This is a genomic window from Marinobacter xiaoshiensis, assembly GCF_031631795.1.
Classification (GTDB): Bacteria; Pseudomonadota; Gammaproteobacteria; order Pseudomonadales; family Oleiphilaceae; genus Marinobacter; species Marinobacter xiaoshiensis.
Genome location: NZ_JAVMBO010000011.1, coordinates 1 through 54,045 on the forward strand (window position 1 = coordinate 1; position 54,045 = coordinate 54,045).

Genomic DNA, 54,045 nt, shown 5'->3' on the forward strand with positions numbered 1-54,045 from the left:
GAAGCTGGGGTTTGGACTTAAGAGTCTGACGATGACCTACTCTCACATGGGCAAATGCCACACTACCATCGGCGCAGGCCTGTTTCACTTCTGAGTTCGGGATGGGATCAGGTGGTTCCAAGCCGCTATGGTCGTCAGACAAAACGGTTGATCACTGGGGGACGGGATAGAACGAGTGTGATGATGATTTTTTCGACGTTATCCAGACAATTGTCTTGGGTGTTATATAGTCAAGCCGCACGAGCAATTAGTATCGGTTAGCTCAACGCCTCGCAGCGCTTACACACCCGACCTATCAACGTCCTGGTCTTGAACGGCTCTTTAGGGACCTCGAGGGTCCAGGGAGATCTCATCTTGGAAGGGGCTTCCCGCTTAGATGCTTTCAGCGGTTATCCTGTCCGAACATAGCTACCGGGCAGTGCCACTGGCGTGACAACCCGAACACCAGAGGTTCGTTCACTCCGGTCCTCTCGTACTAGGAGCAACTTTCCTCAAATCTCCAACGTCCACGGCAGATAGGGACCGAACTGTCTCACGACGTTCTAAACCCAGCTCGCGTACCACTTTAAATGGCGAACAGCCATACCCTTGGGACCGGCTTCAGCCCCAGGATGTGATGAGCCGACATCGAGGTGCCAAACACCGCCGTCGATGTGAACTCTTGGGCGGTATCAGCCTGTTATCCCCGGAGTACCTTTTATCCGTTGAGCGATGGCCCTTCCATACAGAACCACCGGATCACTATGACCTACTTTCGTACCTGCTCGACGTGTCAGTCTCGCAGTTAAGCGGGCTTGTGCCATTACACTAACCGTACGATGTCCGACCGTACTTAGCCCACCTTTGTGCTCCTCCGTTACGCTTTAGGAGGAGACCGCCCCAGTCAAACTACCCACCACACAATGTCCTCGATCCCGATAAGGGACCAGAGTTAGAACCTCAAACATGCCAGGCTGGTATTTCAAGGTTGGCTCCACGCAAACTGGCGTTCACGCTTCAAAGCCTCCCAGCTATCCTACACAAACATATTCAAAGTTCACTGTGAAGCTATAGTAAAGGTTCACGGGGTCTTTCCGTCTAGCCGCGGATACACCGCATCTTCACGGCGATTTCAATTTCACTGAGTCTCGGGTAGAGACAGCGCCCCCATCGTTACGCCATTCGTGCAGGTCGGAACTTACCCGACAAGGAATTTCGCTACCTTAGGACCGTTATAGTTACGGCCGCCGTTTACCGGGGCTTCGATCAAGAGCTTCGCACGAATGCTAACCCCATCAATTAACCTTCCGGCACCGGGCAGGCGTCACACCGTATACGTCCACTTTCGTGTTTGCACAGTGCTGTGTTTTTAATAAACAGTCGCAGGGGCCTGGTATCTTCGACTGGCTTCTGCTCCGTCCGCGAGGAACTTCACATACCACCAGCGTGCCTTCTCCCGAAGTTACGGCACCATTTTGCCTAGTTCCTTTACCCGAGTTCTCTCAAGCGCCTTGGTATTCTCTACCTGACCACCTGTGTCGGTTTGGGGTACGGTCTCGAATAGCCTGAAGCTTAGAAGATTTTCCTGGAAGCAGGGCATCAATGACTTCGCTCCCGTAAAAGGGTGCTCGTCGTCACGTCTCAGGATTGTGGATCCGGATTTGCCTAAACCCACTCCCTACACGCTTAAACCGGGACAACCGTCGCCCGGCTCACCTAGCCTTCTCCGTCTCTCCATCGCAGCTATCCAAGGTACGGAAATATTAATCCGTTTCCCATCGACTACACCTTTCGGTCTCGCCTTAGGGGCCGACTCACCCTGCGCCGATTAGCGTTGCGCAGGAACCCTTGGTCTTCCGGCGTGCGGGTTTTTCACCCGCATTGTCGTTACTCATGTCAGCATTCGCACTTGTGATACCTCCAGCAAGCTTCTCAACTCACCTTCGCAGGCTTACACAACGCTCCCCTACCCCGCATACAAAGTATGCAGCCGCAGCTTCGGTATCCAGTTTGAGCCCCGTTACATCTTCCGCGCAGGCCGACTCGACTAGTGAGCTATTACGCTTTCTTTAAAGGATGGCTGCTTCTAAGCCAACCTCCTAGCTGTCTGAGCCTTCCCACATCGTTTCCCACTTAACTGGAATTTGGGGACCTTAGCTGGCGGTCTGGGTTGTTTCCCTCTTCACGACGGACGTTAGCACCCGCCGTGTGTCTCCCGGATAGTACTCACAGGTATTCGGAGTTTGCATCGGGTTGGTAAGTCGGGATGACCCCCTAGCCGAAACAGTGCTCTACCCCCTGTGGTATTCGTCCGAGGCGCTACCTAAATAGCTTTCGGGGAGAACCAGCTATCTCCGGGCTTGATTAGCCTTTCACTCCGATCCACAAGTCATCCCCTGGCTTTTCAACGACAGTGGGTTCGGTCCTCCAGTTGATGTTACTCAACCTTCAACCTGCTCATGGATAGATCGCCCGGTTTCGGGTCTATGCCCAGCGACTAAATCGCCCTATTCAGACTCGGTTTCCCTACGGCTCCCCTAAACGGTTAACCTCGCCACTGAACATAAGTCGCTGACCCATTATACAAAAGGTACGCCGTCACAGAACAAGTCTGCTCCGACTGCTTGTACGCATACGGTTTCAGGATCTATTTCACTCCCCTCACAGGGGTTCTTTTCGCCTTTCCCTCACGGTACTGGTTCACTATCGGTCAGTCAGGAGTATTTAGCCTTGGAGGATGGTCCCCCCATATTCAGACAGGATACCACGTGTCCCGTCCTACTCGATTTCACTAGACTCAGGTTTCGGATACGGGGCTATCACCCACTATGGCGGCACTTTCCAGAGCCTTCTCCTACCAGTTGTCTAGCTTAAGGGCTAGTCCCCGTTCGCTCGCCGCTACTTAGGGAATCTCGGTTGATTTCTTTTCCTCGGGGTACTTAGATGTTTCAGTTCCCCCGGTTCGCCTCTTACACCTATGTATTCAGTGCAAGATACCCGACCGAAATCGGGTGGGTTTCCCCATTCAGAAATGTCCGGATCACAGCTTGTTTGCCAGCTCCCCGAACCTTATCGCAGGCTTCCACGTCTTTCATCGCCTCTGACTGCCAAGGCATCCACCGTATGCGCTTAGTTGCTTGACTATATAACCCCAAGACAACTGATCACTGATGACACAGAAGACTGACACCTAACCGAAGTTAAGCGACAATGTTCCAGGAACATTCAGAGACAGTCACTCGAAGTCATACACAACCACTTCAACGACAACACCGGATAACGCTTGAAAAAATCGCTATCACATTGAACACATTCTCTCGGAGATAATGAGAAAATGTCTTCGTGTTCTATCTCGTCCAATTTGTTAAAGAGCAAATCTGACCCAGTGATCAGAAAGAAGGATTTCAAACTTCACAGCGTTGAAACACTTGTTTCTGTACACTGACCGAAGTCAGGTGACCAAGTAATATTTGGTGGAGCTAGGCAGGATCGAACTGCCGACCTCCTGCGTGCAAGGCAGGCGCTCTCCCAGCTGAGCTATAGCCCCCAAAAGCTATCTCGTAAAATCGTGTAGATCTAGGCGTGTTCGGACGCCGCATAGCCTGCTATGCAAGTTCGGACACAACGACGAGCTACGCGATTTTGGTGGGTCTGGGTGGACTTGAACCACCGACCTCACCCTTATCAGGGGTGCGCTCTAACCACCTGAGCTACAGACCCGGTTTTGCTTGCCACAGACAAGCCAAGTCGGGCCTGAAAGACCCTTGCTCTCTTTATCAATCAACCAAGTAATTCGTGTGGACTCTGACCGAAGCTTCGACTTCGTTTAAGGAGGTGATCCAGCCCCAGGTTCCCCTAGGGCTACCTTGTTACGACTTCACCCCAGTCATAAACCACACCGTGGTAATCGTCCTCCCGAAGGTTAGACTAACTACTTCTGGTGCAATCTACTCCCATGGTGTGACGGGCGGTGTGTACAAGGCCCGGGAACGTATTCACCGTGACATTCTGATTCACGATTACTAGCGATTCCGACTTCACGGAGTCGAGTTGCAGACTCCGATCCGGACTACGATACGTTTTGTGAGATTAGCTCCCCCTCGCGGGTTTGCAACCCTCTGTACGTACCATTGTAGCACGTGTGTAGCCCTGGCCGTAAGGGCCATGATGACCTGACGTCATCCCCACCTTCCTCCGGTTTGTCACCGGCAGTCTCCCTAGAGTTCTCAGCATTACCTGCTAGCAACTAGGGATAGGGGTTGCGCTCGTTACGGGACTTAACCCAACATCTCACGACACGAGCTGACGACGGCCATGCAGCACCTGTGTCAGAGTTCCCGAAGGCACCAATCCATCTCTGGAAAGTTCTCTGCATGTCAAGGCCAGGTAAGGTTCTTCGCGTTGCGTCGAATTAAACCACATGCTCCACCGCTTGTGCGGGCCCCCGTCAATTCATTTGAGTTTTAACCTTGCGGCCGTACTCCCCAGGCGGTCAACTTAGTGCGTTAGCTGCGCCACTAAGGATTCAAGATCCCCAACGGCTAGTTGACATCGTTTACGGCGTGGACTACCAGGGTATCTAATCCTGTTTGCTCCCCACGCTTTCGCACCTCAGTGTCAGTGTTGGTCCAGGTAGCCGCCTTCGCCACTGGTGTTCCTTCCTATATCTACGCATTTCACCGCTACACAGGAAATTCCACTACCCTCTACCACACTCTAGCCGAGCAGTTCGAAGTGCCGTTCCCAGGTTAAGCCCGGGGCTTTCACATCTCGCTTACTCAACCACCTACGCGCGCTTTACGCCCAGTAATTCCGATTAACGCTTGCACCCTCCGTATTACCGCGGCTGCTGGCACGGAGTTAGCCGGTGCTTCTTCTGTGAGTAACGTCAATCCTTAAAGGTATTAGCTTTAAGGCCTTCCTCCTCACTGAAAGTGCTTTACAACCCGAAAGCCTTCTTCACACACGCGGCATGGCTGGATCAGGGTTTCCCCCATTGTCCAATATTCCCCACTGCTGCCTCCCGTAGGAGTTCGGGCCGTGTCTCAGTCCCGATGTGGCTGATCATCCTCTCAGACCAGCTACGGATCGTCGCCTTGGTGAGCCATTACCCCACCAACTAGCTAATCCGACTTAGGCTCATCCAATAGCGCAAGGTCCGAAGATCCCCTGCTTTCCCCCAAAGGGCGTATGCGGTATTAGCAGCCGTTTCCGACTGTTGTCCCCCACTACTGGGCAGATTCCTAAGCATTACTCACCCGTCCGCCGCTCGTCAGCGGGTAGCAAGCTACCCCTGTTACCGCTCGACTTGCATGTGTTAAGCCTGCCGCCAGCGTTCAATCTGAGCCATGATCAAACTCTTCAGTTTAAATCATATTAAGATCCGAAGACCTTATAACCTTTGCTCAAGACAAAACTCAATTTTCGACGAGTCGCTTGCCTTGGTATTTCTTGTCGAAATACTCCAGCCAGCGCCCACACGAATTACTTGGTCAATTTGTTAAAGAGCGTTTGAGCCGTTGCTCAATCAAGGTGGCGCATTCTACATCGTCTCGCCGCCTTGTCAACCGTTTAATTCGAGAGAAGTTAAAAATGAACCTTTTCGAATCAAACTGTCATTTCTTAATCCAGATGAGCCATTCTACAGCGTTTACTCATCTTGTCAACCACTTGCTCGAAGAAAGCATTTAAAAATCTTCAATTTATTCAAGCGGTTACTCTTTGATCGGAAAGCGTCTCAGATGTGCTCCCCTCGAAAGAGATGCGCATTCTACAGAGCTTGGCGCGGGTGTCAACGGTGCAATGCAACTTTTTATGACTTTATCCCTGTCACGCCGATCTCAAGGTCCACTTTAGCACTTTCATAGATGAACCGGGGCCTTATCATCCCGCTTACAGACGAACCTCGACCGCCCTAACTGCAGCGATTGCTTTGGCCTTTGCCTCTTCTATAGTGGCCCCTTGTGCCAGAGCAACACCCATCCGCCGACGCCCCACGAGTTCAGGCTTACCAAAAAGCCTTAACTGCACATCCGGTACTGCAAGCGCCATGCTCAATCCGCTGAAGGCTACAGATGAGGAATTCCCTTCTGGCAAAATGACCGCTGACGCAGAAGGACCCTGCTGCCGAATAACCGGAACCGGCAATCCGAGTATGGCTCTTGCATGCAAAGCAAACTCCGACAAATCCTGAGATACCAGTGTAACAAGACCAGTATCATGGGGCCGGGGAGACACCTCTGAGAAATACACGTCGTCCCCGCGTATGAACAACTCCACTCCGTATACCCCATAGCCACCCAGATTCTCGGTGATTTTTAAAGCAACGTCACGCGAACGCTCCAGTGCTTTAGCCGACATGGGCTGCGGCTGCCAGGATTCACGGTAATCGCCCTCTTCCTGGCGGTGCCCTATAGGCTCGCAGAAGCTAACGCCGCCGGAGTGCCTGACGGTCAGCAGGGTTATTTCATAATCAAATGTCACAAAGCCTTCAACAATAACCCTACCCTTTCCCGCACGACCGCCTGTTTGCGCGTACTCCCAAGCGGCGTCAATCTCACTTTCATCGCTAACCGTACTCTGCCCTTTACCAGAGGAACTCATTACCGGCTTAACAACGAGGGGCATTCCTATCGCCTTAACCGCTTCCAGGAATGCCTCTTTTGTGTCAACAAACCGGTAAGGCGACGTTTTCACTCCCAGCTCTTCTGCAGCCAGGCGCCGAATCCCTTCCCTGTTCATAGTCAGGTGGGCTGCCCTTGCGGAAGGTATTACCCTATAACCTTCCTGCTCAAGCTTGATCAATTCAGCTGTCGCAATGGCTTCGATTTCGGGCACAATGAGGTCGGGTTTTTCAATCTCGACTATGTTCCTTAAAGCCTGCGCATCCAACATATCTATTACGTGGCTACGATGAGCCACCTGCATGGCGGGGGCGTTCGGGTAACGGTCTGCTGCAACTACCTCAACCCCATACCTCTGCAACTCTATCGCCACTTCTTTGCCAAGCTCACCTGAGCCACACAGCAATACCTTAAAAGCGTTTGCTTTAAGTGGCGTGCCCAGCGTTACATTCCCTACTTCATTCAAACCAGATCCTCCTGCAAGTACCTGAACTCTCTCAGGCATCCTTTTTGCGTTCAGTTAAAGCGCCACTTCCCGCTCCCGCTCAGCGACTTTCACAAGCACAGCTTTACGCTCGCAGTTGGTCATTGATGTCCAGCTCAGGATCTCATCACTGGTGCGCTGACACCCTATACATACATCCCGCTCATCAAGAGCGCATATACTCACGCAGGGCGATCGAACTTTATCCTCAACAGCCATAACAAATTCATCTCAGTTTTTTACAGGCTTCAAGCTTTTCATATAACGGCTTGCATTGTGTACATAGTGCGCGGCACTGAGTTCGAGCATCTTCTTTTGTTGCTCGGTGAGTTCCCTTTTGATTTTTCCCGGCGACCCAACCACCAATGAGCCGTCCGGAACAACCATTCCTTCAGGGATAAGGGTGTTCGCACCAATAAGGCAGTACTTTCCGACCTTGGCACCATTCAAAACAACCGCATTGATACCGATCAGTGAATAGTCCCCAACCTCACAACCGTGAAGCATGGTTTTATGACCAACTGTAACACCCCGCCCTAGCGTCAGCGGGATACCCGGATCTGTGTGGAGAACAGAGCCATCCTGAACGTTTGTCTCTGGTCCAATCGTAATAAGCTCGTTATCTCCACGGATCACCACGTTGAACCAGACACTACTTTTTTCGTGAAGCTCCACATTGCCAATCACCGTCGCATTGTCTGCTACAAACTGACTACTGCCTTTCAACACCGGGGCACGGCCATCCAACTCATAGAGCATTCTATTTTCCTTATTATGTTCGGGGTTTGAGCAAATCGATATCAGCATCGTACACAGCATTTAAAAAATCGACCAGAACCACAGCAGACAAGCCCCAGATTTGATATCGCTCCCACCGATAACAAGGCACATGAATTGTTTGGTCCTGAAACGGTATCGCATCTGTACGTTCGCGCCTGTCTTCCAGAAAGAAAGAAAGAGGCACTCGAAAGACGCTATCAATCTCGCCGGGATTTGGTTCCAACGGATACTCCACAGGCACAACACCAACGTAAGGAGAGACAAGTATCCCGTGACGTGACATCACTTGGCTCAGCGGTGAAATGATTTCCACCTGATCTGGTGGCAGACCAATCTCTTCATGGGTTTCCCGCAGCGCCGTCGCGGCCAACGATAAATCTCCGGGATCCCGCTTCCCCCCGGGGTAGGCAACCTGACCGCGGTGAGTGCTCAAATTTGTAGAACGCAGCGTAAATATCATTTCAGGATTACCAGGATCGTCAGTAACCGGCACAAGGATGCCTGCTTCGGTATAGTTCAGATCGAGCTTCTGAGGCGCATAGCCCGTTAAACGCTGTACAAGTAAATCACGCAAACCGGAACTCCTGAACAAATCTGGTGTTGAATGAGACAGCAGTAGCAACGATCATTAAACTTAACATTCGCTGAATTCAAGTATACGGGGAAAAATATGAAGTACTGCAGCACATGCGGCCATCCGGTTAAACAGCGCATCCCCGAAGGCGACAACCGCCACCGCTATGTGTGCATCAACTGCAGCACAATACACTATCAAAACCCACGCATCATCGCGGGTACAGTGCCAGTATGGGAGGGAAAGATCCTTCTTTGCCGTCGAGCAATTGAACCTCGCTACGGGTACTGGACCCTTCCGGCGGGATACATGGAAAATGCCGAAACAACCGTTGAGGCGGCCGAGCGCGAGACGCTGGAAGAGGCACTGGCCGAAGTTAATATAGACGGCCTTTATTCCATTATCGATGTTCCGCACATAAACCAGGTTCACATGTTCTATCGCGCGACACTAAAAAACGGGAACTTTGGTGCTGGTGAGGAGTCCCTTGAAACCCGCCTGTTTGCTGTGGACGAAATTCCCTGGGGCGATATTTCCTTCCCGACTGTGCGAAAAACCCTGGAACTGTTTCTGGATGACCTGAAGAACGACTCTTTCGGTGTGCACATACGTGATATCCGGCGCCCTATCGCCGCGACCCGAAGCAAAGACGATCTATAATATTTCCATGCGATAAATCTCGTAAGCAGGCTCTTCATAGGGATGGGCCTGCTTGAGCGCCGCAACCGCTTTACGGATTAGTTCATCGGTGCAAACCAGCTCTACCTTGAACTCATCCACAACCTTCAGCGCCCCACTTTCCCCCAAAAAAGGATTGCTACCCTCAAGAGGGCGGAACTGTCCCTGCCCTCTGCACTGCCAGGCGCAAGAATCGTAATCCCCTATGCGTCCTGCCCCGATATCGAAGAGTGCCTGTTTGGTTTTTTCCAAATGTGTCTCCGGCACGAAATAGCATATTTTATACATGAAACCTCCTTTGAGCAGGATATTTTTTGTACAGATTAATGGCTTAGGCACTTACCCACAGATTCTGTGGATAACTCTGGGGAAAGTTTTGGGGAACACCTCTATAAACCCCGTACTTACTGAACTCCCGTTAAATTGGCGACAAATTCACCTGATTCATTAAACCGCTATATTTCAACAGGTTACAACTTTTGTACAAACACTGAACGCCTACGCTCTGCATTGTTCACAGAATGCACAAGACTGAGCTCGCAATGTGCATAAACATAATGAGTCAAGGAGTTTTTTTCCAATATATCCGCATTATTCGCTTGATAAACTCAAAACGCTCAAAATTCAGGCACAAAAAAACCGGCTCCGGAAAGCCCTCCCTTTTGAGGCTCACCAAAGCCGGTTTTTCCAGTCTTTCAACCGATCAGTCCATCAGCTAAACCAGCGTCTGGCATTTCGGAACATGCGAATCCAGGAACCGTCTTCCTGCCAATCCGCGGGTCGCCATGAGTGCTGGACAGCGCGGAACACTCGTTCAGGGTGAGGCATCATAATGGTAATACGACCATCCCGAGTAGTTGCCCCCGCTATGCCATCTTGCGAGCCATTTGGATTATAAGGATAACGCATCGTCGCCTGACCCCGGTTATCCACGAAGCGTAGCGCTACCCGCTCACTTTCTGCGAGCTCTGAAGCAGAAGCACTACCGGAAAACTCTACCCGCCCTTCACCATGAGCGACCGCTATTGGCATACGCGAACCTGCCATTTCTTCCAGGAATGCTGAAGGTGACGACATTACTTCAACCATCGCCAACCGTGCCTCGAACTGCTCCGACTGGTTACGAACGAAACGTGGCCAGCCTTCGCTGCCCGGAATCAATTCGTGCAGATTGGACAACATCTGGCAACCATTACAAACACCCAGCGCGAGAGTGTCCTGGCGGTTGAAGAAAGCGGCAAACTGATCACGAACACGGTCGTTGAACAGAATGGACTTTGCCCAACCTTCACCGGCACCCAGCACATCCCCGTATGAGAACCCGCCACAAGCCACGAGACTATTAAACGTTTCGAGATTCACTCGTCCGGATAGCAGATCGCTCATGTGCACATCGACAGACTCAAAACCAGCCCGATCAAATGCAGCGGCCATCTCAACCTGCCCGTTAACACCCTGCTCACGCAAGACAGCAACTCTCGGGCGAATTCCCTTGTTGATATAAGGCGCAGCAACATCCTCGTTCACATCATAGGTGAGCTCGGCATGAAGCCCAGGGTTATCCGCATCAAGCAGATTATCAAACTCTTCCTGCGCACAATCTGCGTTATCCCTCAGGGACTGAATGCGATAACTGGTCTCAGACCACAGGCGCTGTAGATCCACTCGCGCATCATCTGCAACCATTTCACCTTCAAAGGACAATCGCAGGCGATCCTGATCACTCAATGTGCCCACAACACTGACGTGGTCCCCCAAGCCAGCCGCTGAAAACTGCTGTAGAACGAAATCCGTATCATCCCTGCGCACCTGAATAACTGCGCCCAATTCTTCATTGAACAACTCGCGGACAATCTGACTGGCGTCGTCTGTCAATCCATCCAGTTTGATATCTATACCGGTGCGGCCGGCAAAACTCATTTCAGCAAGAGTCACAAACAATCCGCCATCAGAGCGGTCGTGATAGGCCAGTAGCTTGTCGTCGGCGTTCAATCCCTGAATAACAGCAAAAAACGCTTTGATATCTTCCGGATCGTCGAGATCAGGTGCCACAGCTCCGACCTGACGGTAAACTTGAGCCAAAGCCGACCCACCTAACCGATTCTGCCCAGCGCCCAGATCCACAAGAATCAGATCTGTGTCTCCAGCATCCGTTATCAACTGGGGCGTAAGGGTGCGAGAAACATCGGTAACCGGTGCAAAACCACTGACAATCAACGAGAGAGGCGCGGTTACACTCTTCTGTTCGCCGTTATCCTCTTCCCAAACCGTCTTCATGGACATGGAGTCCTTGCCTACAGGAATGGTTATCCCCAGCTCGGGGCACAACTCCATGCCAACTGCTCGAACTGTTTCGTAGAGGTTCTCGTCCTCTCCCGGGTGGCCTGCGGCTGACATCCAGTTAGCCGACAAGCGAATGTCTGATAATTTGCCAATTGCGGCTGCTGCCAGGTTTGTAATGGCTTCGCCTACAGCCATCCGACCTGATGCGGGCGCATCAATGGCTGCGATCGGTGTACGTTCGCCCATGGCCATGGCTTCACCCGTCAGAACATCAAAAGAGCTTGCCGTAACCGCAACATCACTGACAGGCACCTGCCATGGACCAACCATCTGGTCCCGCGCAACAAGCCCGGTAATCGTGCGGTCACCTATGGTGATCAGGAAGCTCTTGGAGCCCACTGAAGGCAGCCTCAGAACTCTGCGAATGGCCTCATTCAGATCAATCTGGGTGGAGTCAAACAACGGCTTGCTGAACGATGTTCTGTTAATACTCCGGTGCATACGGGGCGGCTTACCGAAAAGCACATCCATCGGAAGATCAACAGGCTTGTCGTTAAAATAGGAATCGCTCAACTCGAGATGATGGGCTTCCGTCGCCTCTCCAATCACGGCATACGGGCAGCGCTCACGACGACACAGCGCGTCGAAAAGCTCCAGATTTTCGGGAGCCACCGCCATGACATACCGTTCCTGAGACTCGTTACACCAGATTTCCAATGGCGACATACCAGGCTCATCGCTGGGAATATCCCGCAACTCAAACTTTCCGCCACGGCCGCCGTCCTTCACCAATTCAGGCATGGCGTTAGAAAGACCACCGGCGCCAACGTCATGGATGAAGCAGAGCGGGTTTTGCTCGCCCATCTGCCAGCAGCGGTCGATCACTTCCTGACAACGCCGTTCCATTTCCGGGTTGTCACGCTGCACGGATGCAAAGTCGAGGTTCTCGTTACTGGAGCCGGAGTCCATAGAGGAAGCAGCACTGCCTCCAAGACCGATAAGCATGGAAGGGCCACCCAACACAATGAGTTTGGCGTCTACAGGTATCTCACCTTTTTCAACATGTTCTGCGCGGATATTTCCAAGGCCACCGGCGATCATGATGGGCTTGTGGTAGCCCCGTACTTCATCACCCGCAGGGCCGGCAACTTTCTCTTCAAATGTACGGAAATAGCCCGCGATATTGGGGCGGCCAAACTCATTATTGAATGCGGCGCCGCCAATGGGGCCTTCAATCATGATATCCAGAGCGGAGGCTATCCGCTCAGGCTTGCCGTAATTGATTTCCCAGGGCTGGGGATCATCTGGCATGTTGAGGTTGGAGACGGTGAACCCCGTCAACCCCGCCTTCGGTTTGGAACCGCGACCGGTTGCGCCCTCATCGCGGATTTCACCGCCGGAGCCGGTTGCCGCGCCAGCCGCAGGGGCAATGGCCGTTGGGTGGTTATGGGTCTCCACCTTCATAAGAATGTGGATGTCTTCCTGATTATATTCGTAAATACCTGTTACCGGATCCGGGAAGAAACGACCACCTCGACTTCCCTGAATAACCGAAGCGTTATCCTTATAGGCAGAGAGCACACCTTCGCTGTTCATCTCATAGGTGTTACGAATCATGGCAAACAGCGACTTTTCCTGGCCCTCACCGTCAATATCCCAGGAGGCATTGAATATTTTGTGGCGGCAATGCTCAGAGTTTGCCTGAGCAAACATCATGAGTTCTACATCGGTAGGATCCCGCTCGAGGCCGACAAAGGACTTCACAAGATAATCGATTTCGTCATCGGCCAGCGCAAGCCCGAGGCGTCTGTTTGCTTCTACCAGCGCAGCTCGACCGCCAGCCAACACTGAAACTCGCTCCAGAGGGCGCGGCTCTTCTCGATTGAACAGCAACTGTGCACCACCCATTTCATGGAAGACTTTCTGGGTCATGCGATCATGCAGCAGCGCTGCAACCTTCTCGCGCTGGTCGAGACCAAGCTTTTTACTCGATTTGATATAGAAGGCCGTGCCGCGCTCTATGCGCTGAATCTGTCGCAAACCGCAGTTGCGCGCAATATCCGTTGCCTTACTGGACCAGGGAGACAAGGTTCCCGGGCGCGGCACAACGAGAAAAAGCACACCATCTGGCTCTTCAGCGGGTACGCTGGGGCCATAAATCAGCAGCCGATCAAGGATGGCCTGCTCGGAATCAGAAAGCACGCCCTCCAGATCCACAAAGTGCATAAACTCGGCATAAACATGCTCAATCTCAGGCACAATGGCCTGAATTCTGGCGTACAGTTTATGGGAACGAAATGGTGAAAGCGCGGGAGCGCCGCGAAGTTCAAGCATGATATCAACCTGTATCGCGCGAAACGGGGAAGTCCGGGTGCATTCTGAGAAGGCGCATATGATACTTGAAAGCTCTGCCGGGATACAGCGCTGGGAAGCTTATTCGATTCGCATAGATTTGACATTATTTTGCGCAGTAATTGATCAGCCTGATTGACGCCTTTGGCTGCAACAGGGATCATTAGCTAGTGGACATGGAGACCACACGCACCAAGACACCGGATGCCGCCAGCCTGTTTGGGCGCATCCCGTTGATCCAGCGGTAACGGAGAACAGGGACTTGCCAAGAATTCTGACTGTATACAATGCAGCAACGGCTTACAGATCGTTCCTCGCCTGCACACTGGCCCTGCTCGCTCTCGCCGGGTGCAGCCAGCCGAGCACCCTGCAGGAAATCCGTAACGAGGGAGTTCTGCACGTTATTACCCGGGTTGCGCCTTCTATCTATTACGAGGGGCGTGAAGGCCCCACAGGCTATGATTACGAACTGGCCAAACTCTTTGCCGACGAATTGGGAGTCGAGCTCCGCCTCCGGGTTGCAGAAGATAACACCGAAATTCTTTCCGTACTTTCCCGTGATTTTGCACACATCGGGCTGGCAGGCCTTTCAGCGCAACCGCTTTTTGAAGGCCAGTACAAGACACTCCCTACCGGCATCATGGCGCAATCAGTCGTTGTTTATAATCGCGATGTGGAGCGGCCCGAATCACTCGCTGACCTGGCGGGGCAGATGCTTCACCTGGTGCCTGACAGCAATCATGAGTATCAGCTTCAAGCCCATACGAACAGTGCACCAGGCGTATCCTGGCAGGTTCACCCGGGGCTGGACGCTGCCGGTATTCTTGCGCGCGTTGAAACTGGCGAGCTCTCCTACGCCGTAGTCTCATCCAATGAACTGGAGCTGAACCACGTCTTTTTTCCCCAGGTCAAACAAGCGTTTGCACTTGGCGATGCCAGCGAACTGGCATGGTTACTTCCGGCGAGCCAGGACGACTCGTTGGTGAATGCAGCGAAAGCATTTATCGAAAAAATGCAGGCTAACGGCATCACCGCTCAGCTTTCAGAGCGTTTTTATGGCCACCTGGATCACCTGAACTATGTCGGTGCCCGCACCTTCATGCATCATGTGGAAAACCGACTGCCTACATATGAGTCTCTTTTCAGAGATAACGCCGCCATATTTAATATGGACTGGCGACTGCTCGCAGCTATTGGCTACCAGGAATCACACTGGCGCCCTAATGCAGTTTCCCCGACCGGGGTCCGCGGGCTGATGATGCTCACGCGCAACACCGCAAACTACATTGGCATCAACAATCGACTGGACGCGGAAGAGAGCATCCAGGGTGGTGCCAAATACTTCCGAATGGTGCACCGGAGAATTCCCGAGCGTATAGCAGAGCCCGATCGCACCTGGTTCGCTCTGGCATCCTACAATGTTGGCTACGGACACCTTGAGGATGCCCGCAGGCTTACCGAAAATGCCGGTAAAAACCCCGACCGCTGGATGGATGTAAAAGAATTCTTGCCACTACTTGCCCAAAAAGAGTGGTACAAACAGACACGCTACGGGTATGCCCGCGGCCATGAGCCCGTTCTCTATGTGCAGAATATCCGCAGGTACTACGACGTGCTCGCCCGGATGATGGAGCCTACGAAAAGCATAGCTGCCTCGGCCTCCCCATTTGTTGGTCTGGAACAGAGCGCGAATGAAAACTCTTCAAGAGAGCTGGCAGGAGACGGAGCAGGCATGAGAGCTAGCCTACCCCCTGAGCTTGGAATGATACCGCCAACGCTTTAGCACCTAAAAGCCAAGATCAGCCGCATCACTGACTTCCAACACGCGCTCTACCTGGCTGGCCGTGAACCCCCGACGAGTGAAGAAGCGGGCTTGCCGGAGCCTTTCATCCCAGTCATCGCCAAGATCCGACAGCCCGAAACGCTTCTCCCTCAGCAAAAGCGCATTTCGGATCCAATCCGCATCAGCAAGCTCGTCGACGCAGGCCGGCGCATGACGAATACCGCGTTGCTGCAACTCAGCGAGCACTTTCAAGGGACCATACCCCAGATCAATTCGTTGGCGGGAATAGACATCCGCAAACCGGTTGTCATCCAACCAGCCTTCGCTTTCATAGTCGTCCAAAACCAATGAGATGATAGAAGCTTCAAGCTTCCGCTGACGTAATTTCAGCGCCAACTCCTGCCGGCTGTGCTCTCGCCGAGCAAGCAACCTCAACGCCACCGACCGCACTTTGTATTCCTGTTCGTCGCTATTTTCCTGTTTTGCCATTCAACCCTTCCCGCAAACGCTCACAAAACGCTAGACTAGCTCCGATTTTATAATGTCGACGCAGATTTTTGGCTTTTAATACCCGAAGCTGCGACAAACGTGTCCGGCACTCTAAACCTGAATTTACGAGAGCCGATGGCCGGTGCCGGCTTACTTTGCCCGACACCGCAGACTGGTTTCAATCCCTAAGGATAACGTCATGGCTGCATTCCTCCAGAAACTGTTCAAATCCCGCAAACCTGTCGTATCGGGCCGCAAAGCGCCAGATCGCCCGCACCCTCCGGCAGAGCCAGTAGAGGACAAACGCGCAGAGTTAAGGGAAGAGCAGCTACAAATGCTGCAGGGCACACCGAGCCAGGAAATTGCGGCAAACCTCGCCATTGAGGGTTCAACAGCAGACATTCGGCTTAGGGCCGCCGACCTCGTGCAGGATGGTGATCTCCTGCAGCGCGTACAAAAGCAGGCCAAAAGCCGCGACAAGGGCGTGTATCAGCTAGTACGGCAAAAGCTGCAGTCTATCAGGGAAGAACAGGCCATAAAGGATGCCATTTCGGACACTATCTCGACACTGATCCGTAATGCCCACGATCAGGCTAAAAGCGACGACACCAGCCTGTTTGAAGCCCGCCTGGAAACACTTCTCAACCAGTGGGCGAAGGTAGAGGGCAGCGCGACACCCGATCAGACAAACGATTTCCTTAAGTCCGTACACCGCTGCAGAGAGCGGCTAGCCGAGGTAAAAGCAGCGCAGGATGCAGAAAAACTCGAGATTGAGCAGCGACTTCAGCGCGACGAAACCCTCGAACTGATTGCGCAAACCCTGAATGATCTCCGGCAACAACCCACAGACAATCTCGCGTCACTTGCATCACTGGACGCACTCCAGAAAACGCAGGAAAACCGCTGGCTGGAGGCTACCCGCGAGACTCACGTAGACAAGCAGCAACAGAAATCCTATGAAATGTCGATGATGGCGCTCCGCAATTACACCAGCGCAGTCCGCCATATCACCCAGACAAAAGAATCACTGATTGCCATCTCGGAGACCAATATTCAGGAGGCAACCCCTGAAGACCAGAAGCGCGCGTCAGATATCCTTGCTGAGATTAATTGGCCTCAAGGCTTCCCTGCCCCAGACATGCTGGAACCCGCACGCAAGCTGGCCGGCAAGCCCAAGGCTCCGGCAAAGACCAGCGAGGATAACAAGCAGCAACAGGTGTCGTCGGAAAACCTGAAAGCCACGCTGGATCAACTGGAAGAAGCCCTCGAAGCCAAGCGCCTCAAGAGTTCCCGTGAACTCCTGAAAACCGCCCAACAGCAATTGAAATCCCTTGACCACCGCCATAGCAAGGGGTTTCAGCCTCGAGTACAACTGCTCACTGGCCAGCTCCGGGAGCTAACGGATTGGCAAGGATTTGCCACTGAACCCAAACAGATAGCTCTGTGTGAACAGATGGAGTATCTGGCCGAACAGTCCATGGAACCAGAAGCTAAATCCGAGCGCATAAAAGACCTTCAAAAAGAATGGCGGGAACTGGGCGGGTCATCAGATCGCATCTTGTGGGCACGTTTCAAACAGGCCTCCGACAAAGCATATGAGCCCTGCAAAGCCTACTTCAAAGCCAAGTCAGGCCTGAAACAGGCGAACCTGGATAAGCGCAAAACGATCTGCGCCGAGTTGGAGCTTTTTGTAAACGGCGCAGACTGGAACAGCATAGACTGGAAGGCCGTCGAGCATATTCTTCAAACCGCCCGCCAGGAATGGAAATCTGCCTGGCCGGTGGAATTCCGGGATAACCGGCAGGTGCAGAAGCAGTTCGATGACCTCCTGAAAAAGCTTGAAGCACCTATCGAACAAGAGCGTCAAAAGAATGAAGCCCTGAAGCTGGCGATTGTTGAACAGGCACAGGCTTTGACAGCCCACGAACCGCTGCAAGAGGCCATGAACAAGGCAAAAGCACTGCAGTCAGACTGGAAAGCGGTTGGTATTACCCGTCACCGCGAAGACCGCAAGTTGTGGCAGGCGTTCCGTAAGGCCTGCGATGAAATCTTTGCGCGCCGGGAAGCCCAGCGTACGGAACAGGAACTCGCGGCAAAAGAGGCCGATTCAGCAGCGGAAGCCTTGCTGCATCAGGTTGCGAGTGTCGGCTCTGATCAGGATGAGCAGTCGCTGGAAAAAGCCATTGCGGATCTTCGCAGCATTGATGCCGCTCAGACGTCAGCAGCAGTGAGGGAACAGATTCAGCAAGAAAAGCAACGATTGACCCAAGCGGTTGCAGCACAGAAGCTCAAAGCAGGCATCGCAGAATGGCAGGCTCTCGTGTTAGCACGCGCGGACGGCGATCTGGACACGGGTGCTTTGCCAGATCGGTGGGCAGCACTTGCGGGGACTGCGGGCGAATTGGAAGACCAGGAAATCGTTATTCGCGCAGAGATTCTTGCCGGCATACCCTCTCCGGATGCAGAACAGACAAAACGTATGGAAATTCAGGTCCAGCGGCTGGCCGAAGGCATGGGCTCCATGGAAAAAGCGGACAATGCCTTGCAAAGCATAGAGGGCCTTGTCGCAGGCTGGTGCCTCAAGGCCCCTGACGAAGGAACCGATCCGTCGCTGGCAAACCGCTTGAATAGGGCACTGGACAGCCTGATTGCAAGTTAAGCCTCGAGAGCTTCACTCTCGCTGATGCTCCCTTACAAACTCCCTGGCATTCTTGACGGCTGCCAGGGAGCTGTCTTTCATACCTCTGAGTTCTTCGTCCGCCAAATAGAACATCATATCGATGGTGTGCCGGTAGTATCGGGAAGGCAGCCGGTTCAAGGCCACACACATAACATCAGTCAAAAAATCTGCAGTGTCCCCCGGCTCCCTCGTCGCCTCAATTGCATCCATCACCAAGCGTTCGTAAAAATTGTCGATAGCATTACTGAAAGACATGGCGTTGCCCCCCCTTAAGCCCATTTTGAGCATCCGCAAAACCTCTGACCCAACCCTAAACATAGAAGTCGCAGCCTCGCCTGTCACTACCTCTGAGCAATTTTGCCAACGCGATTGGCAGGTGGCGTCATTACCCACATAGCTATCAAAGGGATATGGTGACGTTTCTCGAAAGTAAATCCCCAAGCAATAAACACCAGAGGACAAGCAATGACCACCGAGGCGTATATCTTCGATGCGGTCCGCACTCCCAGAGGGCGTGGCAAGAAAGACGGATCACTGCACAGTGTAAAACCCATTACGTTATTGACCACTGTGCTCAATGCGCTGCAAGAGAGAAATAATCTCGATACCTCTCAGGTAGACGATATTGTTCTCGGTTGCGTTACCGCCGTTGGCGACCAAGGTGCTGATATCGCCAAAACAGCAGCACTCGCGGCTGATTGGGACGAGAAAGTCGCTGGTGTTACCCTCAACCGATTCTGCGCATCCGGCCTCGAAGCCGTTAACCTGGCGGCCATGAAAGTCCGCTCCGGCTGGGAAGACCTGGTTGTTGCCGGTGGTGTGGAGTCCATGTCCCGCATTCCTATGGGTTCTGATGGCGGCGCTTGGGCTATGGACCCGCACACCAACATGCACACAGGCTTCATGCCTCAGGGGATTGGCGCCGACCTTATTGCCACCCTGGAAGGCTTTAGCCGTGAAGACGTCGACGCCTTCGCAGTCAAATCCCAGCAAAAAGCGGCGAATGCCTGGAAGAACGGCTACTTTGCCAAGTCTATCGTTCCTGTTACCGACCAAAATGGCGTCGTAATTCTTGATCGCGATGAGCACGTTCGCGGTGACACCACCCTTGAGTCTCTTTCTGGCCTCAGACCCTCTTTCCAGATGATGGGAGAAATGGGCTTTAACAGTGTGGCTCGTGAAAAATATCACTATGTAGAGACAATTAATCACGTGCACCATGCCGGTAACTCTTCTGGCATGGTAGATGGTGCAACTGGACTGCTGATCGGTAGTGAAGCCAAGGGTAAAGCCTTGGGCCTGAAACCCCGAGCCCGCATCGTTGCCACCGCTGTCACCAGCACTGATCCCACTATCATGCTGACCGGTCCTGCCCCGGCATCGCTAAAAGCGTTAGAGAAGGCAGGCATGACTGTTGACCAGATCGACCTGTTTGAAGTTAACGAAGCCTTTGCCTCCGTGGTAATGCGCTTCCAGAAGGAACTTTCGGTTCCGGATGAAAAAGTGAACGTTAACGGCGGTGCAATCGCCATGGGCCACCCTCTCGGCGCCACAGGCGCAATGATTGTGGGCACTCTGCTGGACGAACTGGAGCGCCGTAATCTGCGCTTTGGTCTGGCGACGCTATGCGTCGGCGGCGGCATGGGCATAGCCACCATCATTGAGCGGGTCTGAACCCCACACTTTTTCTAATAGGAGAACCGATTATGAGTGCCATCCGTTATGAACTGGGTTCAGATCAGATTCTGACCCTTACCATTGATATGCCGGGCCAGTCCGCAAACACCATGAATGCGGCATTCCGGGAAGCCCTTGATGAGACTGTTGCCAAAGTTCAAGGCGATCTGGAAAACATTCGAGGCATCATTGTTACTTCTGCCAAGAAAACCTTTTTTGCCGGCGGCGACCTGAATGAAATTCACAAAGTCACCCGTGACGATGCCCAGTACTTTGAAGACATGGTCAACGGCATGAAGGCCCAGATGCGCGCACTGGAGACTTGTGGCAAGCCTGTTGTAGCAGCCATCAACGGTACTGCGCTGGGGGGCGGCTTCGAAATTGCCCTGGCATGCCACCACCGAGTTGTGCTGAACAACAACAGCATTCAGCTGGGTCTTCCAGAAGTCTCACTGGGCCTGCTGCCAGGCGGTGGTGGCACTCAACGCTTGCCCCGTATGATTGGCCTTGAAGCGGCATTCCCGCTGCTGATGGAAGGCAAAAAACTGCGCCCATCTGCCGCCTTGAAAGCAGGCATTATTGACGAGCTAGCCGACTCCCCTGAGGACATGATGGCCAAGGCTCGTGCGTTTATCGATGCCAACCCCAAGTGCCAGCAGCCCTGGGATCAGAAAGGCTACAAAATGCCAGGTGGCGCACCTCACCACCCTGCAATGGCACAGAAACTGCCAATTGTACCGGCCATGCTGAAGCAGAAGACCAAAGGCTGCTACCCGGCACCTGAGTGCATTCTGGCCGCAGCCGTTGAAGGTGCCCAGGTAGACTTCGATAGTGGCAGCCTGATTGAAACCCGTTATTTTGCCGAACTGGTAATTGGCCAGGTTGCCAAGAACATGACGGGCACCTTCTGGTTCCAGCTGAATGATATTAATTCAGGCGGAAGCCGTCCTGAAGGCGTAGAGAAAGAAACCTTTAAAAAGGTGGGTGTACTGGGCGCAGGAATGATGGGCGCTGGTATCGCTTACTCCACCGCTATCCGCGGTATAGAGGTGGTGCTTAAAGACGTCACTGTCGAAGGCGCTGAAAAAGGCAAAAGCTACTCCGAAAACCTGCTGGCCAAACAAGTTAGCCGTGGCCGCATGACCGAAGAGAAGAAAGCGGAAATCCTGGGCCGAATCAAGGCTACAGACTCTGCTAGCGACCTCGAAGGTTGCGATCTTGTGATTGAGGCTGTGTTTGAGGACAGCGATCTGAAAGCCAAGGTTACCGCCGAGGCTGAACCGAAGCTGGTCAGCAACGGCATTTTCGCATCCAACACCTCCACTATTCCCATTACCCAACTGGCCGAAGCTTCCGCCAAGCCCGAGAACTTTATCGGGCTGCACTTTTTCTCGCCTGTAGACAAAATGCCGCTGGTGGAAATCATTGTTGGCGAAAAGACGTCAGACGAGACGCTAGCAAGAGCGTTCGACTATGTTCAGCAAATCGGCAAAACACCGGTGGTTGTGAACGACAGCCGCGGCTTTTTCACATCCCGAGTTTTCGGCACCTTTGTTAACGAAGGAATCTGTATGCTTGGCGAGGGTATTCACCCCTCAAGCATCGAGAATGCCGGCTTGCTTGCAGGCATGCCTGTCGGCCCGCTGACCATTTCCGATGAAGTCAGCATGACTCTGATGCACCTCGTTCGCAGCCAAAGTAAAAAGGATACGGAAGCTGCCGGCGGTACATGGAAGCCCCACCCTGCAGAAGCGATCATTGACCAGATGGTTAACGACCATGGCCGCCCAGGTAAGGCTGCCGGTGCCGGTTTCTACGAGTACCCCGCCAAAGGCAAAAAGTACCTGTGGCCAGAGCTTGAAACTCTCTATGTGGACAAAGAAAAAGCTCGCAAGGTGGAGCTGCAGGAACTGAAAGACCGGATTCTGTTCATTCAGGCCATTGAAACAGTTCGCTGCCTGGAAGAAGGCGTGCTGCGCACCGTGGAAGATGCCAACATTGGCAGTATCTTCGGTATCGGCTATGCACCCTGGACAGGCGGCTCCATACAGTTCATTAACCAGTATGGTGTGAGAGCTTTCGCAGAAAGAGCCAAAGAGCTGGCTGCAGCTTACGGTGAGCGATTTGCACCACCCGCGCTGCTGCTTGAGCACGCGGAGCAGGAAAAGCCCTTCGTTTGAAGGTGCCGCGCGGCGGAGGACACTGTCCTCCGCCGCACGCTCTACCTGTAAATACCGATACAAATCCCTCAGCGTGCCCATGTTCACGTGGCACCATGTTCCACTGACCATCACCCCCAGCTCGCAAATATCCTCCTCTACTCTTTTGATTCCCGCTGCTTTTATGGCTAAAAAAGGCCGAGTCATGGACAGATTGTCACGAACCGATACGTCATACCTATAGCAACGGGTGTAGCCCTTGCCTACAATAAATCAATCAGCCCACGGGTTAACCGGTTCCAGATCTGTCTGGCAGGTACCCAGCATCGTCAGGTATCTATCTATGACCACCGCGGAAAAAACATCTGTTCGTCGCGCACCGTTCAAAGCCGGCCGGATGGGTGTATGCAAAGCGCTTACCGTCGCCCTGCTGCTCTCAGCACCTTTCAGTGCTCAGGCGAAAGCGGTCGAACCGGAGATCTATACCCCGGTTGCACCAACGATTGACCAAGCGCGCGCCAATATTCTTATTGCCAGGCAACTGCAGTTCACCCATTTCCGCGACCTGGGCATCAGCGACAAGCTTTCTGGCGATGTGTTCGACGCTTATCTGAACTATCTCGACGGCCAACGAGTCTATTTGACCGGCGGCGACATTGAGACGATGAGCAAAGTCAGAAACCGACTGGGATCTGCCCTCAAAACCGGCCAACTGCAGCCAGGTTTTGATATCTACAACCTGGTTCAACAGCGGATTATCGAGCGCCTGCAATTCGCGCTGGAAACCCTTGACGATGGCATCGAAAAGCTGGACTTCACCACCAATGAGACCATCCTGCTTGATCGTTCAGAAGCCGAGTGGGAGCCAGACCGGCAGGCACTGGATGCCCTATGGGTCAAGCGCATCAAAAACGCCGTATTGGCCCAACGGCTTAACGGTGCCGACGACGATGATATAATCGATACGCTCCAGCGCCGCTACGAAGGCCAGTTGAAGCGCGCCTATCAGGCCCGTAGCGAGGATGCTTTCCAGGCCTACATGAATGCTTTTGCCGGAATGTGGGACCCGCACACTTCCTATTTTTCACCGCGCACTTCTGAAAACTTCAACATTAATATGAGCCTTTCCCTTGAAGGTATCGGTGCGGTTCTGCAGGCGGACAACGAGTACACCAAAGTAGTCAGGCTGGTTCCCGGCGGTCCTGCATCCAAGCAAGGACAGCTCAAGCCCGCCGACAGAATTGTTTCCGTTGCCCAAGAAAATGAAAAACCGGTTAACGTGATCGGATGGCGACTGGATGAAGTGGTCGACCTCATTCGGGGCCCACGCAATTCAGTGGTAACACTGGAAGTCGTTCCTGCCAGCTCAAGTGATGAAACCCTGACCAAATCCATCTCCATCAACCGCGATGAAGTGAAGCTGGAAGAGCAAAGCGCCAGTAAAGACACCATCGAACTTGATCGCAATGGCCAGAAATACACTGTCGGGGTGATTACCATTCCCACATTCTATGCTGATTTCCGCGCCATGCAGGCCGGCGACCCCAACTACAAGAGCACGACCCGTGACGTGCGGAAGCTTATTGCAGAACTCCAGCAAGAAGGAGTCGATGGCCTGGTAATGGATTTGCGCAATAATGGCGGCGGTGCCTTGCACGAGGCGAATGATCTGGTTGGTCTGTTCATCGACACTGGCCCAACCGTGCAGATTCGCAACTCTAGCAACGAGGTTCAGGTTCTCAATGACGACGATGCCTCCGTTGCCTACGATGGGCCTCTGGTCGTGCTAACCAACCGTATGAGCGCCTCGGCTTCCGAGATTTTTGCGGGTGCGATTCAGGATTATGGCCGCGGCCTGGTAGTTGGCTCACAAACCTTTGGCAAGGGCACGGTGCAGGCCGTTCGCCCTCTTAACCATGGGCAGCTGAAAATTACCCAATCAAAATTCTATCGGGTATCTGGCGGGTCCACCCAGCACAAAGGCGTGATTCCGGATATAGAGATTCCTTCCCGTATCGATAAAACCCGTATTGGTGAAGACGCGCTGGATCATGCCCTGCCCTGGGATCAGATCGACGCAGTCCCCCATACCCGCTACTTCGATTTCAGCGGCATTATTGAAGAGCTCCGCAAGCGCCATGACGATCGTTTTGCCAAGAGCCCGGATTTCAGGCTCCTGCAGCAGGAAATCGACTTCCTGAATGAACAGCGCCAGAGGGAAACCGTGAGTCTTAATCTGGATGAGCGCACCGTTCAGCAAGAGCAAATAGAGCGAACCCGGCTGACCATTGCCAATGCTCGCCGGGAACTGCGTGGCGACGAGCCTTTTGAGTCTCTGGAAGAGCTTGAAGACTGGCAAGATCAGCAAGCTGCAGATCTCGGGTCTACCGATGAAGAGCTCGACTTCGTGATTCGCGAAGGCGGTGACATCATGGCGGATATGCTGGAGCTGGATAAGCGCATGGCCTCCATTCTTACCCCACAGCAGTTTGCTGCTCAGGCGGAAGCACTGTAATGGGCCAGAAAGCTGACAAACCGGTAGCCAACGACCAGGAGCGTCAGCACAAAGCGCGAGCCATGCAGGATATGCTGCTGGATGCGCTGCACGCCATGCGCTCCCAGGAAGAAGTGGATGTGCTGCGCAAACCGGCAGCGCCTGCTTCGGAAAAAGCGCCTGAAGGCATTATTGACCGCCTTGCCAGCCTCACCGGATCGGCCTTCCGCTTCGGCGCTCGCGCTACGGACACGTCTTTGCGGGTAGGTCGAGCACTGATCAATTCCCAGGACCAACTCCGGGCCATGCTGGTAGCCGGGCAGTCTCTCAAGGATATTCGTGAAGTAGCCGGGCTGACACTCTCGGAAATGAGTGAAGCCCTCGACCTCCGTGACAAGTCCGTTCTTGAAGCCATAGAGAACGGCACGGCAACCCTCTCCTTTGAGCTTATTCTACGTTTGACCGCCCTTATCGCGCGGAATGATCCCATCCCGTTTATTATGCGAACCACCCGGAACTACAACCCGGAAGTTTGGCAAATCCTGAATGACTGGGGTGTGGCAAGAGTCCCCTTGCAGTTTGAGCGGGAACGGGAGTTCATCAATATCTTCCGCCGGCATGACTCGGCACGAACGCTCTCGGATGAAGGCTTTCGTAAGGTTCTGGATTTCACACGGCAGAGTTTTGAGATGTCACTGCACTTTGCAGAAGATCAGGAAAAGCAGGTGGCGGAGCTGCGGGAGAGCCTTGCAAAGCAAAGCAGCGAACTGCCAGACAGCAGCAAAGCCGCCACCGGAAAAAAACCCTCAGCCAAATAGCCCGTGCATTCCTGAAGTACCCGGATTCTGAACCACGCCTTTTTCCGTTACGATCAGATCAATCAGGTTTGCAGGCGTTACATCGAACACCGGGTTGAACACAGGCACGCCTTCCGGTGCCAGTGCAATGCCTCTTATCTCTCGAACCTCTTTGCCGTCCCGCTCTTCAATCGGGATTTCTGCACCTGATTTCAACGCCATATCCACGGTGCTGGAGGGTGCCACAACCATAAATCCGACCTTGTGATGCCGTGCCAATACCGCAAGGCTGTAGGTGCCAATTTTGTTGGCCACATCGCCATTAGCGGTAATCCTGTCGGCACCCACGATGATCCACCGTACCTCACCCGTTGCAAGAATCGCTGCCGCTGCGCCATCCGCATTCAGAGTTACCGGGATACCATCCCGCACTAATTCCCACGCAGTAAGGCGGCTACCCTGCAGCCAAGGCCGGGTTTCATCCGCGTACACTTGTTTTAGCAGCTGTTTCTCATGCAGCCGGCGGATAACGCCCAATGCGGTGCCGTAGCCTCCAGTTGCAAGCGCGCCTGTGTTGCAGTGGGTAAGAACCGAGACAGGTGAAGAGTTGCCAGAAGAAAGCCCCATTGCTTCGAGGGCGTGATCTGCCATGGCGAGGTTTGCTGCAAGATCTTCTTCATGAATGGCAACGGCTTCACCCTCCAGCCGCTGCCGTGCTTCATCGAGAGCTACACAACCCTCAAGCACCCGTTCCATTCGCTGCAAGGCCCAGAACAGATTCACAGCCGTTGGCCTTGAAGCCGCTAACTCCCGGATAGCCATTTTGACCTCAGCTTGCCAGTCATCGCCTTCAGCCTTCCGGGCAGCCAGTGCTACCCCATATGCGGCACTGATACCGATCGCCGGGGCTCCGCGCACCACCATGTCGTGAATGCTTTGCGCGACACCGGCTGCGGTCTCCAGGGTTATCCAGTGTTCCTGAGCTGGTAACAGCCGCTGATCCAGTAATTCCAGTCTGGCCCCCTGCCACCGAAGGGCAACCGTGCCTGCCGATCGCGGATCAGAACAAGGGGTATGTAAAGAAGGGGATTCTTTGGGATTATTCATCGTCTGGCTCCGCTTTCACAACGCTGAAAACGGGCAGTATAACGGTTATACTTCCGGGCTACATTTTATCGTTCGGCGCACTTGTGCACTTCTACGGGCACAATCCCATTCGTCGCCGGCACTGCAAGGTAGGGTTAATGACGGCAGATACTATCACCGCAGCCGATATTCGCATCAATGCTCGCTGGCTGATTCCAATTGAACCCTGCGGAGTGGTGCTTGAGCATCAGGCCGTTATTATTCAGGGCTGCCGGATTGCGGCTGTGTTGCCCACGGCACAGGCAGATCGCAAGTTCCATACGCGAGAGACCATCAACCTTCCCAACCATGTGGTTATGCCCGGGCTAATCAATATGCATGGCCATGCGGCTATGTCGCTGTTTCGGGGCATGGCGGATGATCTCCCCTTGATGACCTGGCTTAACGACCATATCTGGCCTGCAGAAGGCCGTTTTGTGAGTGAACAGTTCATTGCCGACGGCACACAGCTGGCCATGGCGGAAATGCTGCGAACCGGCACAACAACATTTTCAGATATGTATTTTTTCCCGGAGATTGTGGCCCAGATGGCTCATGATACCGGCATGCGCGCACAAATCTGTTTCCCTCTTCTGGACTTCCCCACCGTATGGGGCGCGGGGCCAGATGACTACCTGAGCAAAGGCGAAGCGCTGATCAATGCATGGAAAGGCGACACCTACATCATGCCCGCCATTGGCCCTCATGCGCCCTACACTGTATCTGACGAGCCACTGAGCCGCGCTGTCGCCCTCTCGGAAAAAACCGGCGCTCGCATTCAGCTTCACCTGCATGAAACCGAATTCGAAGTAACAGAGGCTGAGGAAAAGCATGGGCAACGCCCAATCAAGCGGCTTGCGAAACTTGGCGTTCTGGGCGTTAAAACCCAGTGTGTTCACATGACCCAGGTCAGCGACTCAGACATTGCTTTGCTTGCGGATTCCGGCACGCATGTTATCCACTGCCCCGAATCCAACCTCAAACTCGCCAGCGGGCTTTGCCCGGTTCACAATCTCATGGAACGCGGCATTAATCTCGCCATAGGCACAGACGGTGCAGCCAGCAATAATGATCTGGATCTGTTCGGTGAAGCCCGAACAGCCGCTATGATAGCCAAGGTCGTTGCCAATGATGCCGCAGCACTTTCTGCTCATCAGGCACTGCAAATGGCCACGCTCAATGGCGCAAAAGCACTCGGACGGGAGCACGAACTGGGTTCGTTGGTGGCGGGCAAGCTGGCAGACATTATTGCCATCGACCTGAGCGATCCTTTTATTCAGCCGGTTTACGACCCTGCGTCTCATCTTGTTTACAGCAACCACGGCCGCGCGGTAACCCATAGCTGGATTAACGGCGTACCTCAGGTACAGGATGGCAAACTGACGCGTATTGACGTGCCGGACCTCATGCTCCGCGTAGAAGAATGGGCTGAGAAGATCCGCGAGCAACAGGCTGTCTAACCATATTTCGATAGATTGATCAGGTAGAGCACACAATGACAAACCAGAACGTTGACCGTAACGAGATTGCCAAGTTTGAAGCCTTGGCTAGCCGCTGGTGGGACCCCACCAGCGAGTTCAAGCCTCTCCACGACATTAACCCGTTGCGCCTCAACTACATCGATGAACGCGTCTCCCTCGCGGGTAAGCGGGTGGCAGACATTGGCTGTGGCGGCGGATTGCTATCTGAAGGCATGGCTCTGCGCGGCGCCCATGTAACCGGCATAGACATGGGCGAAGCACCCTTGGCTGTAGCGCGATTGCACGGCCTGGAAAGCGGAATCAAGGTGGACTACAAGCAAATCACCGTGGAAGAACTGGCCCGCGATCCGGAACACGCAGGCCAGTACGATGCCGTTACCTGCTTGGAAATGCTGGAGCATGTGCCTGACCCGGCCTCTGTTATCAAAGCCTGCTCTGCACTGCTAAAGCCCGGTGGGCACCTGTTTGTATCAACCATCAACCGGAATCCCAAATCCTTCCTGTTTGCCATTGTGGGTGCCGAGTACGTGCTGAACATGCTGCCCAAGGGCACGCACGAGTGGAAGAAGTTCATCCGGCCCTCAGAAATGTCAGACCACCTGCGCCATGCCGGCCTGGATGTGCGCGAGCTTACCGGCATGACCTACAACCCAATTACCCGCTCCTACAAGCTGGGCCGGGATGTGGACGTAAACTACCTGATGCACGCCCGTGATACCCGTGAAGACTGAGCAACTATCAACCGTTCTGTTTGATCTGGACGGCACTCTGATCGACACAGCGCCGGATTTCATTCGTTGCCTGAACGAACTGCGCCAAATGGAGGGGCTCCCGGCGCTTCCAGCAGAGCACATACGCCGATCCGTTTCCAACGGAGCCCGGGCCATGGTGCGTGTAGGCTTTGGGCTGGAGCCTGAACATCCGGGTTACCTTGCCAAACACACCGCCTTTCTGGATCTTTACGAAGCGGGCGTTGCCGTTGAAACCCGCCTTTTTGAAGGCATGGATTCTTTGCTTGAGTCGTTGGAGCAGCGAGGAATTCCCTGGGGAATCGTAACCAACAAACCGGTACGTTTCGCCGCCCCCCTGATTCAGGCCCTTGGTCTGGCCAAGCGCTGCGCGTCGCTGGTATGCCCGGATCATGTCACCGATCGCAAGCCTCATCCGGAATCCCTGTTTCTTGCGTGCCAGCAAATTGGTGCAGAACCTGAGCAGGCAGTTTATGTGGGCGATCACGAACGAGACATAGTGGCCGGTCGCAATGCCCGCATGAAAACCATCGCCGTGCGATATGGGTATATCGAAGAGCCGGAAACCGTTGACCTGTGGCAAGCCGACATGATCGCTGACACCGTGATCGATCTCGCAAAGCTGTTACAATAGCGCGCTGCTAGAACGAGCATTTTTAAACTCTGATGAACTCCCAGTCTGCTACGGAGACAGGTTATGCAAGATTACCAGGCACCCGCTGATCTTCTGAAAGACCGCATTATTCTGGTTACCGGTGCGGGCAGCGGAATCGGCCGTACCGCCGCAAAAACCTATGCAGCTCATGGCGCCACTGTCATCCTTGTTGGCCGAACTCTGAGCAAGCTGGAATCGGTCTACGACGAAATCGAGGCGGCCGGCCACCCTAAGCCGGCTATCGTGCCCATGAACTTCGAGGGCGCCGCTGTAAAAGATTACGAAGAACTGGCGATGACTCTGGAAGACAACTTCGGCAAGCTCGATGGCCTTCTCCACAACGCCGGAATCCTGGGTGACCGCAGCCCGGTGGAAATGTACGACCCGGAAATCTGGAACAAGGTCATGCATGTAAACGCCACGGCACCGTTTCTGATGAGCAGGGCAATGATTCCCCTGCTGCGCAAATCCGATGCGGCCTCGGTTATCTTCACGTCCTCTGGTGTTGGCCGTCAGGCGCGAGCCTACTGGGGAGCCTATGCGGTCTCCAAATTTGCAGTCGAAGGTCTGAGCCAGTTGCTAGCCGACGAGTTGGGCGACAAACATAACAATGTACGTGTTAATAGCCTGAACCCCGGTGCAACAAGAACGAATATGCGAGCCCATGCCTACCCGGCAGAAAATCCGCAGCAGAACCCGGCACCGGAAGAACTGATGCCTGTTTATCTGTATCTGATGGGCAGTGACAGCGCGGGCATTAATGGCCAGAAACTGGACGCCCAGCCCAAATAATGGAACTGTTTTTTTATACTACGTCCCAATGTCATCTGTGTGATCTGGCCGAAGCCCTGCTGATCAGCACTCCCATGCCCGTACCGATACCGGTGGATGTGGTGGATATTGCGCAATCAGAAGAGTTGGTAGAGCGTTACGGTACACGAATCCCCGTGCTCCGGCGCAAGGATACCGGGCGCGAACTCAACTGGCCATTTACCCGGGAACAGTTACTCACGTTTCTGCAATGAGGAATTATCTGACATGTTGATGGTTATCTCACCCGCTAAAACCCTCGACTACGAGAGCCCGCTGGCTACGGAAACCTATACCCAGCCCGATTTCCTGGACGATGCCTGCGAGCTGATTGATCAGCTCAAAGAGCTGGAGCCCCACCAGATCAGCAATCTGATGAGCGTCAGCGACAAGCTGGGCCAATTGAATGCCGAGCGCTTTCAGAGTTGGCAAGTTCCCTTCTCTCCAAAGAACGCGCGCCAGGCTGTTCTGGCTTTCAAAGGTGACGTGTATACCGGGCTGGACGCACAAAGCTTCAGTGAGCAGGATTTCAACTTTGCTCAAAAGCATCTGCGCATGTTGTCCGGTCTCTACGGCATTCTTAAACCTCTTGACCTCATGCAGCCCTATCGGCTGGAAATGGGCACAAAGTTTGAGAACAAACGGGGCAAGGATCTGTACGCATTCTGGGGGGACAGCCTTACCCGGGAAATGAATCGCCTGCTGAAGAGCGACGACGAAGTATTGGTGAACCTGGCATCCAACGAATATTTCAAGAGTCTGAAGAAGAAAGACCTTGAAGGCCGGCTAATCACCCCCCAATTCAAGGATTGGAAGAACGGTCAGTACAAGATGATCAGTTTCTACGCCAAGAAAGCCCGCGGCCTGATGTGCCGTTACGCCATCCTGAATCGTATTACCGATGCAAACGACCTCAAGGGATTCGACCTTGATGGTTATTATTTCAGCGAAGACCAATCCGACAAAAATAACTGGGTTTTCCTGCGAGATGAACACTAATCCAGATTAAGCTCGGAGCAAATCATGAACGAAGCAGTTTTTTCCCAGATCGCCATGGTGGTGTTTCTGACAGGCCTTATTGGCTGGATGGGTTTCATTGTGTGGGACCTGGCAAAAAAATCACAGGCCGGAAAGTTTGGTACTATCGCCCTTTTTACAGTATTGGGTGCTGGTGTTTTCGGCTTTATCGTCAAAACCGTGCTCGTAGAAGTTATCCAAATATGAAAGACAAGGATCAAGCCTGATGTGGTTTCGCAATGCCCGCGTTTTCCGTTTTACCAAGCCATTTGATATTTCTGCTGAAGAGTTGGAAGAAAAGCTCAGCGGCGATGCATTCAAACCCTGTGGTCCACAAGAAACCGCTCGCCAGGGCTGGGTTCCACCACTGGGCAAACACGGTGAACTACTTGTTCACAGTGCCAATGGCTATCACCTGATTGCTCTGCGCAAGGAAGAAAAAATCCTGCCTGGGCCGGTAATAAAGGATGCGGTGGAAGAAAAAGCCGAAGCCATCGAGATCGAGCAAGGCCGCAAGGTTCGACGCAAAGAAAAAGAAGAGATCAAAGAGCAGGTTATGCTGGAAATGCTACCCCATGCATTTTCCAAGAACCGACGCAGCTTTGCGTATCTGGCACCGAAAGACGGCTTTATGGTTGTTGATGCAGGCTCCTCAAAACAGGCGGAAGACCTGGCCTCATCACTGCGCAAAAGCCTGGGCTCTCTGCCTGTACGCCCGCCCGCTCTGGAGCAAGCTCCAATCTTTACATTTACTGGCTGGTTGAACGAGTCCATCGACTTGCCTGCCAGTGTGGTTTTAGGCGATGAGTGCGAACTGAAGGATCCTTCCGAAGATGGCGGCGTGGTTCGCTGCAAAGGACTGGATTTGAAGGCGGACGAAATCCGTAACCACCTGAATGCCGGCATGGAAGTGACCAAGCTGGCACTTACCTGGGACGACAACGTATCCTTTGTTCTCGATGAGGAAATGGGCATTCGCCGGCTGAAGTTTGGGGAAACACTTCAGGATCAACTCGATGATGTAGATGTGGATGACGCTGTCGCCAAGTTTGATGCTGCATTCAGCCTCATGACTCTGGAACTGTCCAAACTGATTCCAGGCTTACTGGAAGCTTTGGGCGGGGAAGATCGTTCCGCCCTCATAGAAGAGTAAGCCTCCAGGCCTCAACCCCACTGAAGCTCTCAGTGAATAGCTTCAGTGGGTATACTTGCCTAACCGCTCTTTTTGCCAATCGTTTTCCGGCTCGTTCAGCACTAACCGTAAATCCATCACTTCTTCTTCAACGTTGTACTTGATTTCAAAACCCAGGTGCTCCGCCAGTTGCAGCATCGGCCGGTTGTCGGCCAGCACATCACCCACCATTTCCACCGTGCCACGGGCACGGCAGTAATCGATCATTTTCTGCATCAGCGCCACACCAAGACCTTCACCCTTCATTTTGTCGTGAACCATTACCGCGAATTCGCATCGCAGGTTATCCGCGTCTGTCCAGGTTCTTACTGTGCCCAGAGTTTCTTCGCCCTCTCCATCCTCTTTTGGCGCGTTTGCGATGAAGACCATCTCCCGATCGTAGTCGATCTGTACCATCTGAGCGACGTCCTCCCGTGAAAAGTGTTTGCGGTACTGAAAGAAACGATAGCGGATAGATTCAGGGGATTGCAGTTCGTGAAACTCACGATGCGACGGCTCATCCTCAGCCAAAGCCGGACGAATGATCACCCGGCGGCCGGATTTGGGCAATACCAGCCATTCTTCAAGCTCCCTTGGGTAGGGCTGAATAATCGGCTGCCCCGGCGCTTCAGACAAATTGATCGCCACATTAACTGCGACAGCGCCCTGATCATTGAACAAGAGGGGGGATATCTCTAACCCACGAATCTCAGGTATATCGATCACAATCTGGGAAAGGGTTACCAGTGTTTCAGACACCGCCCGTATATCCGTTTCGGGCTTCAGGCTATGCTCCCTTAGAAGCTTGTACATATAAGTACGGCGCAACAACTCCCGGGCAAGAACCATATTGAGCGGCGGCAACGCAATCTGCCGGTCTGTCATTACGTTGACATGGGCACCAGATGCTCCGCAGACTACCAGAGGCCCAAATTGCGCATCTCTGGTTATACCCACGCTGAACTCAATACCGCCAACATGTTGGTAGGAGTGCTGCATGGCAAAGCCGAGAAAACCGCTCTCGGGGAAGTATTCCTGGTACTGCTCCATCAGAAAACTGCAGGCATCAATGATTGCAGCCTCACTGCTAAGCTTCTGCACCGTCGCCTTATGGCGGCGTTGCGCCACGGTCAGTTTTGCAAATGGGTGACAGGCCTGCTCGTGCACTATCGTAACGTCTACCGGGCGGCGCTCAATGGAGAAGGCTTCAAGCACCTCCTCTACATCGTCACAGTAAACCGTCTCAATGGTGTTGATACCGTAATCACGAACCACTTCCCGAGCTTCTTTGCTGGAAAGGTGCAAACGGCCAGAACGCAATGCATTCATGACTACTCGGCGAGTTTTCGTATGGTCCGAGAAATGGTCAGTGAAAGATTCGGGAGTTTCCTTCAGCAAACGCTGGAGCCTCTGGTGCCGCACATGCTGCATGAACGCTACAACGGCTTTTTCCGGATTGAAGAAGGATGGCAACCCCGCACGATAGAACTCATCACGCGCCTCCATGACCGTGCTCTGCCCAAGCCAGCAGGTAAAGATATTCAATCGCGTGCCCTTTGCAGCCTGCACTACCGCATCGGCAATTTGCAGGCTGTCTTCTGTCAAGCTGGGTGCGTACAACACAAGCACGTTGGCTACTTCGGGATCCTTGGCCAGAATTTTTATCGCCTTGCCATAAAGCTCCGGAGATGCGTCGTAGTTAAGGTCGATAGGGTTTTTGCGTGTCCAGTAAGCAGGCAGAAGCTCGGCCAGAGCGCCAATGCTGGCTTCTGACAAACTGGCAAGCTCCCCGCCTAAATCCGCAAGGCGATCTACAGCCAATACACCTGGCCCTACGCCATTGGCCATGATGGCGAGAGTCTCTCTGCGCAGTGGGCGCATCCGCGTGAGCGTTTCCAGAGCATCAAACATTTGCCCAAGACCGTCTACCCGAAGAACACCCGCACGCTGGAGCATGGCATCGTATATAGGGTCACTGCGTCGGATGCCCGCAGGCAGTTCATGGGTCATCCATTCTGACTCTGGTACTCGCCCGGATTTAACAGCGATGACAGGCTTGGTTCTGGAGGCGACGCGCACGGCGGACATGAAGCGCCGGGCATTGGGAATATGCTCAATGTGCAAGAGAATGGCTTGCGTCTGGGTATCCTGGGCAAGATAATCTATGAGATCGTCGTGATCGATATCCATACCGTCGCCAAGGGTAAGGAAATAGGAAAAACCAACCCCCCGGGCAAAGGCCCAGTCGATCACCGAACTGGCAATGGTGCCAGACTGGCCAACAAAGGCCACACGGCCGGGCAACGTGCCCATGTGCGCATAGGTAGCATTGAGGTTTCTCGCCGGTACCATCAGACCTATCGTGTTAGGTCCCAGCACTCTGATTCCGGTTTCCCTTGCTGCATCACGCACCGAGTACATCAGCGGCTGGCCGGTTTTGCTATGAGTACGGGACATGCCTCCGGTCATCACAATTGCGGTACGCACCCCTGCCTCGCCCAATCGCCTTATGGTTTTTGCAACGGTTTCTGGCGGCGTACACACAATGGCGAGATCTGGCGAGAACTCCATTTTCGATACTTTTCTGACACAGGGCACACCATGGACGTTGTCGTAGTCCTTCTGGTTGACCACTAAAAGCTTGCCCGGGTAGCCGCTGCTCATCAGATTTCGCAACACCATACCACCAAGATTGCCAGCACGTTCCGACGCCCCGATCACAGCGATCGAAGCAGGATTAAATAAACTCTCCAGGTACCGGGTGCTCACGCTATCTCTCCTTGATATGTTGTTAACACTATATTATGCATTGATGAAGCCTTATGAAACGCCTATTGCCCTTATGCGGCTAAAGAAACTCGGCGCTATCGGTTTATCCCTGATAAGATCAAAGAAAATACAAGTATAGCTGGGACGTTTCGAGAATTATGACAACCGCATTTTTTTCTCATGATGATTGCATGAAACACGACATGGGGCCGGAGCATCCCGAAAGCCCAGCTCGCCTCGCAGCCATCATTAGCTATATCGCCGACACTGGCATCGCAGAAAAGCTCGATTGGGTGCGCCCTGAAGAAATTACCCGCGACCAGCTTCTGAGCGTACACCCCGAAAGCTATTTGCAGCAGCTAGACATGATGCAACCAATGCGGGGTCGGGTCTTCACTGATCCGGATACTGCCATGATGCCTGATACTCTCCGCGCAGCAAGGCTTGCTGCGGGTGCAAATATCCAGGCGGTAGACATGGTTATGAGTAGCCAGGTAACCAACGCATTTATCTGCGCACGCCCCCCCGGCCACCATGCCGAGCGCACCAAGTCCATGGGTTTCTGTTTTTACAACAACGTCGCCCTGGCAGCCATGCGCACGCTCAATTTTCATCATCTTGATCGAGTTGCCATTATTGATTTTGATGTGCATCAAGGTAACGGAACGGTGGACATCGTGAGTGGAGATGAACGCATACTGATGTGCTCCAGTTTCCAGCATCCGCTTTACCCCCACTCCCACGTACATCGCCAAGCTGACAATATCGTGAACATTCCCATAGAGGCAGGTTGCTCTTCCGAAGAATACCGAAAGCGGGTAGAAGCTGGCTGGTTAAAGCGCCTGAACGCCTTCAAGCCTCAGGTAATTTTGATCTCTGCAGGGTTTGATGCCCATCGACTTGATCCGATGGCCGAACTGAATCTGGAAACCGAGGACTATCGCTGGTTGACCGAAACGCTGGCAAGCGTCGCGAACGAGCACAGCAACGATCGTATTATTTCAACGCTGGAAGGCGGCTATCACCTGAAAGCTCTCGCAGAAAGCGTAAACGCCCATTTGGACGTATTGAGTTCGGTTTAGCATCTCTTAACCTGCGCTGGCGCCACCATAGCCGTTAGCTTGCTGCAAGCCAGGGCGTTCGCCCTCTCGCTGCAAGCGTATCGTTGTGCGGCGGTTTTCGCCATAGTTTCTGGATACCGGGTACTGGTCTCCATGAGCCCGTACGGTAATCATGTCGGGGTCTATCCCACGACCTTTGAGGTAGTCTGCCACTACATTAGCGCGCTCCTCAGACAACGCACGATTGTCGATCCGGCTTCCAACACGGTCAGTATGCCCATCGACAAAAACCCGCTCTACCGTAGAATCCGCCATTAAATAGGCAACGATATTGTCCAACAAATCCATATCGGCTTCAGACAGCTTTGCGCTACCGCTGGAAAATGCCACCCGCGAACGACCGATCTGATCGATGTTAACCGGAAGCAAGTTCGCAGCGCATGACCGATAGCGCTGGTATTGCCCGCTGAAGTTGATATTCGATACCTGCACCCGAACCGGGCTGCCGTCGTACCAGGAATCCCTGGTAACTGTGGGCCGCATGCCATCCAGCAGACTTTGGGCAAGAATCACCGCATGCCGGGTTTCAAGTGATACCTGCCGGAGCCCTTCAGACACATCTACCGTGCCTACCGGGCGTGGAGCAACACCCGGTCGCCAAGGTGGCGCCTCAACAAAAAGAGAGCCTCGCCCGGGGCGCATGAGGTGAGATTCGGACTCCAGAAAAAATGACAGTTCTTCCCCGGCACGGTGCCGAAAAACAGCCCGGCCATAGCCGGGAACATCATGCACCAGCGAACACTCGAAAACGGACTCGGCAAGATACCACTGGCTGTTCGATATTCCGGCACCATAGCTTGCAGCCTGGCTTGTCACGGGCAAAAGAATGCCGAGCGCCAGCGTTGCCAATACATTCTGCGATCTTTTTGTGAATGCGAGTGCCATAACAGCCATACCGTTGTTTCACGGATGTTTGGTGGTTTCCTGTTTAACGGCATCAGCGCCATGTTCTTTAATCGACGAGAGGAAAAACAATCACTGACACCTTCTGCTATAATCTGCCAACTTTTTAAGGCACTGCGGAAACCAGACCATGACCGAACAGCTAACTCTTGTGCGCCCCGACGACTGGCACCTCCACGTTCGCGACGGCGATGCTCTGAAGAGCGTTGTACCTGCCACCGCTGCCTGTTTCGGGCGAGCGATCATCATGCCGAATCTTGCTCCGCCGGTAACCAATGCCGCTGAAGCCTCGGCATACCGGGATCGCATTCGGGCAGCAGCCGAAGGGACTGACTTCCGGCCACTGATGACGCTTTACCTGACCGAATCCACAAGCCGTCAGGATATTCTGGAAGCAAGCGCAGAGGGTGTTGTTGCAGCCAAGCTCTACCCAGCCGGCGCAACCACTAACTCTGCATCTGGTGTAACGGACATTCGCAATATCTACCCGGTACTGGAAACCATGGAAGAATGCGGCATGCTGTTGCTTGTTCATGGTGAAGTTACTGATGAAGACATCGATATTTTTGACCGGGAAAAGGTGTTTCTCGACCGGGTACTCGCCCCGACGCTAAAAGCCTTCCCTAAGCTCAAGGTAGTGCTTGAGCATATAACCACCGCTGACTCAGCAGAGTTCGTACGGCATTATCAGGGCAATAATCTGGCCGCCACGATTACACCCCAGCATCTGATGTACAACCGGAACCATATGCTCGTGGGCGGCATACGCCCTCATCTTTACTGCCTCCCGATTCTAAAGCGCAATCGCCACCAAAAAGCCCTGAGAGACGCTGTCGCCAGCGGAGACAAGCGATTCTTTCTCGGCACAGATTCTGCCCCCCATGCAAAAGATAAAAAGGAAGCCGCCTGTGGCTGCGCAGGATGCTATTCGGCTTTTGGTGCTATCGGGTTATACGCAGATATTTTTGAAGAGCTTGGCATTCTTGATCAACTGGAAGCCTTTGCCAGTTTTAATGGTGCAGATTTCTATGGTCTTCCACGAAATACAGATACCATTACGCTGGTGAGGGAACCTTGGACGATGCCCGATGAATTGCCCTTGGCGGACGGCACCATTGTTCCGCTGAAAGCCGGTGAAACCATTAACTGGCGCCAGGTATAGATCTACCCCCCAATTCCCTGATAAACGGCCAAGACCGGAGTTTTAGTGACTGACGAAAACAGACAATTGCACCCCATGTCCCGCAGATTCCGTGGTTTTTTACCCGTCGTTGTCGATGTGGAAACCGGCGGATTCAACCCGGACCGTGATGCTCTGCTGGAAATAGCTGCAGTGATGCTGACGATGGACGAGGACGGCCGCTTGCACCGTGCTGAAACCCACCTACAACAGATTGATCCGTTTGAGGGTGCCAATCTGGAACAATCGGCATTGGACTTCACAGGAATCGACCCCTGGAATCCGGACCGGGAGGCTGTGCCCGAGCGTGAAGGGTTGAGCGAGATTTTTCGGCCCATACGCAAGGCGGTCAAGGCGCATGATTGCAAGCGTGCGGTATTGGTAGGCCACAATGCGACCTTCGATCACAATTTCGTATTTGCAGCGGCTCAGCGGGCAGAAATAAACCGGAATCCTTTCCACCCCTTCTCCACGTTTGACACAGCAACCCTTGCCGGCCTGGCCTATGGCCACACGGTGCTTGCACAAGCCTGCAAACTGGCTGGTATTCCATTCAGCAACAAGGAAGCCCATTCCGCAGCTTACGATGCAGAAAAGACGGCCGATTTATTCTGTGGCATTGTGAACCGCTGGCTGGATCTGGGCGGATTTCCGCCACCTTTCATGTTAGATGAAAGCGAATAGCAAACAGAGCCCGCAAAAAAACCCGCTTATGCGGGTTTTTTTGATTCGGCGTTACAAACAAGCTTTGCTTACCAGTGGATGCCTCGCATCACCGCTGCAAATGCCACCTGCTCTGTGGACACCTTGGGCTTTTCAGTAGCTTTTCCACCTACGGCCTGAGTTGAGTCCGGGAACATACGGTACCCCGTATTCATCACGATCTCGCCCACCTTCGGAGCCAGTGCGTGCAACACCTGGGCAGTGATACCAAGGCGCGTAGCAACTCGCTTGGGGCGCTCAATGATTGAGTTGGTTACCAGATCGGCAGCCTCTTCCGGCGAGAGGGTCGGCACGGAATCGTAGATCTTGGTAGGTGCAATCATGGGTGTTTTCACCAACGGCATATTGATGGTGGTGAAGGTTACGTTGCGATCCGACCATTCAGACGCCGCACACCGGCTGAAGGCATCCAATGCAGACTTGGAGGCCACATAGGCAGAGAAGCGTGGTGCGTTAGTAAGCACGCCAATGGATGAGATATTCACCACATGCCCACGACGACGCTCAAGCATGGATGGTGCAAACCCCATGATGAGGCGCACAGAGCCAAAGTAGTTCAACTGCATCGTGCGCTCAAAGTCGTGGAAGCGATCAAACGACAGGGACAATGACCGACGAATCGAGCGCCCTGCGTTGTTGACCAGCACATCAACGTGGCCGTGGTTATCCAGAACGGTTTTCACGAACCGGTCGCAATCTTCCATATCGGAGAAATCGCACTGGTAGGCGTGCACATTGCCACCCTTGGCTTCCAGAGCAGCACTCACCTCATCCAGAGTTTCTTTTGTGCGAGCGCCAATAACCAGAATAGCACCGGCTTCTGCCAGCTTTTCTGCAGTGGCCAAACCAATGCCAGAGGTGGCACCGGTTATCACGCACACTTTGCCACTAACCGTACCCTTCAAGGTGCGATCTTTGAACAGATCGGGATCCAGGTTGCGCTCCCAGAAATCCCAGAGCACGGGCGCATAATCCTCAAGGCGCGGCACATCGATACCAGTTCCTTTGAGTGCTCTCTCGGTTTCCCGAGCATCAAAGCGCGTGGGGTAATTAATGAAAGACATTACAGAGCGTGGGATACCCAGATCATCCAGCACTGCGCTGGTGATCTGCTTAACCGGCGGCAGGTTCTTCAGGCTCTGGCGAATAAATGGCGGGATAAACCCGAACATGCGTGAATCAATACGCATACCCATCTTGGGTGCGTGACCAGCCTCACAGAAAATATTAAGGATTTCGCCAACCTTATAAGGGTCGGTATCCACCAGGTGGAAGCATTTCCCGTCTTCGCCTTCCAGGTGTGCAATGTGATCCATCGCATTTACAACGTAGTCCACGGGAACAACGTTCAACCTGCCACCTTCAACACCAATGGTCGGTACCCACTGAGGCAGAGTGCGGCGAATTTTCTGAATCAGTTTGAAAAAGTAATATGGACCATCAATCTTGTCCATTTCACCTGTTTTCGAATGGCCAACAACCATGCCTGGACGATAGATGCGGAACGGCACCTTGCACTCTTCGCGCACAACCTTTTCGGATTCGTGCTTGGTCATCAAGTATGGGTGATCCAGCTTTTCAGCTTCTTCGAACATATCCTCGCGAAAAATGCCCTTGAACAGCCCCGCTGCTGCAATGGACGAAACATGGTGAAAATGCTTTGCCTTAATGGCTTCGGCAGCATTCACAGCTGCTCGTGTGCCTTCAATATTCGTGGCCTGTTGGGCTTCTTCATCGGCACCCATATCGTAAACGGCCGCGAGGTGGAAAAAATGATCAACCTTTCCTGCCAGTGCTTTAAGGGTTTTGGCATCAATGCCCAGATTCTTGCTGGTGAGGTCGCCAATAACAGCTTTTACACGGGACTCATCGACACCCCAAGCTTCCCTCAGAGCATCAAGTTTGCCCTGGGACTGCTCTCGCACCAGCAGGTGCACAGTGCCGCCGCGTGCCAATAATTTTTCCACAAGAAAACGGCCAATAAACCCGGTACCACCGGTCAGGAAATAATTCATTGATAATCCACCCTGCTTGTTGCTCTGTTGTTGTCTATCCATGCTAACCGTCTTAGACCAAAGTCTTAGAACGACCTTTGACGGTCGGCATTGTACTTAATTGCAACCTTCATGTATCGGTCTATTTTAGAGCTTTTACTCTGTAACTCATTGTTTTAAATAGAGCCATTACTCTAAAACCAATTTCAGACGAGTGTTCATTTTCCCGACACATTGAAATTCAGACTAGCACAGTAATCGTCGCGCGCCCTCCCTGCTGATGAATTACCGCAAAGCAATGAAACAGCCCGCCAGCAATGCGATAATCCGGAACTTATTGCCTCTTCAGGCGTCAGTCCTTTTCACAGACCAAGCGATATCCGGAAACCAGAGCATGCAGAACGACAACCCGAATACAGAACGCTACATCGCCATTGCCCGCGCCTGCCTGAAAGCCATTAATGATACGGCGAAAAATGCCGGCGACAGGGAGCAGAAAATTCAAGCGGTATACCAAGCCATCGATACCGCATTTCAGGCAGAATTTGCAGACTACCGCAAGTCTGTCGCCATTATGGCATCGGTTCTGGAGCGTATTGCGTCTGGCGAACTCGACGACGGTAAAGCGGCAGATCTCGCCCGCAAGACCCTCGACCAACAACCGGATAGCACTCGCAAAACAATGATGCACTGAGCACCATTTACCAGCTTGCGATCGTATCTATTCAGGCTCCAAAACGGATAACAGAGGCTTTATGCATATCAGCTTTCCAACAACTGTTCGTATGCGGCTGCTGGCTGCAAAAGTATTTGCACTGCTTTTGCTTCTCTTTGTCAGCTTGCCATCATTGGCAGAAACATCCCCCGACAAGAGCCCCAATGACAACAACGAATACCGTTTCGTTGAGCTGAGTAACGGTTTGCGAGCCATTCTGATTTCCGACAAACATGCACAAAAAGCCGCCGCCTCTATGAATGTGGCTGTCGGCAGCGGTGATGACACGAGAGAGCGAGAGGGTATTTCGCACTTTCTTGAACACATGCTGTTTCTGGGCACGGAAAAATATCCAGAGCCCGGTGAATATCAACAGTTCATAAAAAGCCACGGTGGCAGCCATAACGCCTTTACCGCTTTTCGTAACACCAACTACTTTTTTGACATACAGGCCGATTATCTGGAATCCGCTCTTGATCGCTTCGCCCAACAATTTGCCGCCCCTCTGTTTACCGCTGAGCTGGTCGACCGTGAGCGCAACGCTGTGCATTCAGAGTTCAGCGCCAAACAGAAAGAAGATGGTCGACGCTTTTATTCAGTCAAGAAAGCCGCCAGCAATCCTGAGCATGCATTCCACCAGTTTGCTGTCGGCAACCTGACCACCCTGGAAAACACCGATGACAACCCCCTTCGGCCCGACCTGATCGAATTCTGGAAAACCCGTTACTCTGCCAACCTGATGACGCTAGCGGTATACGGCCCCCAATCGCTCGATGCGCTTGAAGCCATGGTACGAGGGCGCTTTGATGCCATCGAAAATCGCAACCTGAAGCCCAAGGTTCACTCCGCTAGCCTGCTGAGTGCGGATACTCTACCTGCCAAGGTAACTGCAGAAGCCATCAAGGATGTGCGCAGCCTGTCCCTGTCGTTCCCGATGCCATCGCAGCAAGAAAACTACCGCACCAAACCCGCCAGCTACATTGCCAATCTTTTGGGGCATGAAGGCCCCGGAAGCCTCTTTGATGTACTCAAGAAGAATGGCTTGGCAGATAGCTTGTCTGCCGGCATAGGGATGGATACGGGCACAGACGCCACTTTGGACATAAGCATTGCGCTTACGCCCGAGGGCCTTAGACGGCAGGAAGAGATCGTAGCTCTGGCATTCCGATACATCGACATCATTCGTGATCAAGGCATCAGCCAGAACCGTTTTGAAGAAATGCAGCAACTGGCCCGGATCGATTTTCGCTTTCGCGAACAAAGCGAGCCCATGCACGAGGTTATGCGCCTTTCGAGCCAACTCCAGGATTATCCGGCAGACGATCTTCTCAGTGCACCCTGGTTAATGGAGCGGTACGCGCCCGATCAGTATCAGGCGATTCTTGCCCGGCTAACCCCGGAGAACGTGATGGTCTATTTGCTGGCTCCGCAGCTTGAACTGAACAACCCGAACCTAACCCGGTGGTATGAAACCCCCTGGCAACTTGAGCCTCTGGATGTGAACAGAGTTGAGTCCAAAACGCCCAAAGCGCTGGCCGATGCGCTTCGGCTTCCGCTACCCAACCCGTTTGTGCCTGAAAACCTCACCATGGTATCTGGCAAAACCATGAGTAAGCCCGAGCTCTTAAGTAGCGGCGATGGCATGGCGATATGGTTTGCACGGGATACGCGCTTCAACACACCCAAGGCCAACGTGTTTTTTAGCTTGCGCACCCCGGCAGCCCGTGTGTCTGCCCGTAGCAGCGTGCTTACGCACTTGCTGGTAGACAGCATTAACAGCAACCTGAATGCCTGGGCTTATTCCGCACGCCTTGCCGGGCTCGATTACAGCATTTACCCGCATTTGCGTGGCATTACCGTGCGCGTCAGTGGCTATAACGACAAGCTCCACACCTTGATGAATCGCATTCTTATGCAGATTTCAGCGCCCCACATAACGCAGCAGCGGTTTGATATCGCCAGACAAAACCTGATAGACAGCTTACAGAACAAAGCCAAGGACCGGCCGGTGGCCCAGACATCCGAGTTCATCCAGACGGCTCTGCTGGAAGGCGCCTGGAGCACCGAAGAAAAGCTGCGCGCAGCCCGGGAAGTCACCCGCGATGAACTCATATCATTCACCGAGGCACTGCTCTCGGAAGTAGACCCGGTTCTGCTGGCACATGGCAATATTACGGAAGCCTATGCTCTTAACCTGGCACAGCAAATTGAAGCCATTGTGTTGGGCAAGAGCGATTTTGTAGCAGTTGACCGCAGCCGTGTCAGAAAGTTACCAGCCAACGAAATGCTCGTTTCTCTGGACGTGGCGCATCCGGATACCGGGTATACGCTTTACACGCAGGGCAATAACACCAGCTTTGACGAGCGCGCTCGTTTCCGCCTGCTTGCACAGATTATAAGTAGCCCGTTCTATGAAGAAATACGCACCACTCGCCAACTTGGCTACATTGTGTACGCCACGCCGTTTGAAATGCTCGAAACACCCGCTCTGGGCTTTGTTGTCCAGTCTCCCGGCGCCAGCCAGAGTGACATAGACCAAGCAGTTCGCGAGTTCACAGCAGGCTTTGAGGAGACTCTCGGCAATTTGGACGAACAGCGGCTGAAGCGGGAAAAACAGGCGGTCATCAGCAGTATTTTGGAACAGGATCGCCAATTGGGTGAGATTTCAGGTCGCTACTGGCGTGAGATTGACCGGGGCGCAGATAGCTTTGATTCCCGCGAACAACTCGCAAAGGCCGTTAATGCTGTTAGCCTTGAAGAGCTGAAAGCTACCTTCCGCGACTCAGTTCTGAACAGAGACAGAGCTCTGCGTGTCGTGACGGGTGGAGAGGGTTTGGGCGCCAACGAAGCCCGGGACCTTATCCTTCAGCAACCACCAGTTACTGCAAAGTAAGCTGAAAGCGCGCCCAATCCTCTGGCTCATCCACATCCCAACGGGGCTCCAGCAAACCAATGCTGAGCCCCAGTTTTTTCAGCCGAATGCAGGTTTGCTCAAGTACGCCCCCAGTGCCCCACTCGATGCCATCAAGCATGCCAGGAACAATCCGGCGAGCACCAATCAGCACGTAACCACCGTCATCGGACGGCCCCAGGACCACATCGTAGTGTTCAAGGCTAGACACCGCCTGGTGCACATAAGCCGACTCGACCGATGGGCAATCGCTGCCCACAATTAATGCGTGGGCGTGTGATTGAAGGCCGCTCTGCAGAGCATTTAGCATGCGACTCCCCAGATTAGCGCCCTGCTGTATGCGCTGCTCCAGCCCCCGTTGCTCAATGGCGCCAACAACCTCTACCGCATCAACAGGAACAGACTCTACCTCTCTATCCCACCAGAACTGCACTGTAAGACCTGAACGATGCAGGTTTTCGAGCACCGCAAGCGTAAGTGTTAAATGTGCTCTCAAAGCCCCATCAACACCCAGCGCAGGTATAAGGCGCGTTTTTACCCGGCCCGCTTCCGGCCATTTAGCAAACTGCATCAACACTGCATTAGAAGAGTTAGTCTTTGCCATTTCGAACATCCGACCGGTAGGAGTGAGCAAGGGTTTCCGGGGACTCCCCGCGCCAATATCGCCAGCGCATACGCCACATAAGAAAAATCGTGTGCCAGACACCGCCCTGCTCCCAGCGCCGGCTATCCGTTATGACTGGGTTCTTTATGCAGTAAGGGCGGGAAACAAGCCGAAGCCGGCGGGAAATCTCAATATCTTCCATGATGGGCACAGGCTCGAATCCCCCGAGGGCTTCAAACACATCCCTGCGCACAAACAGCGCCTGATCGCCCGTGCAAATGCCCGTTAGCCGTGAGCGCTGGTTCATAAACCAGGCGATGGTCTGGAACATCACTCCACGTCCGCTCAATCGCGCATTGAAACGACCCCAGGCCCTATCGCTTCGAAAAAAACTTGTCAGGCACTCCAAGGCGTTTAGAGGAAGGCGGGTATCCGCATGAAGAAACAGAAGGACATCGCCCTTGGCAACAGAAGCACCTGCGTTCATCTGCACAGCCCTCCCCCTTCCAGACTGAACAACGCTGCTCGCAAATGGGCTAGCCAGTGCGGCGGTACCATCGGGACTACCGGCATCCACTACAATCAGTTCATGGCCTCGGGCGCGTATCGGTTGAAGGGCCTCAAGTGTCTCCAGAATACCTGCAGCCTCCATCCAGACAGGTACAATAATGCTTAACGAGAAAGGATCAGACAAAGCACGCTCCCAGAGCAACAGAAATCACGGTAACACCTTGAGCCATAAGCCTCAGGCCGTTATCATACCGATCTTCTTAAAGAAGCGCCTTCGTAGCTCATCTGGATAGAGCGTCCCCCTCCTAAGGGGAAGGTAGCAGGTTCGAGTCCTGCCGAGGGCACCAGTTACCCTTCCGCACCAGTCCGAAACCCACAATAAACCACTGTTTTTAAAGATTTTTACCGAATAATACGTCCTTATCGATCCACAATATTCCGCCCCAATCTACACGTTCTGGGTGTGCATCTTGGGGTGCAATCTGAAATGCACCCCGTTATAGCAGATTTTGCACCCCCAAAAAGAGTTTAAGCCCCGTCATGTCTAGACCGCTGAACCTTCTGACCGATAGAAAAGTCCAATCCGCGAAGTTCGAGAAACTCGGCAAACGAACCAAACTCTCTGATGGAGCCGGCCTGTATCTGGATGTCCAGCCGTCGGGGAAATACTGGAGGATGAAGTATCGAAAGGGCCTCATGTATCCTTTTGTTCCTTTCTATAGTTGCTCCGAGTCTCTGGGACGATCGTGGACCGGAATACTACGAATCTTGACAATTTCTTGATATTTTTCTGAGCTAGCTCTGACACACATCCCTCTATTCTGCACCCTCATTAATGATTCGCTCTGGCGAACTCTCTAAATGCGAGTGCAGACATGTCTTCATCCCTCCCTTTCAGAAATCACTCCCTACGCGAGCGCATGTATCGCGGGGTCAGCCGGGCCGGAGCCTACGCTCCGATATTAATGCTGTTTTTTACAATACTTCTCATCGGTAGCCTTTCCAGAGCACTGTTGGTGGCATGGCAGTTCGACCGGGTGGTAGAGACATCGGTATGGCCTGGTATCTTTCTCCATGGGCTTCGAGCGGATCTGATCATGGCTGGCATGGTAGTGGCACCTCTGGTATTGCTTCTACCGATTCTGGGTCATCGTTTCAGCTGGCCAGTTTGGAAGTGCCTGACGTCCTTTTGGGCGCTGATTGTCGTTTTCACATTTCTTTTCATGGAACTTTCCACGCCGACCTTCATCGCCGAGTACGATACACGGCCCAACCGCTTGTTTATTGAATACCTGAACTATCCCAAAGAAGTGCTGAGTATGCTGTGGGAGGGCTATCTACCTACCGTAGCCTTAGGGATCATTCTGTGCATTTCACTGACCATTCTATTCGCCTGGCTGATGCAGCCGTGGGAGCAGGAGACCTCTCCTGGTAACTACCGTAAAGCAATCCTGGTATGGCCCATCGTAGTTCTCGCTGTGTTCATGAGCGTTCGCTCCACCACTGGCCATCGCCCCGCCAATCCGGCAATGTTTGCACTGACTTCCGATGCCCTCGTGAATTCTCTGATTATCAACTCATCCTGGTCCGTTGCGTTCGCGGTCTACAACCTCAAGCATGAGGAAGATGCAGGTGCCCGTTACGGTCAAATGGCAATGCCCGAAATACTGAAAGAGGTCAGGAGCGCACCATGGCTCAGTGGAGCCGAATTCAATTCCACGCAATTTCCGACGTTGCACCATCAAACGCCTGTAAAAGAGCGACTGCGCCCTCATAATCTGGTGATTGTTCTGGAGGAAAGCCTGGGCGCGACTTTTGTTGAATCGTTAGGTGGCCGTCCAGTCACGCCTCGCCTGGAGGCTTTGAAGGAGTCTGGTTGGTGGTTCGAGAATCTTTATGCAACAGGTACACGCTCTGTTCGGGGTATAGAGGCTGTGGTATCGGGTTTCCTGCCATCTCCGGCTCGCAGTGTGGTTAAACTGTCTCTGTCTCAAACCGGCTTTTTCACGCTGGCTGATTTGTTAAAACACGAAGGCTACGACACGGGTTTTATCTATGGTGGAGAAGCGCATTTTGACAATATGCGCAGTTTTTTCTCAGGCAATGGCTTTGACAAGATCCTGGATCAGCAGAACTACACCAATCCCGCTTTTACCGGAAGCTGGGGCGTAAGCGATGAAGATGTATTTGCAAAAACCCACGAAGACCTCCAAAAGCTTCATGCCTCCGGAGAACCCTTTTTCCGACTGGTGTTCTCGTCATCAAATCATACACCGTTCGAATACCCGGACAACAGAATTGAGCAGTACGACGAAGAGAAAAACACCGTCAATAATGCCGTCAAATACGCGGATCATGCCTTGGGTGATTTCATAGACACCGCACGGAACAGCGACTATTGGAAAGATACTCTGTTTTTGATTGTGGCTGATCACGACGCCAGAGTTTGGGGGGATGAGTTGGTCCCCATCAAGAACTTTCAGATTCCGGGGCTGATACTCGGAGCAGATATGGAAAGCCGGCGCATCGAAACAATTACAAGCCAGATTGATCTCGCACCGACGCTGCTTTCGCTCATGGGTATTGCCAGTGAGAACCCCATGGTAGGGCGTGATCTGGTGAAGTTTCCGGACGCACCCGGCCGGGCGGTTATGCAGTTCAACGATTACTACGCATGGATGGACAGCGACTTCAACGTGACGGTATTACGCCCTAATCAAAAGCCGCTGGCAGGGGTTTATTCAAGAGAAACAGGAAGCACTCGATATCTCGAAGGTGCGCCGCAAGAAACGGCCACAATAACAGCTCTGGCTCATGCTCTGCTCCCTCTTAACCTGTATCGGGAAAAAGCCTACGGGTTACCTGATGCAACCAGTCAGACAAAGTTATGAACGTGGATCAGAAACTCTGTGCCTTCATTGTCCGACTGCGCAATCTCCAGATCCCAGCCCAGTCGTTCACAAACCAACCGGACGATCAGTAACCCAAAAGTGGCGCTGCTGAACTCTCCAGGCTTGGAGTTGTTGGCGCTGGGCGCAACAACAGAACTCAGGCGTTCAGTTACTTTGATGGGAAGCCCGGATCCGAAGTCTCGCACCGAAATTCGGTTCTCGATCATTCTAACCTCCACTTCGGCACGGGTGTGTCGAAGTGCATTTTGCAACAGGTTGCGCACTAACATACGCACCAGAGCGGGATGTGTTGTGACTCTCAACCCCGGGCTGTTGTTATAAACCGTGATTCGTCCAGCATGATCCGGCTGCCCATGCTCAAGATCATCAATAGTGTTCTGGACGACCTCTTGCAGCACAATGGTTCTCACGTCGCTTTCGGTCGCTTCACTGCGAGCAAGTTCAAGCAAAACCTCCGTATCGTCGCGCATGGTCTGCATAGCACGGCGAATACGGGCAAGGGTTTTCTGGTCTGCCGCTGACAGACTTTGCCGCTGTTCCAACACATTCAGAGCACCACTCATCACAGCCAAAGGTGTGCGAAGTTCATGGCTGGCAAGTTTCACAAATGATTTCTCACGCTCAATGTGATGTTCAAGTTCTGACAGGAAGCGGTTAAAAGCCTGAGCAATGTCGCAAAACTCCCGATCACGGTAATCCGTGGTAATTTGCAGCATCGACGAACCGGGGGTTGTGTTAAGGACTTCACGAGTTAACTTCTTGAAAGGGCGTATCAAGTACCCGGCTCCAGAGCGGGCAACAATAAAGCCAATCAGGAGCATGAAACCAGCGACACCAGCCAGAGCTAGCTGTACCAGCGCCTCACGATTTTCCATAATCGTAATATCCTGGGCCAGGAAAAGCTTACCATCGGGGGACTCCAACTGCTCTCCCACTATCAGCAGCGTTGTCTGGCCTATCTCTACTTCCTGGGAAAATGGCAAATGGCGGCTGCGGAAATATTCCGGGAGCAAAGCTTCCGCCTCGCCTTCAGGCAGGAAAATAACCTCCAGCTGTGCTGTTTTTATGGGTTGAAAGCGTCCTTCCCGGAGTTGCTCCGTGAAATACTCGGCCTCCGCCTTGAGTTCCAGATCCAGAATGGTGTCTTCAACATCATAAACAAACACCTCAACAATAATCATTGAGGTCGCTGTGGTGGCGGCAATCAGGAAAAACAGAGTTCGGGCCAGGCGCTGGGTCAAGGATGACTTCATGGTGAGCTCGTGCGCGCTTTCTCAGGAACTTCCAAGCTGTATCCCCTCCCATGGATGGTTTTTACCAGGCCTTTACCCAGGCCTGCCTGCAGCGACTTTCGAAGTGTGTAGATATGGGTACGGAGGCTGTTTCCTTCCATTTCCCCATGACGAGATCCCCATAAAGCATCGCTCAATGCTTCATGGCTGAGAAAACTCGGATACGCACGAACCAGCATTTCAAACAGACGGGCAGGTGTGCCAGACAAAGCCGTTTTCAACCCGTTCAACTCTACTTCCAGCGTGCCAGGATCAAACCGAATATCGCCCGCTGACAGGATCGGCCTCTGTGGCGCATAGCGCCGATGCAGAGCTTCAACTCGTAGTTGCAACTCACGCAGTTCAAAGGGCTTCACGAGGTAATCATCTGCACCGCAATCAAACCCTTTTTCTTTATCGGGCAGACCGCTCAGAGCCGTCATCAGAATAACAGGGGTCTGACACTGCAGGTCGTTGCGGATACGTTTGCAAATATCATAACCATTGACGCCGGGTAGCATCAGGTCGAGCACAATAACGTCATAGCTTTGCGTGGCCAGTAGGTGCAATGCGGTCAAGCCGTCAGCAGCAAAGTCCAGTGCGTAGCGATCTTCACCCAGAAATTCGAACAGGTTTTCCGCAAGATCTACCTGGTCTTCAACGATTAATAGTCTGAGCTGTGGTTGATTAGATGTCACTCGAGCGAACTCCGTTGGCGTCAGATACAGATTGCTGGTCGTGCAGCAATCCGGGAATGACCAACAATTGATAGCGTCTATTCTCCATGACCTTTCGAGCGGAAGAGGCTAAGCCTGCTACTTCTTCGTCAGACCAGGTTCTGGAAACTACAACATACAAGCGCTGATACGCCTCGGCCGTCTGTAGGTTGCTCAACCCGCCCTTTGTCATTTCCAGAGCGGTTCCGCCTGAGTAGAATCTCGCTGAAAATGGCAGGTCATCCAGATAGATCAACGGGCTGTCGTCGGCTGTCCGGGTCAACTGATAATAGCTTACCAGCGCTTTCTCTGTCTTGAGCGACTGCCAACCCGTGGCGGTCAGACTAACGAACACAGTCAGTAAAACCGGGACCAATGCCACCAAACCACCCCGTAAGCGAGCCAATCGGAAAGCCTGACATTCCGACGCCCAACGGCCGATCAAAATAGCTGTAAACGGCAGTGACGGTAATATGTAAGTCCAGAGCGTATTGCCCGCGAGCGTAAAAAACAGCATGGGTGCCAGCGCGCTGACCAATAAAAAGCTTATACCCGGATTTGATATTGTGTTGTTTACAATACCGCGTCTTTTCCCCCTGAACCATGCAAGTGCCAGACTCACCAACGCAACGAAGCCCCACGGGAAGGAAGCCCACAACCAGAACATCCAGATCATGCCTTTGGGTTGATTGTGGGCGCTGCCGTAGAGATCTCCCGCCCATCCGGGATCCAGAAACCGACGCACATGCTCCCCTACGATAAAGTAGTCCAGAAACCCGGGGGTTTTGAGCTCAGCCAATATGTACCAGGGGCAGACCAGAGCGGCCGTCATCAGGATGCCTCGCCACCAAGGCAGTCGCTGCAGGTTATTCGCCGCTTCCCGCCACGAAAGGCATAACCAAAGTACGATAGGAATTCCGATCAGAACGATGGCCAACGGCCCTTTGGACAGGAGCCCGATCACCATTCCAAGAAAGAAAATCCATCGCCACAGACCTCCCTCTCCTGCCATCACCAAACAGAAGCTGACGAGAGTAAGGGTTGTACCCAATGCCAGGAAGGCATCTGTCATAACGGCGCCAGCACTGATGTAAGTGAGCGCCATGGTTGCGAAAACCAGGCAACTCCATTGAGCAACCTGCACACTCCAGATTTGCCGCGCCAGTCGCCAAACAAGCCACACCATAGCGACCGTTGCCAGCCAGGCCGGAAACCTCAGCGAAAACTCCGAAACACCAAAAACCTTGATGGCCGCCGCCTGCGTCCAGAACGACAAGGGCGGTTTACCCCAAAAAGGTACGCCGGGCTCGAACCACGGCGTAATCCAGTCACCGGTTTCCGCCATCAGGCGGGCAATTTCCGCGTAACGCGGCTCGGTGGTATCGGCAAAAGGGAAAAGTGCCATGCCTATAAAGCGACTAACCAGCACAGCAACCAGGATCAGCAGCCAAACATTAAACCGCTTTGACATGTCGCACCCTCGTTGTTTTACGATGCGCCTGTTGGCGTGTACCACTCAGGTTTTCGATCACCTCATCTGTCAGGTACACCGGGCGCTGCTTTGATTCCATGTAAGTCTTGCCGACGTATTCGCCCACAATGCCCACACTCATAAGCTGAATACCGCCGAGAAAGCTGATGATGGCCACCAGCGAGGGGTAACCGCTGGTAGCATCACCCAGCATCAATGCCTTGACCACAATCCACGCCCCGAATACCGCACCCATGCTGGCGGCAATTAGCCCGATCAAAGTGGCCCAGCGCAAGGGCGATATAGAAAACGACGTCAGTCCTTCCAGTGCTAACCCGACCAGCCCGGGGTAATCCCATTTCGTTTCGCCGGCCGCTCGGGGTTCACGATCGTATTGGATGACTTGGGTCGGCATACCAATCCAGGCAAATAAGCCTTTCATATAACGGTTGCGCTCTTTCAGACCCAACAGCGCATTAACGGCTTTGCGGCTCATCAACCGAAAGTCACCGGTATCCACCGGGATATTTGTCCGGCTGGTCCGGTTCAGCAGTCTGTAGAAAAGATGCGCGCTCCAGCGTTTGAACGCGGTTTCGCCAGCCCGTGAGCGCCGCTGCATCAGAACAACGTCAACACCCGACTGCCAGCTTTCGACCATGGCCGGAATTTGCTCAGGCGGATCTTGCAGGTCTGCATCCAACACAATCACCGCATCGCCGTTGGCGTGCTCCAGTCCTGCAGTCATTGCAGCCTCTTTGCCGAAATTACGACTCAGTTTGACCAGTCGGACGCCGGACGTTCGGTCAATAACGCTGCGGATGTATTGGGCACTGCCATCATCACTGCCGTCATCAATCAGCACGATTTCCCAGTGCAGGTCCAGGGTGGCAAGCACCGGTAGAACCCGCTCAAAGAAAAGGGGCAGCATCGGGCGCTCGTTGTACAGCGGCACCACCAGCGATAACAGCGGCTTGCCAAACGGGTCATCCAAAGGTACGACGGGGAACTCAACGCGTTTGTTCATGGAAAACCAGCCTCTGGTAGACGATGTAATTCAGTGCAGCGACAAGCCCTGTGGTCACGATTTGTGACAAGGTGACGGGAAGTCCCAATACGTTATTGAGTAGAAAAAAGAAGGCGAGATTGCAGAACCAGGCGCCAAGACAGGAGACGATATAGCGCCACAACGTGACCCTGTGAGGGCCGGCATTGCGAAATGCCAGGCGCCGCTGGAGGCCGTAATTTAGCAGCGCACCAGACACGCTTCCGCTAACGGTTGCCAGCACTGGTTCAAGCCCGGCAGCGATCAATGCTGCCATTACAAACCAGTGGAGCAACGTAGAAAGGCCGCCGGCCGCTACAAATCCCTGAAGTTGGCGCGATAGGAGTGTGCTCATGACAATAA

At 53.3% G+C, this 54,045-nt stretch carries 40 protein-coding genes, 3 tRNA genes, 3 rRNA genes and 1 pseudogene; 23 read left to right on the plus strand and 24 right to left on the minus strand.

Going from position 1 to position 54,045, the window contains the following annotated elements; translation table 11 throughout:
* Positions 1-23: 23 nt before the first annotated feature.
* The 9 genes from rrf to RKA07_RS09115 form a co-directional block, all read right to left on the minus strand.
* A 5S ribosomal RNA gene (rrf, locus tag RKA07_RS09075) occupies positions 24-139 on the minus strand.
* An 87-nt stretch (positions 140-226) separates the two neighbouring features.
* A 23S ribosomal RNA gene (locus RKA07_RS09080) occupies positions 227-3,122 on the minus strand.
* Positions 3,123-3,450: 328 nt separating this feature from the next.
* Positions 3,451-3,526: transfer RNA gene (locus tag RKA07_RS09085), tRNA-Ala, on the minus strand.
* Between the two features lie 96 nt (positions 3,527-3,622).
* A tRNA-Ile gene (locus tag RKA07_RS09090) sits at positions 3,623-3,699 on the minus strand.
* A gap of 107 nt (positions 3,700-3,806) precedes the next feature.
* Positions 3,807-5,347, minus strand: a 16S ribosomal RNA gene (locus RKA07_RS09095).
* The 16S, 23S and 5S rRNA genes sit together here with 2 tRNA genes alongside, the layout of an rRNA operon.
* Before the next feature lie 524 nt (positions 5,348-5,871).
* Entirely contained in the window at positions 5,872-7,068 is a 1,197-nt protein-coding gene (purT, locus tag RKA07_RS09100; protein ID WP_310966167.1) for a formate-dependent phosphoribosylglycinamide formyltransferase, read from the minus strand.
* Positions 7,069-7,122: 54 nt separating this feature from the next.
* Positions 7,123-7,305: a DUF1289 domain-containing protein gene (locus RKA07_RS09105; RefSeq protein ID WP_200204070.1), complete on the minus strand. Its 183-nt coding sequence runs from the start codon at positions 7,303-7,305 to the stop codon at positions 7,123-7,125.
* A gap of 12 nt (positions 7,306-7,317) precedes the next feature.
* Positions 7,318-7,845 (minus strand): gamma carbonic anhydrase family protein, encoded by a 528-nt coding sequence (locus RKA07_RS09110; protein ID WP_310966169.1) that lies wholly within the window; start codon positions 7,843-7,845, stop codon positions 7,318-7,320.
* 13 nt (positions 7,846-7,858) lie between these two features.
* The gene (locus RKA07_RS09115; RefSeq protein ID WP_200204066.1) at positions 7,859-8,440 is read right to left on the minus strand and encodes an NUDIX hydrolase; all 582 of its coding nucleotides are present in this window, start codon (positions 8,438-8,440) and stop codon (positions 7,859-7,861) included.
* A gap of 96 nt (positions 8,441-8,536) precedes the next feature.
* Between RKA07_RS09115 and RKA07_RS09120 the strand changes: the two genes are divergently transcribed.
* Positions 8,537-9,100: an NUDIX hydrolase gene (locus tag RKA07_RS09120; protein ID WP_200204064.1), complete on the plus strand. Its 564-nt coding sequence runs from the start codon at positions 8,537-8,539 to the stop codon at positions 9,098-9,100.
* On the opposite strand, the gene RKA07_RS09125 is transcribed toward RKA07_RS09120, so the two are convergent.
* Both RKA07_RS09125 and purL read right to left on the minus strand, forming a co-directional pair.
* Positions 9,095-9,406 (minus strand): YqfO family protein, encoded by a 312-nt coding sequence (locus tag RKA07_RS09125; RefSeq protein WP_200371876.1) that lies wholly within the window; start codon positions 9,404-9,406, stop codon positions 9,095-9,097. The two genes, RKA07_RS09120 and RKA07_RS09125, sit on opposite strands and share 6 nt — an antisense overlap.
* Before the next feature lie 423 nt (positions 9,407-9,829).
* On the minus strand, positions 9,830-13,735 hold the full coding sequence (purL, locus tag RKA07_RS09130; protein ID WP_310966170.1) for a phosphoribosylformylglycinamidine synthase: 3,906 nt from the start codon (positions 13,733-13,735) through the stop codon (positions 9,830-9,832).
* Between the two features lie 289 nt (positions 13,736-14,024).
* On the opposite strand from purL, the gene mltF reads away from it, so the two are divergent.
* On the plus strand, positions 14,025-15,536 hold the full coding sequence (mltF, locus tag RKA07_RS09135) for a membrane-bound lytic murein transglycosylase MltF (protein WP_417539484.1): 1,512 nt from the start codon (positions 14,025-14,027) through the stop codon (positions 15,534-15,536).
* A gap of 3 nt (positions 15,537-15,539) precedes the next feature.
* On the opposite strand, the gene RKA07_RS09140 is transcribed toward mltF, so the two are convergent.
* The gene (locus RKA07_RS09140) at positions 15,540-16,025 is read right to left on the minus strand and encodes a regulatory protein RecX (RefSeq protein WP_310966172.1); all 486 of its coding nucleotides are present in this window, start codon (positions 16,023-16,025) and stop codon (positions 15,540-15,542) included.
* A gap of 199 nt (positions 16,026-16,224) precedes the next feature.
* On the opposite strand from RKA07_RS09140, the gene RKA07_RS09145 reads away from it, so the two are divergent.
* On the plus strand, positions 16,225-18,684 hold the full coding sequence (locus RKA07_RS09145) for a DUF349 domain-containing protein (protein WP_310966173.1): 2,460 nt from the start codon (positions 16,225-16,227) through the stop codon (positions 18,682-18,684).
* A gap of 12 nt (positions 18,685-18,696) precedes the next feature.
* Here the strand turns inward: RKA07_RS09145 and RKA07_RS09150 are convergent, their stop codons facing one another.
* Positions 18,697-18,960 (minus strand): late competence development ComFB family protein, encoded by a 264-nt coding sequence (locus tag RKA07_RS09150; protein ID WP_310966174.1) that lies wholly within the window; start codon positions 18,958-18,960, stop codon positions 18,697-18,699.
* A gap of 210 nt (positions 18,961-19,170) precedes the next feature.
* Between RKA07_RS09150 and RKA07_RS09155 the strand changes: the two genes are divergently transcribed.
* The 4 genes from RKA07_RS09155 to RKA07_RS09170 all read left to right on the plus strand — a co-directional run bounded on the left by RKA07_RS09155 (position 19,171) and on the right by RKA07_RS09170 (position 25,853).
* Complete coding sequence (locus RKA07_RS09155; RefSeq protein WP_310966175.1) at positions 19,171-20,379, plus strand: acetyl-CoA C-acetyltransferase; 1,209 nt, start codon at positions 19,171-19,173, stop codon at positions 20,377-20,379.
* Positions 20,380-20,411: 32 nt separating this feature from the next.
* A complete protein-coding gene (locus tag RKA07_RS09160) occupies positions 20,412-22,562 on the plus strand; it encodes a 3-hydroxyacyl-CoA dehydrogenase NAD-binding domain-containing protein (RefSeq protein ID WP_200371871.1) in 2,151 nt (716 codons plus the stop codon).
* A gap of 322 nt (positions 22,563-22,884) precedes the next feature.
* On the plus strand, positions 22,885-25,056 hold the full coding sequence (locus RKA07_RS09165) for a carboxy terminal-processing peptidase (RefSeq protein WP_310966176.1): 2,172 nt from the start codon (positions 22,885-22,887) through the stop codon (positions 25,054-25,056).
* Positions 25,056-25,853 (plus strand): helix-turn-helix domain-containing protein, encoded by a 798-nt coding sequence (locus RKA07_RS09170; protein WP_227715035.1) that lies wholly within the window; start codon positions 25,056-25,058, stop codon positions 25,851-25,853. The genes RKA07_RS09165 and RKA07_RS09170 overlap by 1 nt, the downstream gene beginning before the upstream one ends.
* Here RKA07_RS09170 and mtnA read toward each other — a convergent pair.
* Positions 25,842-26,939 carry an S-methyl-5-thioribose-1-phosphate isomerase gene (gene mtnA, locus RKA07_RS09175; RefSeq protein ID WP_200204042.1) on the minus strand — a complete coding sequence of 366 codons (1,098 nt, stop codon included), beginning with the start codon at positions 26,937-26,939 and terminating at the stop codon, positions 25,842-25,844. The genes RKA07_RS09170 and mtnA overlap by 12 nt on opposite strands.
* 137 nt (positions 26,940-27,076) lie before the next feature.
* Between mtnA and RKA07_RS09180 the strand changes: the two genes are divergently transcribed.
* The 8 genes from RKA07_RS09180 to rdgC all read left to right on the plus strand — a co-directional run bounded on the left by RKA07_RS09180 (position 27,077) and on the right by rdgC (position 32,822).
* Positions 27,077-28,417 carry a TRZ/ATZ family hydrolase gene (locus RKA07_RS09180; protein WP_310966177.1) on the plus strand — a complete coding sequence of 447 codons (1,341 nt, stop codon included), beginning with the start codon at positions 27,077-27,079 and terminating at the stop codon, positions 28,415-28,417.
* A 35-nt stretch (positions 28,418-28,452) separates the two neighbouring features.
* Entirely contained in the window at positions 28,453-29,169 is a 717-nt protein-coding gene (gene ubiG / locus RKA07_RS09185) for a bifunctional 2-polyprenyl-6-hydroxyphenol methylase/3-demethylubiquinol 3-O-methyltransferase UbiG (protein ID WP_200204038.1), read from the plus strand.
* Entirely contained in the window at positions 29,159-29,821 is a 663-nt protein-coding gene (locus RKA07_RS09190; RefSeq protein WP_310966178.1) for an HAD family hydrolase, read from the plus strand. Before ubiG ends, RKA07_RS09190 begins: the two co-directional genes overlap by 11 nt.
* Positions 29,822-29,884: 63 nt before the next feature.
* Positions 29,885-30,634 (plus strand): YciK family oxidoreductase, encoded by a 750-nt coding sequence (locus RKA07_RS09195; protein ID WP_200371868.1) that lies wholly within the window; start codon positions 29,885-29,887, stop codon positions 30,632-30,634.
* On the plus strand, positions 30,634-30,867 hold the full coding sequence (locus tag RKA07_RS09200; protein ID WP_200204032.1) for a glutaredoxin family protein: 234 nt from the start codon (positions 30,634-30,636) through the stop codon (positions 30,865-30,867). The genes RKA07_RS09195 and RKA07_RS09200 overlap by 1 nt, the downstream gene beginning before the upstream one ends.
* Positions 30,868-30,880: 13 nt before the next feature.
* Positions 30,881-31,651, plus strand: coding sequence for a peroxide stress protein YaaA (gene yaaA, locus RKA07_RS09205; protein ID WP_200204030.1), 771 nt, complete (start codon positions 30,881-30,883; stop codon positions 31,649-31,651).
* Between the two features lie 24 nt (positions 31,652-31,675).
* Positions 31,676-31,876 (plus strand): DUF2788 domain-containing protein, encoded by a 201-nt coding sequence (locus RKA07_RS09210; protein WP_200204027.1) that lies wholly within the window; start codon positions 31,676-31,678, stop codon positions 31,874-31,876.
* 19 nt (positions 31,877-31,895) lie between these two features.
* Positions 31,896-32,822 carry a recombination-associated protein RdgC gene (rdgC, locus tag RKA07_RS09215; RefSeq protein WP_200204025.1) on the plus strand — a complete coding sequence of 309 codons (927 nt, stop codon included), beginning with the start codon at positions 31,896-31,898 and terminating at the stop codon, positions 32,820-32,822.
* A gap of 42 nt (positions 32,823-32,864) precedes the next feature.
* Here the strand turns inward: rdgC and RKA07_RS09220 are convergent, their stop codons facing one another.
* Positions 32,865-35,609 (minus strand): bifunctional acetate--CoA ligase family protein/GNAT family N-acetyltransferase, encoded by a 2,745-nt coding sequence (locus tag RKA07_RS09220; protein WP_200371865.1) that lies wholly within the window; start codon positions 35,607-35,609, stop codon positions 32,865-32,867.
* A 158-nt stretch (positions 35,610-35,767) separates the two neighbouring features.
* On the opposite strand from RKA07_RS09220, the gene RKA07_RS09225 reads away from it, so the two are divergent.
* Positions 35,768-36,691, plus strand: a complete 924-nt coding sequence (locus tag RKA07_RS09225) for a histone deacetylase family protein (protein WP_200204020.1) — start codon at positions 35,768-35,770, stop codon at positions 36,689-36,691.
* Positions 36,692-36,697: 6 nt separating this feature from the next.
* On the opposite strand, the gene RKA07_RS09230 is transcribed toward RKA07_RS09225, so the two are convergent.
* Positions 36,698-37,615, minus strand: coding sequence for a flagellar protein MotY (locus tag RKA07_RS09230; protein ID WP_200204017.1), 918 nt, complete (start codon positions 37,613-37,615; stop codon positions 36,698-36,700).
* Between the two features lie 148 nt (positions 37,616-37,763).
* Between RKA07_RS09230 and pyrC the strand changes: the two genes are divergently transcribed.
* Positions 37,764-38,795, plus strand: a complete 1,032-nt coding sequence (pyrC, locus tag RKA07_RS09235) for a dihydroorotase (protein WP_310966179.1) — start codon at positions 37,764-37,766, stop codon at positions 38,793-38,795.
* 45 nt (positions 38,796-38,840) lie between these two features.
* Positions 38,841-39,497 carry a ribonuclease T gene (gene rnt / locus RKA07_RS09240; RefSeq protein WP_200204013.1) on the plus strand — a complete coding sequence of 219 codons (657 nt, stop codon included), beginning with the start codon at positions 38,841-38,843 and terminating at the stop codon, positions 39,495-39,497.
* A 68-nt stretch (positions 39,498-39,565) separates the two neighbouring features.
* Here the strand turns inward: rnt and RKA07_RS09245 are convergent, their stop codons facing one another.
* Positions 39,566-41,551 (minus strand): SDR family oxidoreductase, encoded by a 1,986-nt coding sequence (locus RKA07_RS09245; RefSeq protein ID WP_310966188.1) that lies wholly within the window; start codon positions 41,549-41,551, stop codon positions 39,566-39,568.
* Between the two features lie 373 nt (positions 41,552-41,924).
* On the opposite strand from RKA07_RS09245, the gene RKA07_RS09250 reads away from it, so the two are divergent.
* Both RKA07_RS09250 and RKA07_RS09255 read left to right on the plus strand, forming a co-directional pair.
* Positions 41,925-42,224, plus strand: coding sequence for a hypothetical protein (locus tag RKA07_RS09250; RefSeq protein WP_200371864.1), 300 nt, complete (start codon positions 41,925-41,927; stop codon positions 42,222-42,224).
* A 61-nt stretch (positions 42,225-42,285) separates the two neighbouring features.
* On the plus strand, positions 42,286-45,138 hold the full coding sequence (locus tag RKA07_RS09255) for an insulinase family protein (protein ID WP_435404615.1): 2,853 nt from the start codon (positions 42,286-42,288) through the stop codon (positions 45,136-45,138).
* On the opposite strand, the gene RKA07_RS09260 is transcribed toward RKA07_RS09255, so the two are convergent.
* Positions 45,125-45,760 (minus strand): TIGR04282 family arsenosugar biosynthesis glycosyltransferase, encoded by a 636-nt coding sequence (locus RKA07_RS09260; protein WP_310966180.1) that lies wholly within the window; start codon positions 45,758-45,760, stop codon positions 45,125-45,127. The genes RKA07_RS09255 and RKA07_RS09260 overlap by 14 nt on opposite strands.
* Complete coding sequence (locus RKA07_RS09265) at positions 45,747-46,454, minus strand: TIGR04283 family arsenosugar biosynthesis glycosyltransferase (protein WP_310966181.1); 708 nt, start codon at positions 46,452-46,454, stop codon at positions 45,747-45,749. Before RKA07_RS09265 ends, RKA07_RS09260 begins: the two co-directional genes overlap by 14 nt.
* A gap of 86 nt (positions 46,455-46,540) precedes the next feature.
* Between RKA07_RS09265 and RKA07_RS09270 the strand changes: the two genes are divergently transcribed.
* The 3 genes and pseudogenes from RKA07_RS09270 (at position 46,541) to RKA07_RS09275 (ending at position 49,161) form a co-directional block, all read left to right on the plus strand.
* A tRNA-Arg gene (locus RKA07_RS09270) sits at positions 46,541-46,617 on the plus strand.
* 193 nt (positions 46,618-46,810) lie between these two features.
* Positions 46,811-46,957: pseudogene (locus RKA07_RS18005) on the plus strand (Arm DNA-binding domain-containing protein); the annotation flags it as partial.
* A gap of 188 nt (positions 46,958-47,145) precedes the next feature.
* Complete coding sequence (locus RKA07_RS09275) at positions 47,146-49,161, plus strand: LTA synthase family protein (protein WP_310966182.1); 2,016 nt, start codon at positions 47,146-47,148, stop codon at positions 49,159-49,161.
* Here RKA07_RS09275 and RKA07_RS09280 read toward each other — a convergent pair.
* Genes RKA07_RS09280 through RKA07_RS09300 form a run of 5 tightly spaced genes read right to left on the minus strand, consistent with a single transcriptional unit; the run spans position 49,146 to position 54,037 of the window.
* On the minus strand, positions 49,146-50,435 hold the full coding sequence (locus RKA07_RS09280) for an ATP-binding protein (protein ID WP_310966184.1): 1,290 nt from the start codon (positions 50,433-50,435) through the stop codon (positions 49,146-49,148). The two genes, RKA07_RS09275 and RKA07_RS09280, sit on opposite strands and share 16 nt — an antisense overlap.
* Positions 50,432-51,151 (minus strand): response regulator transcription factor, encoded by a 720-nt coding sequence (locus RKA07_RS09285; RefSeq protein ID WP_310966185.1) that lies wholly within the window; start codon positions 51,149-51,151, stop codon positions 50,432-50,434. Before RKA07_RS09285 ends, RKA07_RS09280 begins: the two co-directional genes overlap by 4 nt.
* Complete coding sequence (locus tag RKA07_RS09290) at positions 51,141-52,640, minus strand: ArnT family glycosyltransferase (RefSeq protein WP_310966186.1); 1,500 nt, start codon at positions 52,638-52,640, stop codon at positions 51,141-51,143. Before RKA07_RS09290 ends, RKA07_RS09285 begins: the two co-directional genes overlap by 11 nt.
* Complete coding sequence (locus RKA07_RS09295) at positions 52,624-53,664, minus strand: glycosyltransferase family 2 protein (RefSeq protein ID WP_310966187.1); 1,041 nt, start codon at positions 53,662-53,664, stop codon at positions 52,624-52,626. The genes RKA07_RS09290 and RKA07_RS09295 overlap by 17 nt, the downstream gene beginning before the upstream one ends.
* Complete coding sequence (locus RKA07_RS09300) at positions 53,648-54,037, minus strand: GtrA family protein (protein WP_310966190.1); 390 nt, start codon at positions 54,035-54,037, stop codon at positions 53,648-53,650. Before RKA07_RS09300 ends, RKA07_RS09295 begins: the two co-directional genes overlap by 17 nt.
* Positions 54,038-54,045 lie beyond the last annotated feature (8 nt).

What these genes read in the sequence shown, in the direction of transcription:
- RKA07_RS09245 (WP_310966188.1), bottom strand. Translation starts at nt 41,551, where the DNA reads ATGAATTATTTCCTGACCGGTGGTACCGGGTTTATTGGCCGTTTTCTT.
- RKA07_RS09155 (WP_310966175.1), top strand. Translation starts at nt 19,171, where the DNA reads ATGACCACCGAGGCGTATATCTTCGATGCGGTCCGCACTCCCAGAGGG.
- yaaA (WP_200204030.1), top strand. Translation starts at nt 30,881, where the DNA reads ATGTTGATGGTTATCTCACCCGCTAAAACCCTCGACTACGAGAGCCCG.
- RKA07_RS09165 (WP_310966176.1), top strand. Translation starts at nt 22,885, where the DNA reads ATGACCACCGCGGAAAAAACATCTGTTCGTCGCGCACCGTTCAAAGCC.
- purL (WP_310966170.1), bottom strand. Translation starts at nt 13,735, where the DNA reads ATGCTTGAACTTCGCGGCGCTCCCGCGCTTTCACCATTTCGTTCCCAT.
- RKA07_RS09230 (WP_200204017.1), bottom strand. Translation starts at nt 37,615, where the DNA reads ATGGCACTCGCATTCACAAAAAGATCGCAGAATGTATTGGCAACGCTG.
- RKA07_RS09255 (WP_435404615.1), top strand. Translation starts at nt 42,286, where the DNA reads ATGCATATCAGCTTTCCAACAACTGTTCGTATGCGGCTGCTGGCTGCA.
- RKA07_RS09260 (WP_310966180.1), bottom strand. Translation starts at nt 45,760, where the DNA reads ATGGCAAAGACTAACTCTTCTAATGCAGTGTTGATGCAGTTTGCTAAA.
- RKA07_RS09200 (WP_200204032.1), top strand. Translation starts at nt 30,634, where the DNA reads ATGGAACTGTTTTTTTATACTACGTCCCAATGTCATCTGTGTGATCTG.
- RKA07_RS09145 (WP_310966173.1), top strand. Translation starts at nt 16,225, where the DNA reads ATGGCTGCATTCCTCCAGAAACTGTTCAAATCCCGCAAACCTGTCGTA.
- RKA07_RS09180 (WP_310966177.1), top strand. Translation starts at nt 27,077, where the DNA reads ATGACGGCAGATACTATCACCGCAGCCGATATTCGCATCAATGCTCGC.
- mtnA (WP_200204042.1), bottom strand. Translation starts at nt 26,939, where the DNA reads ATGAATAATCCCAAAGAATCCCCTTCTTTACATACCCCTTGTTCTGAT.
- RKA07_RS09225 (WP_200204020.1), top strand. Translation starts at nt 35,768, where the DNA reads ATGACAACCGCATTTTTTTCTCATGATGATTGCATGAAACACGACATG.
- RKA07_RS09290 (WP_310966186.1), bottom strand. Translation starts at nt 52,640, where the DNA reads ATGTCAAAGCGGTTTAATGTTTGGCTGCTGATCCTGGTTGCTGTGCTG.
- RKA07_RS09300 (WP_310966190.1), bottom strand. Translation starts at nt 54,037, where the DNA reads ATGAGCACACTCCTATCGCGCCAACTTCAGGGATTTGTAGCGGCCGGC.
- RKA07_RS09195 (WP_200371868.1), top strand. Translation starts at nt 29,885, where the DNA reads ATGCAAGATTACCAGGCACCCGCTGATCTTCTGAAAGACCGCATTATT.
- RKA07_RS09105 (WP_200204070.1), bottom strand. Translation starts at nt 7,305, where the DNA reads ATGGCTGTTGAGGATAAAGTTCGATCGCCCTGCGTGAGTATATGCGCT.
- RKA07_RS09210 (WP_200204027.1), top strand. Translation starts at nt 31,676, where the DNA reads ATGAACGAAGCAGTTTTTTCCCAGATCGCCATGGTGGTGTTTCTGACA.
- RKA07_RS09160 (WP_200371871.1), top strand. Translation starts at nt 20,412, where the DNA reads ATGAGTGCCATCCGTTATGAACTGGGTTCAGATCAGATTCTGACCCTT.
- ubiG (WP_200204038.1), top strand. Translation starts at nt 28,453, where the DNA reads ATGACAAACCAGAACGTTGACCGTAACGAGATTGCCAAGTTTGAAGCC.
- RKA07_RS09110 (WP_310966169.1), bottom strand. Translation starts at nt 7,845, where the DNA reads ATGCTCTATGAGTTGGATGGCCGTGCCCCGGTGTTGAAAGGCAGTAGT.
- RKA07_RS09120 (WP_200204064.1), top strand. Translation starts at nt 8,537, where the DNA reads ATGAAGTACTGCAGCACATGCGGCCATCCGGTTAAACAGCGCATCCCC.
- RKA07_RS09125 (WP_200371876.1), bottom strand. Translation starts at nt 9,406, where the DNA reads ATGTATAAAATATGCTATTTCGTGCCGGAGACACATTTGGAAAAAACC.
- RKA07_RS09280 (WP_310966184.1), bottom strand. Translation starts at nt 50,435, where the DNA reads ATGAAGTCATCCTTGACCCAGCGCCTGGCCCGAACTCTGTTTTTCCTG.
- RKA07_RS09170 (WP_227715035.1), top strand. Translation starts at nt 25,056, where the DNA reads ATGGGCCAGAAAGCTGACAAACCGGTAGCCAACGACCAGGAGCGTCAG.
- pyrC (WP_310966179.1), top strand. Translation starts at nt 37,764, where the DNA reads ATGACCGAACAGCTAACTCTTGTGCGCCCCGACGACTGGCACCTCCAC.
- RKA07_RS09295 (WP_310966187.1), bottom strand. Translation starts at nt 53,664, where the DNA reads ATGAACAAACGCGTTGAGTTCCCCGTCGTACCTTTGGATGACCCGTTT.
- rdgC (WP_200204025.1), top strand. Translation starts at nt 31,896, where the DNA reads ATGTGGTTTCGCAATGCCCGCGTTTTCCGTTTTACCAAGCCATTTGAT.
- RKA07_RS09250 (WP_200371864.1), top strand. Translation starts at nt 41,925, where the DNA reads ATGCAGAACGACAACCCGAATACAGAACGCTACATCGCCATTGCCCGC.
- RKA07_RS09150 (WP_310966174.1), bottom strand. Translation starts at nt 18,960, where the DNA reads ATGTCTTTCAGTAATGCTATCGACAATTTTTACGAACGCTTGGTGATG.
- RKA07_RS09140 (WP_310966172.1), bottom strand. Translation starts at nt 16,025, where the DNA reads ATGGCAAAACAGGAAAATAGCGACGAACAGGAATACAAAGTGCGGTCG.
- RKA07_RS09275 (WP_310966182.1), top strand. Translation starts at nt 47,146, where the DNA reads ATGTCTTCATCCCTCCCTTTCAGAAATCACTCCCTACGCGAGCGCATG.